Source organism: Bifidobacterium minimum, assembly GCF_000741645.1.
Taxonomy (GTDB): domain Bacteria; phylum Actinomycetota; class Actinomycetes; order Actinomycetales; family Bifidobacteriaceae; genus Bifidobacterium; species Bifidobacterium minimum.
In genome coordinates this window covers 1-57,671 of the sequence record NZ_JGZD01000001.1, presented here as the reverse complement: position 1 = coordinate 57,671, position 57,671 = coordinate 1, and the positions used below count along the sequence as shown (strand labels likewise).

At 59.5% G+C, this 57,671-nt stretch carries 43 protein-coding genes, 1 tRNA gene and 1 pseudogene (1 of these 45 running past the window's edge); 27 read left to right on the top strand and 18 right to left on the bottom strand.

Annotated features, from left to right (window positions below):
* The 3 genes and pseudogenes from BMIN_RS09045 to BMIN_RS00190 form a co-directional block, all read right to left on the bottom strand.
* Positions 1–44, bottom strand: partial view of a trehalose-phosphatase gene (locus BMIN_RS09045; RefSeq protein WP_274518308.1) — the start only. The gene continues 415 nt to the left of window position 1, outside the view; only the first 44 of its 459 coding nucleotides appear in the window; the start codon lies at positions 42–44; the stop codon falls past the left edge of the window.
* A 95-nt stretch (positions 45–139) separates the two neighbouring features.
* Positions 140–2,047: pseudogene (locus BMIN_RS00195) on the bottom strand (trehalose-6-phosphate synthase); the annotation flags it as partial.
* A gap of 167 nt (positions 2,048–2,214) precedes the next feature.
* Positions 2,215–2,742, bottom strand: coding sequence for a nucleoside deaminase (locus BMIN_RS00190; RefSeq protein ID WP_026647626.1), 528 nt, complete (start codon positions 2,740–2,742; stop codon positions 2,215–2,217).
* Positions 2,743–2,938: 196 nt separating this feature from the next.
* Between BMIN_RS00190 and BMIN_RS00185 the strand changes: the two genes are divergently transcribed.
* On the top strand, positions 2,939–5,014 hold the full coding sequence (locus tag BMIN_RS00185; protein ID WP_022861779.1) for a cation:proton antiporter: 2,076 nt from the start codon (positions 2,939–2,941) through the stop codon (positions 5,012–5,014).
* Positions 5,015–5,062: 48 nt separating this feature from the next.
* Here BMIN_RS00185 and BMIN_RS00180 read toward each other — a convergent pair whose 3' ends face one another.
* A complete protein-coding gene (locus BMIN_RS00180) occupies positions 5,063–5,818 on the bottom strand; it encodes an alpha/beta hydrolase (RefSeq protein ID WP_022861780.1) in 756 nt (251 codons plus the stop codon).
* A 233-nt stretch (positions 5,819–6,051) separates the two neighbouring features.
* Here BMIN_RS00180 and dcd point away from each other — a divergent pair, with 233 nt between their 5' ends.
* Entirely contained in the window at positions 6,052–6,633 is a 582-nt protein-coding gene (gene dcd, locus BMIN_RS00175) for a dCTP deaminase (RefSeq protein ID WP_022861781.1), read from the top strand.
* 118 nt (positions 6,634–6,751) lie between these two features.
* Here dcd and BMIN_RS00170 read toward each other — a convergent pair whose 3' ends face one another.
* Entirely contained in the window at positions 6,752–9,688 is a 2,937-nt protein-coding gene (locus tag BMIN_RS00170; RefSeq protein WP_022861782.1) for a cation-translocating P-type ATPase, read from the bottom strand.
* Between the two features lie 277 nt (positions 9,689–9,965).
* Here BMIN_RS00170 and rlmB point away from each other — a divergent pair, with 277 nt between their 5' ends.
* Entirely contained in the window at positions 9,966–10,973 is a 1,008-nt protein-coding gene (gene rlmB / locus BMIN_RS00165; protein ID WP_022861783.1) for a 23S rRNA (guanosine(2251)-2'-O)-methyltransferase RlmB, read from the top strand.
* Between the two features lie 111 nt (positions 10,974–11,084).
* Here the strand turns inward: rlmB and BMIN_RS00160 are convergent, their stop codons facing one another.
* Together BMIN_RS00160 and BMIN_RS00155 are read right to left on the bottom strand one after the other, a co-directional pair.
* On the bottom strand, positions 11,085–12,485 hold the full coding sequence (locus BMIN_RS00160) for a DUF4032 domain-containing protein (RefSeq protein WP_022861784.1): 1,401 nt from the start codon (positions 12,483–12,485) through the stop codon (positions 11,085–11,087).
* A 132-nt stretch (positions 12,486–12,617) separates the two neighbouring features.
* Positions 12,618–13,745, bottom strand: a complete 1,128-nt coding sequence (locus BMIN_RS00155; RefSeq protein ID WP_022861785.1) for an ABC transporter ATP-binding protein — start codon at positions 13,743–13,745, stop codon at positions 12,618–12,620.
* A gap of 451 nt (positions 13,746–14,196) precedes the next feature.
* Here BMIN_RS00155 and BMIN_RS00150 point away from each other — a divergent pair, with 451 nt between their 5' ends.
* From BMIN_RS00150 to BMIN_RS00120, 7 genes are all read left to right on the top strand, one after another.
* Complete coding sequence (locus BMIN_RS00150; protein WP_033395795.1) at positions 14,197–16,065, top strand: serine/threonine-protein kinase; 1,869 nt, start codon at positions 14,197–14,199, stop codon at positions 16,063–16,065.
* Positions 16,066–16,196: 131 nt separating this feature from the next.
* Positions 16,197–17,171 carry a DsbA family protein gene (locus BMIN_RS00145; RefSeq protein ID WP_022861787.1) on the top strand — a complete coding sequence of 325 codons (975 nt, stop codon included), beginning with the start codon at positions 16,197–16,199 and terminating at the stop codon, positions 17,169–17,171.
* Positions 17,172–17,314: 143 nt separating this feature from the next.
* A tRNA-Thr gene (locus BMIN_RS00140) sits at positions 17,315–17,388 on the top strand.
* A 499-nt stretch (positions 17,389–17,887) separates the two neighbouring features.
* Complete coding sequence (locus tag BMIN_RS00135) at positions 17,888–19,381, top strand: aggregation-promoting factor C-terminal-like domain-containing protein (RefSeq protein ID WP_022861788.1); 1,494 nt, start codon at positions 17,888–17,890, stop codon at positions 19,379–19,381.
* 61 nt (positions 19,382–19,442) lie between these two features.
* Positions 19,443–20,324, top strand: coding sequence for a 16S rRNA (adenine(1518)-N(6)/adenine(1519)-N(6))-dimethyltransferase RsmA (gene rsmA / locus BMIN_RS00130; protein ID WP_022861789.1), 882 nt, complete (start codon positions 19,443–19,445; stop codon positions 20,322–20,324).
* Positions 20,305–21,279 carry a 4-(cytidine 5'-diphospho)-2-C-methyl-D-erythritol kinase gene (locus BMIN_RS00125; RefSeq protein WP_152595239.1) on the top strand — a complete coding sequence of 325 codons (975 nt, stop codon included), beginning with the start codon at positions 20,305–20,307 and terminating at the stop codon, positions 21,277–21,279. The genes rsmA and BMIN_RS00125 overlap by 20 nt, the downstream gene beginning before the upstream one ends.
* Positions 21,276–21,899: a LytR C-terminal domain-containing protein gene (locus BMIN_RS00120; protein WP_022861793.1), complete on the top strand. Its 624-nt coding sequence runs from the start codon at positions 21,276–21,278 to the stop codon at positions 21,897–21,899. Before BMIN_RS00125 ends, BMIN_RS00120 begins: the two co-directional genes overlap by 4 nt.
* A gap of 42 nt (positions 21,900–21,941) precedes the next feature.
* Here the strand turns inward: BMIN_RS00120 and BMIN_RS00115 are convergent, their stop codons facing one another.
* On the bottom strand, positions 21,942–23,366 hold the full coding sequence (locus BMIN_RS00115) for a CCA tRNA nucleotidyltransferase (protein ID WP_026647627.1): 1,425 nt from the start codon (positions 23,364–23,366) through the stop codon (positions 21,942–21,944).
* A gap of 245 nt (positions 23,367–23,611) precedes the next feature.
* On the opposite strand from BMIN_RS00115, the gene BMIN_RS00110 reads away from it, so the two are divergent.
* From BMIN_RS00110 to trxB, 7 genes are all read left to right on the top strand, one after another.
* Positions 23,612–24,100: an NUDIX hydrolase gene (locus BMIN_RS00110; protein ID WP_420796708.1), complete on the top strand. Its 489-nt coding sequence runs from the start codon at positions 23,612–23,614 to the stop codon at positions 24,098–24,100.
* A 70-nt stretch (positions 24,101–24,170) separates the two neighbouring features.
* Positions 24,171–26,297 carry a DUF6049 family protein gene (locus tag BMIN_RS00105; protein ID WP_022861796.1) on the top strand — a complete coding sequence of 709 codons (2,127 nt, stop codon included), beginning with the start codon at positions 24,171–24,173 and terminating at the stop codon, positions 26,295–26,297.
* A complete protein-coding gene (murJ, locus tag BMIN_RS00100) occupies positions 26,294–28,084 on the top strand; it encodes a murein biosynthesis integral membrane protein MurJ (RefSeq protein WP_081648080.1) in 1,791 nt (596 codons plus the stop codon). Before BMIN_RS00105 ends, murJ begins: the two co-directional genes overlap by 4 nt.
* Positions 28,085–28,141: 57 nt before the next feature.
* The gene (locus BMIN_RS00095) at positions 28,142–30,415 is read left to right on the top strand and encodes a protein kinase family protein (protein WP_051126476.1); all 2,274 of its coding nucleotides are present in this window, start codon (positions 28,142–28,144) and stop codon (positions 30,413–30,415) included.
* 267 nt (positions 30,416–30,682) lie between these two features.
* On the top strand, positions 30,683–32,008 hold the full coding sequence (locus BMIN_RS00090) for an aminotransferase-like domain-containing protein (RefSeq protein WP_022861797.1): 1,326 nt from the start codon (positions 30,683–30,685) through the stop codon (positions 32,006–32,008).
* Between the two features lie 129 nt (positions 32,009–32,137).
* Entirely contained in the window at positions 32,138–33,163 is a 1,026-nt protein-coding gene (locus BMIN_RS00085) for a D-alanine--D-alanine ligase family protein (protein ID WP_022861798.1), read from the top strand.
* 639 nt (positions 33,164–33,802) lie between these two features.
* Positions 33,803–34,750, top strand: coding sequence for a thioredoxin-disulfide reductase (gene trxB, locus BMIN_RS00080; RefSeq protein WP_022861799.1), 948 nt, complete (start codon positions 33,803–33,805; stop codon positions 34,748–34,750).
* Positions 34,751–35,436: 686 nt separating this feature from the next.
* Here trxB and BMIN_RS09255 read toward each other — a convergent pair.
* The 8 genes from BMIN_RS09255 to rpmH all read right to left on the bottom strand — a co-directional run bounded on the left by BMIN_RS09255 (position 35,437) and on the right by rpmH (position 42,285).
* Positions 35,437–37,071, bottom strand: coding sequence for a ParB/RepB/Spo0J family partition protein (locus BMIN_RS09255; RefSeq protein ID WP_238565545.1), 1,635 nt, complete (start codon positions 37,069–37,071; stop codon positions 35,437–35,439).
* The gene (locus tag BMIN_RS00070) at positions 37,068–38,018 is read right to left on the bottom strand and encodes a ParA family protein (RefSeq protein ID WP_051126480.1); all 951 of its coding nucleotides are present in this window, start codon (positions 38,016–38,018) and stop codon (positions 37,068–37,070) included. The genes BMIN_RS09255 and BMIN_RS00070 overlap by 4 nt, the downstream gene beginning before the upstream one ends.
* A 226-nt stretch (positions 38,019–38,244) precedes the next feature.
* Complete coding sequence (gene rsmG, locus BMIN_RS08170; RefSeq protein ID WP_081648083.1) at positions 38,245–39,021, bottom strand: 16S rRNA (guanine(527)-N(7))-methyltransferase RsmG; 777 nt, start codon at positions 39,019–39,021, stop codon at positions 38,245–38,247.
* A gap of 702 nt (positions 39,022–39,723) precedes the next feature.
* Positions 39,724–40,248, bottom strand: a complete 525-nt coding sequence (locus tag BMIN_RS00065) for a Jag family protein (RefSeq protein WP_022861803.1) — start codon at positions 40,246–40,248, stop codon at positions 39,724–39,726.
* A 148-nt stretch (positions 40,249–40,396) separates the two neighbouring features.
* Positions 40,397–41,407, bottom strand: a complete 1,011-nt coding sequence (yidC, locus tag BMIN_RS00060) for a membrane protein insertase YidC (RefSeq protein ID WP_022861804.1) — start codon at positions 41,405–41,407, stop codon at positions 40,397–40,399.
* A 3-nt stretch (positions 41,408–41,410) separates the two neighbouring features.
* Complete coding sequence (yidD, locus tag BMIN_RS08165; RefSeq protein WP_081648084.1) at positions 41,411–41,698, bottom strand: membrane protein insertion efficiency factor YidD; 288 nt, start codon at positions 41,696–41,698, stop codon at positions 41,411–41,413.
* 17 nt (positions 41,699–41,715) lie between these two features.
* Entirely contained in the window at positions 41,716–42,126 is a 411-nt protein-coding gene (rnpA, locus tag BMIN_RS08160) for a ribonuclease P protein component (protein ID WP_081648085.1), read from the bottom strand.
* Between the two features lie 24 nt (positions 42,127–42,150).
* Positions 42,151–42,285: a 50S ribosomal protein L34 gene (gene rpmH, locus BMIN_RS08155; protein WP_081648086.1), complete on the bottom strand. Its 135-nt coding sequence runs from the start codon at positions 42,283–42,285 to the stop codon at positions 42,151–42,153.
* A gap of 426 nt (positions 42,286–42,711) precedes the next feature.
* Here rpmH and dnaA point away from each other — a divergent pair, with 426 nt between their 5' ends.
* From dnaA to BMIN_RS08750, 9 genes are all read left to right on the top strand, one after another.
* Entirely contained in the window at positions 42,712–44,334 is a 1,623-nt protein-coding gene (gene dnaA / locus BMIN_RS00055; protein WP_022861806.1) for a chromosomal replication initiator protein DnaA, read from the top strand.
* Between the two features lie 644 nt (positions 44,335–44,978).
* Positions 44,979–46,103: a DNA polymerase III subunit beta gene (gene dnaN / locus BMIN_RS00050; protein WP_022861807.1), complete on the top strand. Its 1,125-nt coding sequence runs from the start codon at positions 44,979–44,981 to the stop codon at positions 46,101–46,103.
* Positions 46,104–46,151: 48 nt separating this feature from the next.
* On the top strand, positions 46,152–47,477 hold the full coding sequence (gene recF, locus BMIN_RS00045; RefSeq protein WP_022861808.1) for a DNA replication/repair protein RecF: 1,326 nt from the start codon (positions 46,152–46,154) through the stop codon (positions 47,475–47,477).
* The gene (locus BMIN_RS00040) at positions 47,474–47,956 is read left to right on the top strand and encodes a DciA family protein (RefSeq protein ID WP_022861809.1); all 483 of its coding nucleotides are present in this window, start codon (positions 47,474–47,476) and stop codon (positions 47,954–47,956) included. Before recF ends, BMIN_RS00040 begins: the two co-directional genes overlap by 4 nt.
* A 212-nt stretch (positions 47,957–48,168) precedes the next feature.
* Positions 48,169–50,286, top strand: a complete 2,118-nt coding sequence (gene gyrB, locus BMIN_RS00035) for a DNA topoisomerase (ATP-hydrolyzing) subunit B (RefSeq protein ID WP_051126487.1) — start codon at positions 48,169–48,171, stop codon at positions 50,284–50,286.
* A 225-nt stretch (positions 50,287–50,511) separates the two neighbouring features.
* Positions 50,512–53,142 (top strand): DNA gyrase subunit A, encoded by a 2,631-nt coding sequence (gyrA, locus tag BMIN_RS00030; RefSeq protein WP_420796707.1) that lies wholly within the window; start codon positions 50,512–50,514, stop codon positions 53,140–53,142.
* 73 nt (positions 53,143–53,215) lie between these two features.
* The gene (locus tag BMIN_RS00025) at positions 53,216–53,758 is read left to right on the top strand and encodes a DUF3566 domain-containing protein (protein ID WP_022861812.1); all 543 of its coding nucleotides are present in this window, start codon (positions 53,216–53,218) and stop codon (positions 53,756–53,758) included.
* A gap of 85 nt (positions 53,759–53,843) precedes the next feature.
* Positions 53,844–54,269, top strand: coding sequence for a large conductance mechanosensitive channel protein MscL (mscL, locus tag BMIN_RS00020; protein ID WP_026647630.1), 426 nt, complete (start codon positions 53,844–53,846; stop codon positions 54,267–54,269).
* A 321-nt stretch (positions 54,270–54,590) separates the two neighbouring features.
* Positions 54,591–54,752, top strand: a complete 162-nt coding sequence (locus BMIN_RS08750) for a hypothetical protein (RefSeq protein ID WP_169460847.1) — start codon at positions 54,591–54,593, stop codon at positions 54,750–54,752.
* 282 nt (positions 54,753–55,034) lie between these two features.
* On the opposite strand, the gene BMIN_RS00015 is transcribed toward BMIN_RS08750, so the two are convergent.
* Together BMIN_RS00015 and BMIN_RS00010 are read right to left on the bottom strand one after the other, a co-directional pair.
* Entirely contained in the window at positions 55,035–55,442 is a 408-nt protein-coding gene (locus tag BMIN_RS00015; protein ID WP_033507973.1) for a hypothetical protein, read from the bottom strand.
* 523 nt (positions 55,443–55,965) lie between these two features.
* A complete protein-coding gene (locus BMIN_RS00010; protein ID WP_034886200.1) occupies positions 55,966–57,150 on the bottom strand; it encodes an IS256 family transposase in 1,185 nt (394 codons plus the stop codon).
* Positions 57,151–57,301: 151 nt separating this feature from the next.
* On the opposite strand from BMIN_RS00010, the gene BMIN_RS00005 reads away from it, so the two are divergent.
* A partial coding sequence (locus BMIN_RS00005) for a helix-turn-helix domain-containing protein (RefSeq protein WP_034886199.1) occupies positions 57,302–57,671 on the top strand: 370 nt, incomplete at its 3' end.

The following is a 57,671-nucleotide window of genomic DNA, read 5'->3' as shown; positions in this document are numbered from 1 at the left end:
GTCTCGATGAACGATCGCGGCACACGGTTGACGGCCTTGAGCATGGCGTCGCGAATAATCGGCATCCACGTGCCTCATCCGGCAGATTCGCGGACCGGATCCATTCACGTTGTCCGCCGGCGGCGGCCGGGCCGCTGCTCCACGCTCCGTGCTCCGCGATCAGGGTGGCGGGGAGGCCGCCGAACCATGCATCCATGGTCTCGCGATCACGCCCTGAGACAATGGCCAGGTCGACGCCAGACGCGTCACCCAGACGCTGAAGCAGGTCGATCGTCGCCCGTGTTGGTCGGGCACGCTCCGGCGAGCGCACCAGAGGCGTCAGCGTCCCGTCGTAATCGCACAGAACGAGTTTCCTATCGGCGGCGTTCCATCGCGACAGCAGCTCATTGCACTGAGACATCCGCAGTCGTCGATCAGCCAATCCCTCATTCGTCACCTGTCCCAAGGCATCGAGAAAAGTGGCGGACCACTGTGCGGCGGTGCGCGCCTTGATCCGCGCCTGCATCGCGATATTGCGTCGGCGTGACTCCGCGGGTGATATCTCAAGCGCGGAATGGAGGGCCTCGCACATTGCCTCGGTGTCGTATGGGTTGACGATGAAGGCCTCGGTCAGCTCATTCGCGGCGCCACACATATCGGAAAGAACCAGGGAGCCGTCCCGCCCATCATGGCAGGCGAGATATTCCTTGGCCACGAGATTCATCCCGTCCCTCAGGGGCGTCACCAGCGCCACATCACCCGCCGCGTATATCCCGCATACCGGCTTGATGGGCAGCGAGCGCGTGATGTAGTGGATGGGCGTCCATGACAGCAACGAGAAACGACCGTTGATCTGGCCCACGAGCTGATCGACCTGCTCCTTGAGATGCCGGTATGTGTCGACGTTCTCGCGGGAAGGCGTGGCGAGAAGGTAATAGGTCACGTGACCCGTCCACTCGGGATACTTCTCCAGCATGCGGCCGAAGGCCTTCAATCGTTCCGGAAGCCCTTTGGTGTAGTCCAGGCGATCAACCGACACCACGACCTTGTTGGGTTTGTACTCCGCGGCCGCCGACCGCGCCAGCGTCAGCTCGGGAAGCTCCTCATGCGCATAGTGGCTCCACCATGTTCCCTCCTTGGTGATGGCCTCCGCCACCGCGTTGCTCTCTGCGGTCAACGACGTGGCGTACCGGCGCCCGGGCCTCTTCCCGCTGACCTCCTCGATGCCCCGCTTCATGGCCTTTGCCAGCGTGGAACGCGCCGTCCTCTTGTAAAGGTCGTAGTCGATTCCGATCGGGAAGGCATCAACCGTCGCGTACCGGTCCGTGGTCATGGGGATGCGGCCTTCGTCGTCGGCGCGGATGTGAAGCAGCAGCTCCACGGACGACAGGAAGTTCCGCGCGTAGTCCACGGTATGGAAACCGATGAGATCCGCACCAAGCACGCCGTCGAGAAGCTCCCGGTTCCACGGCAGCGAACGGTATATCTCGGGGCTGGGGAAAGGAACGTGCAGGAACCACCCCATGGGCAACCGGGGGAAACGCTCCCGCAGCATCTGGGGAAGAAGCATGAGATGGTAATCCTGAATCCACACGGTGTCGCCCTCATGGACCAGCGGCTCCAAGGCCTGCGCGAACAGCCTGTTGACATGCTGGTACATTCCCCATGTGGACGGTTCGAACACGGCCTCATGCGAGAAATCATGGAAGAGCGGCCACAGCGTGTCATTGGAGAATCCCGAATAGTATCCCGCCACCTCATCGTGGGCCAGAAAAAGGGGAACGCAGCGCCGACGCGCATAGGCCTCCCGGATGGAGCGGATCTGCTCGGCATCATATTTGTCCAGATCGATGCCGCTCCAGCCCACCCACAGGCAATCACGATGCACCTTATGATACGGGCCGATGGCCGTGGCCAGCCCTCCGACGTTCTGCCTCAGCGAGAAGCCCCTCTCCGCATCGCCATCCAGCGACACGGGAAGCCTATTGGACACGATGATCAGTCGAGACACCACTACCTCCGCATCATCCAGGAACGTCACCGTGGCACGGATCCCATCCCGCCACATACACGTGACCTTGCCGACGGTCGGCATCCATCCTCCCCTACCAGCTATAGCACAGGACAATGGAATCGACGAGGGCTCTTTCGCAAAGCCGAATTACACCCGCTTTTGACGCACCACCACTATGAGAGCATCTCCGTCAGGTCTCGGAAGGCCGGAAACCCAGCGAATCAGAGCGCGGGTCCCCCCTCGGAGCGCCGACCCCTGAAGAACTCTGACAACAGCACGGAACACTCCTCCGCGCGCAGCCCCCCAACGACTTCGGGATGATGCCCGATATGCGGGTCCCGCGGTATGTCCCACACCGATCCACAGGCCCCAAGCTTCTCATCCCAGGCGCCAAAGACCACCCTGTCCATATGCGTCTGGACAACCGCGCCCGCGCACATAGGGCACGGCTCCAGAGTAACGATCAGGGTGCAGCCCGCGAGATTCCACAAGGAGGCCCGACCGGTGGCCGCACCACCAGCTACCGCACCACCATTGCCGACCGACCGGACACGAACCACCCTGGAGGCCTGACGAATGGCCTCGATCTCCGCATGGGCAAGAGGGTCGTCGGTCTCGCGTCGGTTGCGGCCCCTGCCGATGCAGACCCCCGACGCATCCAGGACGACGGCTCCGACGGGCACCTCGCCCACCCGCCCGGCCTGCCCGGCCAAGGCCAGGGCCTCCGTCATCCCTTTGTCATATCTCATGAAGCCCACACTAGCGCCGCGGAGGCCCACGGCGCATTCCGGAGGCGTCCGCGCACTACCCGCTACCGGCCTCACATAACCCGGCCTCACATGCGCAATCGCCGCTCGAAGCGTAACCATCCACCGACGAGGACACCGTACAGTATGAGGTACATCCATCAATTAGGTACATCCATCGGCAGTGGGAGTTGAACCCGTGGACGTTTTGACGCTGATCCTATGCATCGTGGGCTCCGTCGTGCTCTCATCCTTCATCAGCCGATTCGTCCCCCGGGTCTCGACCCCCCTGATTCAGATCATCATCGGGGCCTTGACGACGCTGCTCCCCATTTTCCCGCAGGCGCGCCTGGAGCCCGAGTTATTCATGGTGCTGTTCATTGCCCCATTGCTCTATCTCGAGGCGCATCGGATCGACAAAACCGCGCTTCTCAACACTCTGGGGCTGTCGTTGTCCTTGGCGATCGGTCTGGCGCTGGCCACGATGGTGGCGGTGGGGTTCTCGATCAATCTCGTGTGGCCCGCAGTGCCTTTGGCCGCCGCATTCGCATTGGGGGCGGCACTGGGTCCGACGGATGCCGTTGCCGTGTCCTCCCTCAGTCATGAGGCCTCGCTGTCCCCGCGCCAACTCGGGATACTTGAAGGCGAGTCCCTGTTCAACGACGCCTCGGGAATCATCGGGTTCCAGTTCTCCATTCTCACCGCCGTCACCGGAACGCTGTCGGTCGACCACGCGGCGGAGCAGTTCCTCATCTCCTTCGTCGGCGGAACGGCGGTGGGCATCGTCGTGGGTCTTATCGCGAACTGGGTGTTCGAGACCTCCCGATCGCTTGGTTGGGAAACCACCACCACACGTATACTGATGGAGCTGTTTCTCCCCTTCCTCGTCTACCTCGGCGCACAGGATCTGGCCCACGTGTCCGGCGTCCTCGCAGTCGTCGCGGCGGGGCTGACGGTGCGCTTCGACCGGACCGGCATCGGTCCCAACGTCGCACGGACCAACATCGTCGCCGACAGCGTATGGTCGGTGCTCTCCTTCAGCCTCAACGGATCGGTCTTCATTCTCCTTGGCATGCAGCTTCCACAGGCCATGAGCACCAGCTGGGATAATCCCGGGGTCAGCAACGTGCTTCTTCTGGGAATCATCATCCTGACATCCGCCGTGGTCACCGGGATGAGATTCCTCTGGGTCACCGGGATGCTCCGGCTGGCGAAGGATCAGAAAACCAGACGACGGCGCCGCATGACGGCCGCGCGGTGGAGGTCGGCGGCCGTGATGACCGTGGGCGGTGCGAAGGGGACGATCACGCTGTCCCTGATGTTCACGATCCCCTACGTCCTTGGGAACGGCGATGCCTTCCCCATGCGCGACGAGCTGATCTTCATCGCCGCGGGCGTCATCATCATCACCCTGCTTCTCGCCAATTTCCTCCTTCCTCTGCTCGCGCCCAACCATGCCACGGCGTCGACGGAGATGACGCAGATCACCATCGACATCCTCCGGCGGACCGTCGAGGAGCTCACGGGACGCGTCACTCCGGAGAACCGTCGTTCCGTGCTGCACGTCATCGACTCCTACACCAAACGGATCACCCGGCTCAAGCAGCGCATGGGGGCATCGGATCCCCAGGATCTCGAGAAGCTGCAGATCGAGGCCGTGCACTGGGAGAAGGACTACGTCAAAGAGCGTTTGGAACGGACCAAGGCCTTTGGGATCGCCGACGGACAGGATACCCCGGAATTGCAGATCGAAGCCTGCGAGCGCATGCTCGATCACATCATGAACACCCTGCGACACACGTCATCGGCGGCTCCCACACGACGGACGGTCTCCCAGATACGCGGCAGATTCAGGGCCATCCAGCGACGTCTGACCATCCTCGCGCGTCGTGGCGGCGGAGTGATACTCCGCACCACCCCGCTGCTGAGCGAGAACAGGGTGTACGCGGCCATGCGATCGATACAGGTCGACGCCATGGAATACGTCATCGATCGCCTCTACGAGGAGATGGGCCGAAACGTCTATAGGACGGAGCATTGCTCGACGCTGATCCTCGACTACCGCCGCGCGGAGGCGTCGCTGCGCAACAGACCCAACGTATCCGACAGCGCCGAGGCGATTATGCAGACCGAACAGGCGAAGCGCGACAGCTATGCCATCGAGCTGGGCATCATCCAGGACATGTTCGAGGCCGGCACCATCAACCGCACGCAGATCCGGCAGCTCCGACGCAACGTCTACGTCATGCAGGTCGACGCCGAATCGGAGCTCTGACGATCCCCGAGGCGTTCCGCCATTGGGCGGGCCGCCGCCTCGGCCCTATCAGATCACTCCGGACGATATGTCGTTCATCACCAGCCACTGACGGATGTCGGCGAACTCCTCGAGGCTCACCGAATGGTCAAGTCTCGGATACCCATGCGACGTGAGCCACGTGTGTTCGTCCAGCCACGCCGACATCGCGTATATCTCGTAACGGGGGATAACGGTATCCGCGAGTCCGTAGCCAAAGAACACGGGCGTGTTCCGCTCCGCAAGAAGGTCATCGTCCGGAGCGCTCTCCTTGATGATCCGTGGCGCCAGAAAACCCGACAGGGAGATGGCGACACGGTATCGACTGGCGTTGATTCTCAGCAGATGGACGGCAAGAAGCCCACCCTGGGAGAAGCCCAACGTGACGACATCCCTATCGGCGGCGACATGGTCCGCGACCCAACGATCGATGGCGCACGCCGCAGCGAAGGCATCCCTGTCGAGATCCTCTCCGACCGGCACGGCATCGTGGAACCATGAGTATGCTCCGGCGACGCGACGCAACGCATCACCCTGCGGCTCCTGAAGGGTGAGAGGCGCGCGCAACGCGACGTAATCGTTGTACGGCGCGATATAGCGCATGATGTCCGTGATGTCATCCTCATTGGATCCCCACCCGTGCAGACACAGAAAAAGCGGGCGTCCGGGCGCGGAACGTCCCCCGCCGCGCGACCATCGCTGATGGCTCACCTCGAGGCGATCCCCGAAAACACCAGGAACCACGGATGAGGCACGGCCGGGAAGGCAATCGGGACGCTCTGACATGGCTCCACTCTACCGCCGGCATCCGCACGGGCGACATCCGCGGGCGAAAGCGGCCACCCCCATCGGCCGCGCCCTCCATACCCGAGCTCCCTGACGAAGCTCCCTGACGAAGCTTCCTGCCTGAACTCCCTGCGGGGTTCCTCCATCCAAAAGAGGCTAAACTGGCAGAGCGGTCTCGCGGAACCGTCATCAGCGAGATGCAGTCAGACCAAAGACACATTCAAGGAGAACCCATGCTGCTGTCCGATCGAGATATTCTCGCCGCCCAGGCAGACGGCCACATCACGCTGGACCCGTGGAGTCCCGATATGGTTCAGCCCGCCTCCATCGATGTCCGGCTTGACAGATTCTTCCGACTCTTCAACAACCACGCGTACACGTACGTCGATCCAGCCGAGAACCAGGGCGCTCTCACCGAGCAATTCGAAGTGGCTCCGGATGAGCCCTGGATCCTCCATCCGGGTGAGTTCGCACTCGCGTCGACATGGGAGCGAATCATGCTGGACGCCACGATCGCGGCCCGCTTGGAGGGCAAAAGCTCTCTGGGACGTCTGGGGATATTGACGCATTCCACGGCCGGATTCATCGATCCCGGTTTTGAAGGCCATATCACCCTGGAATTGTCCAACGTGAGCACGCTTCCTGTGAAGCTGTGGCCCGGAATGAAAATCGGGCAGATGTGCTTCTTCACGCTGAGTTCCCCGTCCGAGCATCCCTACGGCTCGTCTGAAAGAGGATCCCACTACCAGGGACAGCGCGGACCGACGCCGTCTCGTTCATATGTGAATTTCTATCGAGCGCGCATCGAGGACTAGCGTCGTCTAGCGGCCTCTAGCGGCCTCGCGAGTCAGAGTCACGTTGCCGTCATGTGATGACCCGCCTCCACGTAGACGGGTCATCACATGACGGCCGCGGTATTCCCCACGGGCTACTTCACATCGGTCCGTTTCCCATCAGGCGAAGCACCGCCTTGCGCAGCTCCGACGCGACGAGCACGAAAACCGCCAACGCCACGCATTCGATCCAGGCCTGCGGTCCGAGCGGCGTGGTCCCGAACGCCGTGTTGAGGAACGGAACGTAGATCACGATGAGCTGCAGCAGGACCGAAACGACTATGGCGCCCCACAGCATCCTATTCGAGAACAGGCCATTGAAGGCGCTCTGAAGATGCGAGCGCGATGCCAGCGCATTGAACATCTGCGCGAACACGAGGATCGTGAAGCCCATCGTCCTGGCCTCGACCATCTGGTACTCGTGGCTTCCTCCCACCGAACGATCCGTGAAAAGACCTCCGGCGAGATGCATGTCCATACCAACGAGAGTGACGATCGCCATGATCACGCCGATGAAGAGGACGTCGCCCCACATCTCCCTGTTGACGACGCGCTCGTTCATCGTTCTGGGCCGTCGGCCCATCACGTCCTCCGTCGACGGATCGACGCCCATGGCGAGCGCGGGGGCCGCATCCGTCAGGAGGTTGATCCACAGCAGCTGCGTGGCGAGCAGCGGCACAGTCACCGACTGCGATCCCGGTTGGGTTATGCCGAGGAAGCCCGCGAAGACGACGCCGCCGAACACCGTGAACACCTCACCCATGTTGGAGCTCAGAAGGTAGCGCAGGAACTTACGGATGTTGTCGAAGATGCCTCTGCCTTCACGGACCGCGTCCACGATGGTCGAGAAGTTATCGTCGGCCAGGATCATCGAGGCGGATTCCTTGGTGACCTCCGTCCCCGTGATGCCCATGGCGACGCCGATGTCCGCGGATTTGACGGCTGGGGCGTCGTTCACCCCATCGCCGGTCATGGCCACGATGTTGCCCTGCCGCTGAAGGGACTTCACGATCGTCAGCTTGTGCTCCGGGGCCACGCGGGCATAGACCGACACGTCCGCCGTGGCCTGATCAAGCTCCTTCTCGGAGGTGAACGCGTCGAGCTGGTCGCCTGTGAGGGCTCGTCCGCCGTCCTCGACGATCCCCAGATCGGTGGCGATCCGGGCGGCGGTCCGGGGATGATCACCCGTGATCATCACCGTGCGTATGCCCGCACGATGGGCCTCGGCGATGCTGTCACGCACCTCCGTGCGGGGCGGGTCGATAATCGCCACCATGCCCGCCCAGATAAGTTCGGATTCCACGACGTCGCTCTGATCGGCCATCTCCGTGACCTGGCCTGCGGCATTGGTCGTGATTCCCGGGATCTGGGCCAAGGACGAGGTCCCCAAGGGACGATAGGCCTGACCCAGCGTGCGATACGCCTGATCCGACAGGCTTTCAACATTGGCGAGGATCGTCTGCCGATCCCCCTGCGTCAATGGCCTCACGGCACCGTCCACACGGATTCTCGTGCAATGGGTGAGAAGAACGTCGGGAGCGCCTTTGGAGAATATGGTCAGATGATCGGAATCCGCAGCATCACGCGCGACGACGGACATCCGTTTACGCTCGGATGTAAAGGGAATCTCCGCCACGCGCGAGAAGCCCGCATACCTGCGGTCGGCTTTCACCTTGCGTCCCGCCACGATCAGAGACACCTCCGTGGGATCACCCACGATCTCCCATGCACCGGGCTCCGCGCCTTCGCGCAGCTCGCCGTCATTGGCGAGGATTCCCGCCCCCAGCGTGCACACGACCTCATCGCGCACGCCATCGGGAATGGCGTCGGAATCGTCCATGGCGATCATGTGGCCATTCGGCGCGTAGCCCGTCCCGGTTATCTGGACGGATCCACTTGCCGTGACGACGCGTTCGACGGTCATCTCGTTGCGCGTGAGGGTTCCGGTCTTGTCGGAGCAGATCACCGAGGCCGATCCCAGCGTCTCGACCGAGGACAGTTTCTTGACGATGGCGTGGTGCTTGGCCATCCGCTGCACGCCCAACGCCAGAACGACGGTGAGGATCGTGGCGAGCCCCTCGGGAACCGCGGCAACCGCCAGGGACACGGCGAGAAGAAGGGATTCGATGACATCGTCGAGGCTATGGAATCCGGACATCGCTGCCAGAGCAATCAGCACCACGACGGCGATGATGCACACGGCGATCCCCAGGATCTTGGATACATGAGCCATCTCGCGCTGCAGGGGAGTCGCGTCGTCGTCGGTCTGCGACAGCATATCGGCGATGCGGCCCACCTGAGTGCGCATTCCCGTAGCCGTGACGATGGCGCGGCCGGTTCCCTGCGTGACCGCCGTGCCGTTGAAGACCATATTGAAGCGGTCACCCAGCGCCTTGGCCTGTTCAAGCGTTTCGGCGCGCTTCGAAACCGGCACCGACTCGCCCGTCAGACTGGCCTCCGCGATGCGCAGCGAGGCGGAGGTCAGGATGCGTCCGTCCGCCGAGATGGTGTCCCCTTCGCTCAGAACAAGAATGTCGCCGGGAACCACCTCCGTGGTATCCACATGAAGAACCCTACCGCCACGAAGAACCGAGGTCTGGGGTGCCGTCATACGCGCCAGGGCATCCACGGCCTGCTCGGCCCGCGCCTCCTGGATGTAGCCGAGAACGGCGTTCAGAACCAGGATCAGAACAATCACGATCGCGTCGAAAGGAAGGCTCTCCCCTGATCCCGCCGGCGAGTGCGCGCGCTCGATGAACCACGCGACAAGCGATATCGCCGTCGCCGCCAGCAACAGGTACACCAACGGATCCTTGAACTGAAGAAGAAACTTCTTCCATCCGGGGACCTGCGGCGCTTCCGCCAGTTTATTGAATCCGAATTTCTTAAGCCTGTCCTTGACTTCCGCCTCATCAAGCCCCCGCTTGGGATCGACCGCCAGCGTCCTGGCGATGTCCTGAGCGGAAGCGAGCGACGGATCGCCATCGTAAGCCTGTGATACGGGCACGTTAGAAGGATTGTCCTGAGGACCAACCATCTTATATCTCCTTGGTCGGCCGCGGAGTAGTCAGTTCCGGAAGGACTCCGAACGACGGAAATCCCGGGACTGCGCGGATCTGGATGCCAGCGCGTCAATTGTTTCGCACCGACGAATGCATCACACATACTCTATCGTGTCGTCAGTCACTTCGCGAGGAGGCCACGCCGACGAATCGCGTAATCCGCGGCCGGCGAAAGAACGATTTCGCCCCGGAATCATCGGAAGCCGTCATCGCTGACCGTGACAATCCCGGGGTGCTGGGACAATACGGGGTATGGCATCAAAGAAGGGCCCGACCAAGGGGTCGGGCGGCAAACATCGCAATGCGCTCAAAGGGCGTGGCCCCACGCCCAAGGCCGAGGACCGCGTCTACCACAAGGCCCACAAGGCCAAGCAGGCGGCGGATCGCCGGAACAGGGCGGATCCCCGCACGGCGGCACGTCGTCGCGCGGCCCAATTCACCTCGGACGCGACGGATCTGGTCGTCGGTCGCAATGCCGTGCTTGAAGCGCTGAAGGTCGGCGTTCCCAGCACGCAGCTTGTGCTCGCCACGCGACTTGAGCATGACGATCGGACCCGCGAGATCGTCCGCCTCGCGGGCCTGCACGGTCTTCATATGCTTGAGGCGGACCGTCTGGAAATGGACAGAATCGCGAAATCGCGAAATCACCAGGGCGTGGTGCTCAAGGTCCAGCCGTATCAATACGCCTCGTTGGAGGAGCTTGTCGACAAGGCCCTGCGCAAGAGCTCCGCGATGTCGCAGGCATCCTCGGACAGGGCACGCAGGGAGGCCCAGCCTCTTTTCATCGCGCTCGACGGCGTCACCGACCCGCATAATCTGGGTGCGGTCATCCGCTCGGCCGCCGCGTTCAACGCCAGTGGCGTTATTCTTCCGGAGCGTCGGTCCGCCTCGGTGAACGCCGCCGCGTGGAAGGTGTCCGCAGGCGCGGCAGCCCATATGCCGGTGGCCCGTGTGGTCAATCTCACCAAAGCCATCGAAAGCCTCAAGGAGCGCGGGTTCTTCGCCGTCGGCCTTGATGGCGGAGGCAGCGCACGCGTGGGAGAGACGGGCTTCGAGAACGATCCGCTCATCGTCGTTCTGGGATCGGAGGGCGAAGGCATCAGCCGTTTGGTCCGCGAGGCGTGCGATGCGATAGCCGGGATACCGATCTCGGGAACGGTCGAGTCCCTCAACGCGTCAGTCGCCGCCGGAATCAGCCTTTACGCCGTGGCATCGGCACGCGGGAGCGATCCCTCGACGACCCAGGAACGGCCGTCCTGACACACGGGACGTCACGTACGCATGTTACAAGTGCCGACGTCAGAGCCCTTGACGCCGGCACACGGCAATCCGGTCAGTGAATCATCCGGTCAGTGCAGCCGGACCGCGCGGTCAGTGCGACCAGACCGCGGCATCAGGATCGTTCTCGATGTCACTGGCGGATTGCGCATACGTCGCGTCATCATCGATGACTCCTGAATCGGCCTCCGCGTTGATGTCGTCCATGACGGCGGCATCAAGCTTGTACTGCGGCAGCACGTTCTTGATGTAGCTCCGCACGGCCTCCGCCATCGGCACGTCATGGCCGGCCTTCTCCGCAAGGAACCAGCGGTGATCGAGGACCTCGTGGAAGAACTGGGCCGGCTCGATCTGCGATCGATACTCGCGGGGAATCATATGGACCGTCGGTTCAAAAACCTCACGCATCCAATCCGTCGCCACGATCTCCAGCTCCTCGCCCTCCCTCCATGTCGATGCGCGATACGCATCCAGATCGTTGAGAAGACGCCTGGCCTGATTCTCCTGAACATCCAGACCCGTCAGGCGCAGCAGTTTGCGCGAGGCATAGCCCGCATCGACGACCCTGGGCCTGACCAGGACCCTCTTGCCGTCGGGAGCGGTCTTCATCTCGAGCTCGTCCACGTCGAATCCCAGATCATTCAGCCGATTGATCCGCTTCTCTATCTTCCACATCTCATCGGGATTGAACTTGTCGACGTCGGTCAAAGCGCCCCACAACGAATGATACCGATCAACAAGACGGTTCCCGACGGAGACCTCGTCCACGTCCTTGGGGAGCAGCGCGCCCGAGTTGAGATCCATCAGCTCGCCGATGATGTTGGTGCGGGCGAGATCCATATCGTATTCCCGCTGTCCATCGGTTAACGCGGCATGAAGATCGCCCGTCTCCGCATCGACGAGAAAGGCCGAAAACGCATCCGCATCACGCAGGAACAGGACGTTCGACAGTGAGACGTCGCCCCAGTAGAAGCCCGCGAGATGAAGACGAACCATCAGCACGGCGAGCGCATCGATAAGACGCTCGGCCGTATCGGGACGAAGATTCCGGGCGAAAAGCGCGCGATAGGGCAATGAGAACTTCAGATGCCGGGTGACCAGCATGGCCTCCAACGGGGAGCCCTGGGAGTCGTGTCGTCCCGTGACCACGGCTATCGGCGTGACCGTAGGAAGCTCCAGCTTCTGGAGGCGCCGGAGAAGCTCGTACTCACGCTCCGCCACGCTCCGGGTGATCTCCTTCATGGCGTAGACGTCATCGCCGACGTGGACGAAGCGCACCACGTGACGTGAGATTCCTCGCGGAAGGTTGACCAGAAGATCCTGCGGCCAAGCCGACAGGGGCTTCGACCAGGGAAGCATGAACATCCGCGGATTCGAGCTTGCGGCGGTTATCGTGAGCTGCTGGTCGTCGTCGGAACCCGTGTCATCATGGGCGTCCACCGAAGTGGCGTTGACGGCGCGCGGGTCGATCTGCGGGGATTCTGTCAGGTCCATACCACCTAATCTACCTTCCATGCAGGGAAGCCCCGCATTGCTGCGGGGCTTCCGATCGAGGCGCCAAGAGAGAAGAGAGAACGACCTCGATGGCTATTGCCGGGGTTCACCCGCCAAAAGCCACTGATGGGACTAGTTCAGACGCAGCTCGGTGGCGGGGGAGAACAGGTGCATCTTGCTGGGATCGATCTTGATCTTGACGACATCGCCGACTGTCGGAAGCGAACGCGGATTCACGCGAATCGTGGTGAGCTTGTTCTGGTCGGACATCACCGAGGAGTCCTCGGCGGCCGAGCCATCGGTGATGATGTTGCCATAGATGTATCCATCGGAGCCAAGATCCTCGACGTTCACGACCTTGAGGGAGAAGGCGTTGGCATCCGTGGACGCGGCCAGATCGGCATCTTCGGGGCGGAACCCAACGACGATCTGTCCCTTGTCCTCGGCGGTGAGCTTGCCGACGGCCTCGGCGGGAAGATCGAGGGTGTCCTCTCCGATCTTCGCCTTCCCGTTGACGACGGGGTGGGTGTTGATGTTCATCGAGGGAGATCCGATGAATCCGGCGACGAAGACGTTGTCCGGGTGATCGTAGAGCTCGGTCGGCGCGCCGACCTGCTGCAGAATCCCCAGCTTGATGACGGCGATGCGGTCGCCCATCGTCAGCGCCTCGGTCTGATCGTGGGTCACATACAGTGTCGTGACCCCGAGCTGACGCTGAAGGGCGGCGATCTGCGTACGCGTCTGCACGCGAAGCTTCGCGTCCAAGTTGGAAAGCGGCTCATCCATCAGGAACACCTTGGGCTGACGAACGATGGCGCGCCCCATGGCCACGCGCTGACGCTGGCCACCGGACAGGGCCTTGGGCTTGCGATCCAGATACTCGGTGAGGTCGAGGATCTCCGCGGCCTTCTCGACGCGCTCGCGGATCTCGTTCTTGGGCTTGCCCGCGATCTTCAGCGCGAATCCCATATTGTCCGCAACGGTCATATGGGGATACAGGGCGTAGTTCTGGAAGACCATGGCGATGTCACGGTCCTTCGGCTGCATTGTGGTGACGTCTTTGCCGCCAATATAGATACGGCCCTTGTTCACTTCCTCGAGGCCCGCAAGCATGCGCAGCGTCGTTGACTTGCCGCATCCAGAGGGACCCACGAGAACCAGGAACTCGCCATCCTTGATGTCAAGATTGAGGTCGTCGACCGAAGGGGTGTCGTTCCCCGGGTAGATTCGAGTGACGTGCTCGAAAACAACTTCCGCCATGATAATCATCCTTTCATCGGCAGGTACGTGCCGAACGATCCGTAGTGAAGGGTTTCCATGCCGCAGCCACGCAAACCGCAAAGGAAGCCGCGAGCATTGGCGTTAACTTTTGTGGTTCAGTGAAGGTCCTCTCCGTTGAGCCGATACTCACTATACACGCTTCCCGACGATGGCAACATCCACATATCCATATCCACGGAATTCACCGCAAGCGGCGAGCGGCCTACGGAGTCTCCGGTCAGAGAAACCGGAGACGCCGGTCAAAGAAAGGGAAAAGAGGGTGCAGGAATCGGTGGAGCAGCGCGGAAACCACGGCACGGGGGACTCCAGGTGGGGTACTCCGAGCGGGGGACTCCGAGCGGGGGACTCCGAGCGGGGGACTCCGGGATCGTCGGCGAGCGCGTATGGGGCGACTCCCCCCTAGGAAAGCACCGCCCGTGGCATCACTAGGATGGGTGATATGAGTGACGTCAACGCCCTGGATCTCGAACCCGGGAACATCGTGGGAGGATATGTCCTCGAATCCCGGCTGGGCGGAGGGGCCATGGGATCGGTGTGGCGCGTCCGCGATGGAGGCGGGCAGGAGTTCGCCATGAAGATCCTTCGCGATTCCCTATCGGATGACGACTCGTCCACCCAGTCCGCGGATCGCGGAGTGGCTCGGGAGAGACTGCGCCGGGAGGCCACGGCGCTTCGACGGATCAACCACGCCGGGGTATGCCGAATCGTCGACATGGAGCTGGACGACGCGATCGCCTTCATCGTCACCGAGCTCATCGAGGGCAACGATCTACGCGAGGACGTGCGCACGAACGGCGCCTACAAGGGGGGAGACCTCGAGCGGCTGGCCGAACGCCTCACGGACGCCGTGGAAGCCGTTCACGCCGCAGGCATCATCCATCGGGACATCAAACCCGGCAACGTGATGATCTCCGCCCGGGGACCGGTACTCGTGGACTTCGGCATAGCCATGAGCGAGAACCAGAGCCACGTGACCCGAACCGGACTGGTCATGGGGACTCCGGGCTTCATCGCGCCGGAGATCATCGAGGGCGCGGAATCGGACGAGACGACGGACTGGTGGTCGTTGTCCTCCGTTCTGGCGTTCGCCGCCACCGGACGTTCCGTGTTCGGAACGTCGCCGATGATGGCCGTGCTCCAGCGGGAGGCCGCCGGGAACGCTGATCTGACGGGCCTCCCTCCAGCAACGATGAAGGCCCTGCGATCGGCGCTCGACCCGCACCGCGACGAACGACCGGATCCACGGAGCCTCGTGGAGGCGATTCGATCCGATTCCGTCCACGGATCCATCTGGGCCACCTCCAAGGACGATCCTGACGCGAATGGCGCGGATGACCGCACGGCGGCGATGCCCCCTTTTGACGTCGGGGCGTCCTCGCCGCGAAGTCTGAGGACGATGTGGATGCCCATGGACGGAACGGTCCTCGAACGACGTTCTCATCCCGATCAGACGACGACGGCCGTCGCGACCGCGCAGATGGCCACACGGACCATGCCCGGCGGGCAGGAGCCGACGACGGCGATGGAGGCCCTCCCGCCACGACGCACGAGCGACGAGGAAACGGAGAAGGGGGAGACGGAAGATCCGACGTACGATCCGACGTACCCTCCCTTCCCCGAAGACGACTATCAGGGTCTCGGGCAGGAGACACCAGCCGCGGATCCGATCGGGGAGGAGTCACGGCGACGTCGCTCAGGGCGCATCCGCGTCACCGTCGCGGGTATTCCCATCACCCTTCTCTCCCTGGTCGTGCCGGTCTGGTCCATCCTTCTCGGCGGCCTCATGCTATGGATTCTCGCGGCAATCGGCGCCAGTCGCAGATTCCGCTGGCGCCGCGCCGCGCACCATGAAGGCCAGTGGAAAAAGTCCGACGCACTGCTGCGCGCGGCCGCCTCCCCGTGGCTCGTCCTATCGGCTCTGGGTACGGCGCTTCTTGTGACGGCGATCGCCGTCGCGATCAGCGTACCTGCAATCGCCGTCGCCATGATGACGCCTGCGCTGACCCATGCCGACATCACCATGACCATAGGCGGTTGGACACCCGTGATTCCGTTTCCCAGCGCAGAGACGCCCTCCACCACGGGCGCCATCGTGGCCATCATCGTCGGCGTCGCATGGACGATCGCCGTGAACACGGCACCTGCGCGAACCGCATGGTATGGCGCGGGAAGCATCTCGGCGCCGTCCGACTACCGCCGTATGGGAAACACCATCGTGGTCTGGACGATCATCTCATGCCTCGCATGCCTGCCTTTCCTTCTTGGCTACCCCCTGACATGCTCGCCGCTCGTGCCGTAACCGCCGTGACCACGGCATGGGCTATTCAGCGAACCGCGAATCCCCATAAGATACATGCCGCGAATCGACGCTCCATCGATTAGGATGTGTGCGGATGAGGACCACCCCCACTCCTTCACGAAAGGCTTCGCATGGCTCAGGGCAATCGACCGGGAAACGCCCGTCAATCACGATCGAACCGTCGGGCCGCGGAACGCGAGCGCGCACGGCAACAGGCCGAGCAGCAGGCGCGCGAGCGCCGGCAGCAGACCATCATCGGGTTGATCGTCACGATCGTTGTGGTGGCGCTCGTGGCAGTCATCGGCGTCGTCGTCTATCGCAACACCCATAAGAACACGGCCGCCCAGACGCAGAGCACGAAAGCCGCCTATTCGACGATGCGCGACTCGTCCGTCAAACCGTCCACTGCATCGAACACCGGCGGGATACTGTTCTCGAAGAACGGTTACGGAAAAACCATCGACGACGTGCCGACGATAGCCATCTACATGGATCCGCTGTGCCCCGGGTGCGGCAATTTCAACAGGGAGACGGATCCCACGCTGATCAGCATGTTCAATGCCGGACAGATCAATCTCGACATCCATCCCATGTCGTTCCTCGATTCCAGTTCGAGCGACGACTACTCAAGCCGCGCCTCCAGCTCCATCGCTTATATAGCCGATCATGATAGCGATCCCAGCCACCTTCTCAGCTACATATCCAATATCTACGCCGAGGGATTCCAACCCGATGAGGGTAGCTCCTACCAGTCGGTGAGCGACGCGAAGCTCAAGCAGCAGGCGATCAAGGCCGGAGTGCCCAAATCCGTCGCCGACAAGGCGTTCGAACGCACCTACCAGAAGTGGCTGACCGCGATCAACACCTACACTCCGACCCGTAAGGAGCTTTGGGGATCGAGCGGCTCCATGTCGACCCCCACGGTGACGGTCAATGGAACCATGATCGATCTCAGCGCCATATCGACGGCGGGACTCGATCTCAAGCAGGGCATCTTGAAGGCCATCGGACTGAAGGAATCCCAGATCGGCGACTCCTCCGCGCTACCGTCGATAGGGGGAACCGGAGCTCCCGCCGATTTCACATCAACCGAATCAACCGAATAGTGAATGCATCGGGTACGTCCCTGGGTCGTGTCGTCCCCGATGCTGGTATGCTGGACTGTCGTTCCCTTGCGGCGAGGTCTTTTCGTGGAGTTACTGTGCAGTTGTTTACTCTCCGCGAAGAGGATTCGCGGCGACGAATGAACGCCTCCTTAGCTCAGATGGCCAGAGCGGCCGCCTTGTAAGCGGCAGGTCGTCGGTTCGATCCCGACAGGAGGCTCTCGGTGCGTGTTTCGCGCTCACACGAATGCGTGTATTGTGTCATGAAGTTCGACTTACCCCCGAGTAAGCAGGCCAGAAGCCTTCCCCCAACTTTGGCTTCTGGCACATGAGGCGGAGCATCCCCCAACCCGCTCCCCCTCAGGGGCGGGAAATATCCCCTTCTCTCCCGCCCCACTACTTGAGGGATGGGTCGTCAATGACGACGGCCCCTCTTGCTGTTCGTGGCGCCTTACCGCTGCGCCACCATCCATGGAGACCACGCCACGGTGCCGATCCGGCATCGTACGCGATGGCTCCCTCTGCTCCCGGCAACACGCCCGTCGGATACCCGCGTCCGGGAAAAGACACGGCGGATTGTGCAAGGACTGCCAGAATGAGGGGCGTGCCCAAAGTCCCGAATCCCCATGCCGGTACAATGCAGATCGTTAGGCGCAACCGCGTGGCGGAAAGACATCCGCCGGCATGTGCTACAGGAGCGGAAGACGGAGGAACACCCGATGACACGACGTTGGACACCACAGCACGTCATCATCATGCGGCGTCTGCGCATCCTCATATGCGTCGCCGCCGTGGCCCTTGCCTGCGTCGCCGCCTTTCTGGTCGGGACGCGCAAATCGGTCGCACTGACCATCAATGGGGAGACGCGAACCGTCACGACCTACGCGATGAGCGTCGACCGCCTGCTCTCGGAACAGAACGTCGACGTGAAAAGCCATGATTCAGTCAGCTCCACAACGGGTGGGAGTCTGAGCAATCATAGCGTGGTCACGATCCGCAAGGCCTACCAAGCCACGATCACGATCGACGGTAAAGCCGTTCCGTTCTGGACCACGGCATCGAGCACGACACAACTGCTCCGGTTCTTCCAGTCGAACGAGAAGCAGTCCGAACGCGTTACCGTGAACATATCCAACGTCTACAACCAATTGACCGGTGGGATCGTTATCAGGCAGGACGGTCCGGTGACGGTCGTCGCGGACGGGAAAAAGACAACCGTGAAAAACGGGAAAGCGTCCGCCGCCTCGATTCTGGACACCGCTGGCGTGACCCTTGGCAAAAACGACAGGGTCAGCGTCGCGTTGGAGAACGGACGGACCATCCTGCGCGTCCAGCGCATCACGCATCGCACCGAATCCGAGACGATCTCCACCCCCTACGGGACCCAGACCGTGGTCGACGACTCGCTGTCGCCCGGGGAAAAAGTCGTCAAGCAGAAGGGCGTCACGGGATCGACTCGCCGCACATACGACGTGACCTATGCCGATGGAGTGGAGGATAGCCGAAAGCTAACTTCAACCACGGTCATCACCTCGCCCTTGGATGAGATAATCGCCGTCGGTCCGGAGAGCTCCGAGTCCACGCCCTCGCAGTCATCCGGTGACGGCTCCGGCAGCGGTTCCAGCTCATCGTCTGCCGGTGGGAGCTCCAGCGGAAGCACCAACGGGGGCGACAGCGACACCGCGTCGCCATCGCCATCGCCATCGACGTCGACGTCGACGTCGGGCGGCACCTCTCCCACGTCACCGCAGCCGACAACGCAGCCGACAACGGAACCGACGACGCCCACGACGCCCACGACGCCCACAAGCCCGACGACCCCATCCACTCCCGACCCGTCACCGTCGCCATCCCCCAACGACGATGATGACGACGACACTCCCTCCACGGCGCAGTTATGGCATCCCACCCCTGCTCAGGCACAGGCCTACGCTTCGGGAGCCGCGGCTGCATATGGCTGGACCGGACAGCAATGGACCGATCTGGTCTGGATCTGGAACCATGAATCCAGCTGGATGTGGTCGGCGGAGAACGCGAGCTCGGGCGCCTATGGCATCCCGCAGGCGCTTCCTGCCAGCAAGATGGCCGCCTTCGGTGCGGACTGGCGTAATGACGCGGCGATCCAGATATCGTGGGGTCTCAATTACATTAGCGAACGTTATGGGAGTCCATCAGAGGCACGCGCATGGTGGAACAAATATCATTGGTACTGACACCGGCCGCACGCCACGATAACCATATGCACCACCCGCCGTCTCCTCAAGGAGCTGACTTATGACCTCGACTGAGGGCCGGTTACTCGGAGCGTCCGACGTCCGGCGTCTGGCCGCCGAGCTTGATCTCGTCCCCACCAAGAAGCTAGGCCAGAATTTCGTCATCGATCCCGGAACCGTACGGAGGATAGTCCGCACCTCGGGCGTCACCGCCGACAGTTCGGTGATCGAGGTGGGCCCAGGTCTGGGTTCTCTGACTCTCGCCCTTCTCGAAACGGGATGCCGTGTGACCGCCATCGAAATCGATCCGCGTCTTGGCGCGCGTCTGGCGGCGACGATCACGGAGTTCATGCCCGCGGCGGCGCGACGGATCAGCGTCCTGATCAAGGACGGGATGGCCCTCACGCCTGACGATCTTCCGGATTGCGGCCAGCGCCGGGACCTGACTCTGGTGGCTAATCTGCCGTACAACATCGCCACGCCGCTTGTGCTGACGTTGCTTCAACGCTTCGACTCCATCCACGGCTTCACCGTCATGGTGCAGAAGGAGGTCGCGGACCGCATGGTGGCCTCCCCCGGAGGGAAGGCGTATGGCGCGCCCAGCGCGAAGCTCGCGTGGTACGGGCATGCCGAACGAACGGGAATCGTCGGGCGCAACGTCTTCTGGCCCATGCCGAACGTGGATTCGGCTCTCGTCTCCTTCACCCGCGAGCGACGGGCCCGCGACGACGACATGCGTCGACGGGTTTTCGAGATCATCGATGCCGCCTTCGGGCAGCGCCGGAAAACGCTGAGGCATGCCCTCCGGGGACTCGTGTCGGAGGAGGGATTCCTGCAAGCGGGAATCGATTCCGGCAGACGTGGGGAGACATTGGGAATAGAGGAGTTCTCGGCTTTGGCACGTGAAGCGGAAGGGGATGCCGATGCCTGCGACGTCCGATAAGACCATCGTCTCGGTGAGCTGCCCCGCCAAGGTCAATCTGACCCTTCACGTGTCCGCGCGACACGCGGAATGGGGGAACCGTCACGGTCTCGACACCCTTTACGCCGGAGTGGACATCATGGATACGGTGACCGTGTCCGAGCGCCCGCAGGGGGCCGGGCCGTCGCTGGGCATGTCCGGCGAGCGCCTGGGAGACTGGATGGCCTCCGATCTGGGAGGCCGCCTCAACCACGCGATGCGCGCGCTGGAGGCCATGTCCCGCATCAGCGGGCATGAGGACGACATCCGCATCGACATCGTCAAACGCATACCCATAGCCGCAGGATTGGCGGGAGGATCAACGGACGCCGCGGGAACCATCCTCGCGCTCGACAGGCTCTGGGAACTCCATTGGCCATTGGCTCGTCTGCAGGCCGTGGCATCCGATCTTGGCGCGGATATGCCCTTCTGCCTCTCCGGAGGGTTCGCCCACGGAGGCGGATACGGCGATATCATCAGCCCAATCGGCCGCAGCACCATGCAATACCGGAGTCTCGTCAGAAGCGGGTACACGGGACCGGTTATCCTCGGCGCCTATGACGAGCGCCTTTCGACGGCCCAGGTCTACGAGGCCTTCGACCGGATCGGAGCGGGGACGGGCGACGACAACGATCTGCAGCGCGCGGCCATCTCCCTGCATCCACGGAGTGGCGATGCCGTGCGGATGGCCTTGAAGGCCGGCGCCCGCCATGCCGTCGTATCGGGATCGGGACCGACCGTGGCGGCTTTCTGCACAGATGTCGCGATGGCCCGGGCTCTGTCCGCGCTCTGGCGCGACAACCATGCCGTCGACTACGTCATCACCGCCCGCTGCCCCGCGACGCCATCCATCCACGTGCGGCATCGGACCACGGGGGAGTCAGACGCGAAGGATACAGTAAAACCCATAATGACCGCGGCAGGGAGAAGAGCATGACAGGAAAAGATGAGCGCGAGGAGCGTAGACGATACGTGCGTAAACGCCAAAGAACCGTCTTCACGGTTCTTGGCGTGGTCATGCTCGTCATGGTGCTGACATCCTCGGTGTTCCTCTTCCATATCGGCGGCGCCGGACTTCAGTCGGTTCCCGAGGCGGCCCCCAACTATGGTCAGGCGGCCCCATGCGCCCCCACCGACAAAGCCAATCCGGAGGCGAAGTATCTGAGCTCGGCAAAGGTCACCATCCGCGTTCTCAACGGCACGCCATCATCGGGATTCGCGCAGGCGGTCGGGGACGCCCTCGCCAACAGGGGGTTCGCCGTCAATTCAATCGGCAACTATTCCGCGACGAACGTCGACCGCACGATTATCTACTTCGGCAAGAACGCCATCTCCGACGCCTACACGGTCAATAGCAACTTCACCGACGCCATGATGGTCATGGATGACAGAACCGACAAGCTCGTGGACATCGTCCTCGGATCGACCTTCAAGAACCTCCGCAGCAAGGGCAAAGTCCCCGCGGCGGGCAGTGCCATCGACAACATCAAGGGCTGCAAGGACGCGTCGGCCATGACCTCTCTTCCCAAAGCCATCGAGCATCCCGCCGTCAAGTAGACGCCATAGTAAACGCCACCGCGTGCGTTTCGCCTACTTCGGCTACTCCTGCCGTCCCTGCTCGTCAAACCACCGGCGCAGCTCCTTCAGAGCATTCTCCCTGCCCACGGGTCCACTATCAAGACGGTAGTCAAGCATATGGCGGTACGCCCTACCCACCACGGGGCCGGGCGCAAGGCCAAGGACGCCCATGATCTCGTTCCCGTCAAGCTCGGGACGTATGGCCGCGAGATTCTCGTCATGCCGCAACGCGTCCACGCGGGACTCCATATCATCCATCGCCGCGGAGAACATCCTCGCCTTGCGCTGGTTGCGCGTGGTCGTATCCGCGCGCGTCAGCCGGTTGAGCCGTTCGTACAGAGGACCCGCATCGCGCACATAACGCCGCACCGCCGAGTCCGTCCAGGGTTCGTCGACATACCCGTGGAAGCGCAGATGCAGTTCCACAAGCGTGGACACGTCATGGATGAGATGATGGTCGAAGCGCAACGCCTTCATCCTCTTCCGGGTCATCTGGGCCCCGACGACATCATGATGATGGAAGCTGACTTTCCCGCCGCCCTCGAATCGACGGGTCCGGGGCTTGCCGATATCATGCATCAACGCCGCCAGACGAAGCGTAAGATCCGGCGCGGGCACCGGACCGTCGTCGCCGGTTTCCAGCGCCACGGCTCGATCGAGAACGACCATCGTGTGCCCGAAAACATCCTTGTGCCGGTGATGCTCATCGATCTCAAGCTTCAATGCCGGAATCTCCGGGAAAACGACATCCGCCAGCCCCGAATCGGTCAGGGCCTCGACGCCCTCTCGGGGACGATCGGACAACAGCATCTTCACCAGCTCGTCGCGAACCCTCTCGGCGGAGACGATGGAGATTCGATCGGTCATGCCGGTGATGGCCTCGGCGGTCTCCGGCTCGATATGGAATCCCAGCTGCGCGACGAAACGCACGGCCCGCATCATCCTCAACGGATCGTCGTCGAACGACCGTCGAGGATCGATCGGCGTGCGCAAAACCCCATTGGCCAGATCGCTCGCGCCATGGAAGGGATCGACGAACGTCAGATCGGGAACCCTGAGGGCCATCGCGTTCACGGTGAAATCCCGACGCGACAGATCACCCTCAAGCGAGCGTCCATAGGTGACCTCGGGTTTGCGGGAATCGGACTCGTAGGCATCGGACCGGTAGGTCGTCACCTCGACCTTGACCTCCGTCCCATCCGGACGACGGCGCATCGCGCCCAACGTGCCGAACTTACGTCCCATATCCCAGAACCCGTCATGCCCCCACTGCCGAAGGATCCCCTCAAAGTCCTCGGGGTGCGCCGACGTGCAGAAATCCAGATCATGCGAGGGCCTGTGCAGGAGAAGATCACGCACGGGACCTCCCACCAGTGAGAGCTCATAACCTCGCGTGGCGAACAGTTTCCCCAACTCAATGGCCTCAGGCCAGACTTCACTATTCACACGAACCCTTTCACGGCAGGCATGTTTATGCGTCTTCCAGCATACCGTCACCGCACCTGCACATTGATTTGGGTAAGGTAAGAGACATGACCACCCCCGCCGACCTTGCTCGCATGATTGCCGATGCGAGGCTCCGACGCGCCCAAAACGAAGCCACGGACGGTCTGCTGCGATACAGCTCACGGAGCCATCAGTCGGATGGCGCGCACGAAGACGCCGGATCCGGCACGCCGACGCCCTCCATCATGCCCGCCCACCGCACCTCCGACACTCCGACGACCTTCGCATCGCTTGACGCGCAGGAGCTGCCCGTCGTCAGGGAGTACTCCGCCGGAGGCCTGATCTTCAATACGGAAAATCAGGTGGCGATCATAGCCAGGCACTCCCGCAGCGGACATCTGGAATGGTGCCTGCCCAAGGGGCACATCGAGCAGGGGGAGACCCCCCCGGAGACGGCTGTGCGCGAAGTCCACGAGGAGACGGGGATTCTCGGCGAAGTGGTGGACTCGATCGCCACGATCGACTACTGGTTCACCGGAAGCAATCAACGCGTCCATAAGCTTGTTCATCATTTCGCGCTCCACCGGATCTCGGGTGACCTCACCGTCGAAGGTGATCCCGACCATGAGGCGGAGGCCGCCATATGGGTCCGGTTCACCGATTTAGACGACGTGCTCAGCTATCCCAACGAAAGAAAAATCGTCTGGCTCTATGCCAGAAGACTCAACAGGTAGGGTCATGTCACAATCCAAAAAAGCGCGACGCGGCGCAGGCCCGAGGCGCACGCGGCTTATGGGGTCCCGCATGTCGGACATGGCCATCGCGTTGATGGCGACCCTCTCGCTTCTTGCCGGCATCCTCTTCGCCGCGGAGCCCCTCGATCAGGCGAGCGCGGACGAGTCCACGACGGGGGATGATGTCACCATCGCGATCACCGCGTCAACGTCCGTCGTCACGGCGACATCGGGCCTTCACATCACCGCGACCATCAGCAACCCCACGTCCAATACCCTTCCCGGCGGCACGCTGACGGCATCAACCAACCCGTGGTACACCTTCGTCTCCAAGAACGACATCCAGCAATGGGCCGACGCGAAGACGCCGATCCCGACGCCGACGACCCTCTCCACCATCTCCGTTCCCTCGATACAAGCCGAATCACACATAAGCGTGAGCATCGATGCGGACTCCCAGGACGAGGCGATGAAGAAGCTCACCACATGGGGGCCCAAGCCGCTTCTCCTCGAGTATCAGACGAGTTCGGACTCGGCCCGTCAGGTCACTGCGCATACCTTTCTGACGCGGTCCAATGATGGTCTGTCATCGGTGAAGACTCCCGCGATGAGCCTTACCGTGGCGGTTCCGCTCACCTCCCGACGATGGTCGACGAACACGAGCACTCTGTCATCGCTTCTGACGAAGGGGCCGAGCACCACGAGCTCGGACGCGTCGGACGCGCGGACGGGCGCCGGCATCACGGCCCTCGCATCCCCAAGCGCCGATGATCTCCGCGACTGGAAGCGCGTGCTTGCATCACACCCGCTTCTGCAATCAATAGCGGATCCCGAAGTGGTGGAGGCATCGACCACACCGCTCAAGGTTTCGGGAATCATGCAGACGTCGGCCTTCGACATCACCGCCGCCGCTACGGCATCCAGCAAGAGTCTGTCCGACGCGGGAATCGACGAATCCTCATGGAGCGCATCCACCGCCCTCGACCAGGCCCGCTCGTCGTTGGGGGACGACGATGCCGCAATAAGTTCCTACGCCTGGCAGGGGAGCGGACAGTGGACGCGCGCGGCACTGACCACGGCCGCGCGGCAAGGATTCACGACGGTGATCGCCGAGGGCGACTTCAACGGACAGGACACCGGCACCATCCACACCGGCAAATATGTCGTGTCCACCGATTCGGGAAATGTGACGGTTCTTGCGGCCCAGGATATCCTCTCGCAACTCGCGCAGGGGCAATCCACCTCCGCGTCGGCGGACGCCGAAGGCACGAGCGCCGGCCGCCTCGCCCGTTTCATGGCGCAAAGCGCGTTCTTCCAGATGCAGGAGCCTTATGTGTCACGTAATCCTCTTGTTCTTCTTGACGCCTCCACCACGCCCAAGGAGGCCGCGGAGCTTATGACGTCCATCGAAAGCGCATCATGGCTGACCCTCACGGATCTGACGACGTTGTCCAACGAGAAACCCTATCTCAGCGGATCGCAGGCCCTGGCGGTCCTTCCGCAATCATCGGGGATCAGCGCTGCGCGGAAGAAATCCCTCCATAGCACGTTGTCATCGCTCACCACGTCACGCTCCGAAATCACCAGATTCTCGACCAAAGTCCTTGATGAATCCTCCTCGCCATCTCCCACCACGTCGAGCACCGCGGCCACGCAGCAGGGTCACTGGACACGGGAGCTGCTGGCCGCCCAATCGGCCATTGCCATACGATCCCTCGCATGGCCGCTGAGTGACGCCTCGCGCACGTCCCTCAGCGCCAAGGCGTCCTCCATCGCGAAGAGTCTGTACTCGGCGATCACCCTCACTCCCTCCGAGGGCGTGACCGTGGTCAGCGAGACCGCATCGATGCCCGTCACCGTCAGCAACGCGAATCCCTATCCAGTTCACGTGAAGCTCTCCTCCCTGACCGACTCCATGGAAATCGTGACGTCGCGGTTCAGCGAGGCCGTCATCCCGGCCCATAGCGAGACGCAGGTGACCTTCACCATCCGGGTTGCGACGTCCGGATCCGCCATCGCGCGCATCGCCGTACTCGACCGCGACGGCGATGCGATCTCCGATGAACGGACGACGACCATCACCAGCTCCCTGCAAATCAACGACAAAAGCGGTCTCGTCATCATCGTCATCGCCGTCATCTTCGCGGTTCTCGGCCTGTGGCGTCAATTCCACCGGCGCAAGGATCCTGACGAATGAGCGCCTCGACCAGCCGCAATTCGATGATCATGGCCGTGGGCACGGCCGCATCACGGGTCACGGGCCAGATTCGCAGCATTCTCCTCGCGGCGGCCATCGGAACGACCGGCATGGCCGCCAACGCCTATCAGGCCGGTTCGATGATCCCCCAGGTGATTTTCACTCTGGTCTCAGGCGGTATATTCAATGCCGTCCTCGTGCCTCAGATCGTCAGAACCCTGCAATCGCGGAACGCGAAGGAACAGCTCGACAAGCTGATCACCGTCGCCCTGACGCTGCTTATTGTGATTACCGTGGCGATGACCGCCGCGACGCCTCTTCTCACCTGGCTCTACACCAATGGCGACAAGGACATGAGGGCGCTGACGAACGCCTTCACCTTATGGTGCATGCCCCAGATTTTCTTCTACGGGCTCTATACCGTCATCGGACAGATCCTGGCCGCGCAGAACCGTTTCGGGGCATACGCTTGGAGTTCCGTGGGCGCGAACCTCATCAGCGCACTGGGATTCGTCATCTTCATTCTGCTGTTCGGCAAGGCCGATTCCCGACCGCTCGAGTTCTGGACGGCGGCTCCCATCGCTCTGACCGCCGGTGCATGGACTCTGGGCGTTGCTTTCCAGGCGTTGGTGCTGTTCCTGCCTCTGGCGCGTTCCGGGATACGGTATCGACCCCGTCTGGGCCTGCATGGAATCGGCCTGCGATCCATGGGACCCGTGGCCGCGTGGAGTCTGGGAATCGTGATCGTCGGGCAGCTCGTCACCATCGTTGATACACGCGTGACGACCAGCGCCCCCATCACGGCGGCCCGACTGCACGGGGCCAGCCAGCTTACGGTCGCGGGAAACGCCACCTATCAGAACGCCTACACCCTCTGGATCCTGCCGTATTCCCTTATCGCCGTGTCCGTTTCGACGGCGGTCTTCCCCGTTATCTCACGACACATCGCACAACATGACCTCACGGCGGCCCGGAATGAGATCAGTCAGGCGCTCCGTGACGTCGGCGTGATGATGTGCTTCTTCGCCGCCGCATTCATGGTGATGGCCGCCCCCATTGCTAAATCGCTTCTTCCTTCCATCAGCACCCAGGAGGCCCTGCTGATGGCCAGTCCGCTCACGGCCCTGGCGATATGCCTTCCCCTGTCCAGCGCCTATCTGATCATCCAGCGCTCGTTCTTCGCTTTCGAGGATGGCCGTTCTCCGTTTATTTTCGCGGTAATGCAGGAGGCGGTGCATCTTCTGATCCTTCTTATCGGAATCCGGCTTCTGCCGCCCGAGCATTGGGTGACCCTTCAGGGGCTGGCCGTCACCCTATCCACGATTCTGGCGTTCCCCGCCCTTATGATGATGCTCCGACGTCGCCTGAACGACAGCATCGATGGGCACCGCCTCATGGCATGCTATTCGAAGTCCGCAGTGGCGGCCGCCTTCGCCATCGCGGCTGGTCTGCTCGTTCGTCCGGCCACCTATCATCTGGTCGGTGCGACGTGGGCATCGATGACGTGGATTCAGGCCATGGTCATCTGCGTCATCCTGACCGTCGTTCTGGTTCCCGTGTATCTCCTGACATTATGGGTGCTGCGCTCTGAGGAGCTACGGACCACGTGGATCCGACTCAGACGGAGGCTTCCTATCTGGTTAAGGGAATCGGCGGCATCGCGCCAGGATCATGGGATGTGGCCCACCCGCGGAATCCAGCATTACGACCCCACACGGAATCGCCGTCGCGACACTCATAATCGCAACGGTGATGATGGCCGTCCATACGGCCAGGGGCATCTATAGAATGACCTCAGCATCACATAGTGTGGGATGCCCTACGCATCGTATGGAGTCTGAACAATGAGCAAGCCCAGTCTGGGAGACACGATCATCAACCGGTACACGCTGGTGACACGTCTGAGAACCGTCGACGGATTGCAGGCATGGAAGGCAAGCGACCGTGTTCTGGCCCGCGACTGCCAGTTGTTCCTCGTCAACGACAAATCCTCACTGCCGCATGTCAACTCGATCGCGTCCTCGTTGGCGTTGTCGCGGAACACGCACTGCACCCGCGTGCTCCAGCTTCATCACGCCGGTCCCGTGGCCGTGATCGTCACGGCGCTGGACAGCGGGTTGTCATTAACCGATTACCTTCAGGGACCCGCCGGGCACACCCTCTCGTACGAGGCCATACGAACGATTATCGGCGAATGCGCCAGGGCTCAGCAGCAGCTGCTGGTGGATGGCATAACGCATGAATCCGTCAGCACGGACACAATCCGCATCGCCCTGACCGGAGTCCAGATAACGGACGCCCCGATCAGTCCCCTGCTCTCCGAGATGTCCGGCGCGCCCTCGGGACTTCCCAGAGAACAGCTGGCCACGCGACAGCTGGCGGCGGTCCTCTACTCACTACTGATGCGAACGCCATCAAGCGTCAATCCGTCTTTCGACATCAACGCGTTGGACGTCCAAACGCCAAGTGAGCTACGCCTTATCTGCGCACGGGGCCTCGGCATAGACGATCCCCAGCAGGGAAGCCGGCATACCATTCCCATGGCGTCTCTGTCCGAACTCACCGCCCTGCTCGGCTCATGGACTCCCATGGAATCGCTTAATGGCACGGATATCGCGGTTCCCGGCATCGACGGGGATAATTCCATCATCAATGTCCACATCCGTCAGGTGGATCCTCCGAATCTCGTGCCCGTTCCGGACGACATCGTCGCCAGCAGCCCTTTGGCCGCCATGCCCAGCAGCATCTTTCCCATGTCGCAAACCGCTACCTTCACCAAAATCCCCCCACGTTCAGTGGAAAGCTCCGGGGCGGAAACCGCCACAGGAACGGGATCCACACCACCTGCCGCCGGGACCGGATATGGGCCGGCCACGTCACCCATCCAGCCCGCCCTGCCCAGCGAAACCGCATCAACAAATTCATGGCGCTCGCTGTGGGGTAAAGGCCGGTCCATGCTATCCGGAGGCGACGTCGACGACCGTCAGAAGGCCCCGACGCCGGCGCCGTCCACGCCAACGCCGGATCCACGTTTCCATGACATTGCCGCCGCGGAGATGGCCGACATTCTCGCTCCGACGGATGCGGAGACAGGCGGATCGTTGTTCCCCACATTGGAGACCCCCCAGAACGGGCACAGTCAAACGGCCTCAACCGTCAACTTCGATTTCTCGACCAAACCTCTCCCCGCTCCCGTCCCTCACGCAAGACCGCATGACACGGACTTCAGCTATCATCCGCGCACCGAATCGACCGGCAGCATCCCGATTTTCGGGGAGGATGGGTCGCTTGTCCTCCCCGGCCAGGAATCGGCGCGGTCACTTCTTGCCGAGAAGCAGGCGAAGGAGAAGGCGGGAGCCGCCGGGCTTCCACCGAGCTTCGTTCCCAAGTCCCAACAGGGCGAGGCCGCGAATCCCGATGAACCGGATCTGGCGGACACGCCGCTGCTGAGCCGGTTCACGACAAAGGTGATCGCGGTTTTCGTGATCGCGGCCATCGTGGCCGTGGCCCTGGCGTTCGCACTCCGTGAGTTCATGGGCAGTTCGCAAGGCGGCGTGTCATCAAGTGCAAGCGGTCCGTGGCCCGAAATGAACCTCAACGACGTCCCCTTCGGCGACCAGACCGCCACCTCCTCACAGGGATCCTCCTCGGCTTCGTCATCCGCATCCGCATCCTCCAGCTCGTCCTCGGCTTCGTCATCGTCCAGTGCAACGGAAAAGAAGAAGTCGACGGTCATTCATCTGGACAAAACCGTCTCCGCGGTCCCGACGCCCGCCGTTCCGCAGAACAACACGCCCTTTGACATCGATAAGCAGGAGTTCCTCACGAATCCCGCGAACCAGCAGGGATACGGCTACTACATGCATCTCAGTTCCGAACAGACGGTGTATCGTTTCGTCATCACCATCCGCTCCTCAGGGGGGACCGGCTATCTTCTCGCAAAGACGACGGACGACCCGACCCAGGGAACGCAGGTCGCGAAGTTCACCTTCGATACCAGTGGCACCACCGACGTAAAGCTCACCAAGCCCATCAAGGCGCAGGACTTCATGTTGTGGGTACCGATCGACAGTCTTCCGAACAACCAGCTTTACATCAATTCGGTTAAGCTTTACTGATGCTCGGTTAGGCTTTGCCTGATGTATTGACGTTCCCGCCCAAACGGAGGGAACCACGATGTAAACTTTCACGCCGTATGATCAATGGTCATGGGCGGTTCATCCCAATGCCCCTATGCGCCGGGATGCGGGCCGTGGGGGCGTACGGACGGATGGGCCCGGTACTGTACAAGATTCGTGCCGGTTTGACGCCTTATGGCCAACAAGGGTCCATCGGGACTACAGTGCTCAATGGTATGCGCTTCAGCGCTTGAAGGAAGGTCGAACATGTCCGAGACGCCCACCAATGCCTCCACTTCGAAAGTCATCAGGAACGATCCGTGGTTTGGTTCCTATGCCGCTCGCGCGGAGGCCATGCGGGCGTCGGAGATCCGCGCGCTGTTCGCCGTCGCGTCCCGGCCCGAGGTGGTCTCGCTGGCCGGCGGGATGCCTTATCTCGATTACATGCCTTTCGCTGAGCTGTCCGAATTGATCGCCAAGATGATGGTGGACAAGGGCGATGTGGCCTGGCAATACGGTTCAGCACAAGGCGACCCCCATCTGCGTGAGGACGTACTGCAGATCATGGAGCTGGAGGGCATCAACGACGTCCAGCCGGATGATGTGGTCATCACCAACGGCTCACAGAACGCCCTCGATCTCATCACTCGAATCATGTGCGACCCGGGCGACGTGGTCCTCGCTGAGGCGCCGAACTATGTGGGGGCCTTGGGGGTCTTCCAGTCCTTCCAGGTCGATGTGGTCAATGTGCAGCTGGACAAGGACGGACTGATCCCCGAATCCTTCGAGAACGCCATCGTCGAGCAACGAGCACTGGGCAAGAGGGTCAAGTTCCTTTACACGGTGCCGAATTTCCACAATCCCGCGGGAGTGACCTTGAGCGTCGAGCGCAGGCCGCGGATTCTGGAGATAGCTCGCCGGCATCACGTCCTCATCGTCGAGGACAATCCCTATGGACTTCTGGGCTTCGACGGCCAGACCTATCCTGCCCTGCGATCAATGGACGCGGAGAACGTCGTATATCTTTCAAGCTTCTCGAAAATCATCGCGCCCGGCATGCGCATAGCATGGATGGTCGCCCCTCCGGGAATCCGTCACAAACTCGTGCTCGCCAATGAGGCATCGATTCTCTGTCCGTCGAATATGAGCCAGTTCACCATCACCACGTATCTTGACAATTTCGATTGGCGTCGACAGATCAACGACTACCGGGGGATGTACAAGGGCCGCTGCGAGGCGATGGATTCCGCACTGCGTGAATATCTTCCCTACTGCTCCTGGAACAAGCCACGGGGCGGCTTCTACATCTGGCTCAAGATACCGGAGGGTCTGGATTCGCGAGCCATGCTCCCACGTGCGATAACCGCCAAGGTCGCCTACGTCGCGGGGACCGGATTCTACACGAACGGCGAAGGCTCCGACCATATGCGTCTGTCCTTCTGCTATCCCAAGCCCGAGCGCATTCAGGAGGGCATCCGCCGTCTTGCTTCCGTCATCGACGCAGAGAGGCAGACGGCCGAACTGTTCGGCACCTCGGGAGCATCGGACCCCCATCCCCATGATTCGGAGGTGCCCGGACCGCAGGTCATCTGATGTTCCGGACATGGGCTTCCCGCCCCTCCATCCACGCAACCGGGGAAGCTCCCATCCCTTTCCCGATAACCCCACGTCATCCCGCACACACCACTTAACCCATCCCATGCAATGAAAGGCGGCACAGCAATGGAGACAGCCATCGACGACGACAAGGACAAGACCACAAGCGGATACGATCGTCCCAACACCACGGTTCTGATTGTTTGTGGAGGCTTGAGCCATGAGCGGGACGTCTCCCTCAGCTCCGGCCACCGCGTGGGAGGTTTTCTTGAGGAGGCGGGCTGGAAAGTCGCCTTCCATGATATGGATAGTGAGCTCCTGCCGTATCTGTCCTCCAGCAGCACGCGACCGGACATAGTCTGGCCGCTTCTTCATGGAGCCAACGGTGAAGACGGTTCCATCAGGGACATTCTTGAAATGGAGGGACTGCCATATATCGGCTCCCGCGCGAAGGCGTCACGCACCGCATGGAGCAAACCGATCGCCAAGAATGTGGTGCGGAAGCTGGGGGGATTGTCCACACCGCATTCGGTGACGCTCCCGGAATCGATGTTCCGCGAGCTCGGAGCCAACAAGGTCATCGATCTGCTCGTCCAGTCACTGGGGCTTCCTCTTTTCGTCAAACCCACGATGGGTGGTTCGGCGTTGGGATGCACACTGGTGACCAATGCCGACAAGCTCCCCGAAGCGATGGTCACCTGCTTCGCCTATGGCGATGTCGCCTTGGTCGAGCAGGCGGTGACGGGGACCGAGGTGTCGGTTTCGATTCTCGAGATCAACGGAACGCTTGAGGTTCTTCCTCCGTTGGAGATCTCCACCCCCAATGGGACATACGATTATGACGCGCGATACACCCCCGGACCCACGGATTTCTATGTTCCAGCACGGCTTCCGGAATCCGTTCTGGAATCCCTCAAAACCGCTGCGGTGTCTGCTCACAAAACCCTCAGTCTTCGCGACATCTCTCGCACCGATTTCATTGTCGACGCCGACGGCGTCCCCCAGTTCCTTGAATCCAACGTGACGCCGGGAATGACCGATACCTCGTTATTGCCGCAGGCCGCCGTCGCCGCTGGCCATCAGCTGCCCCAGCTGTATTCTCGGCTTGTGGAATCGGTGCTCGACCAGAACAGGGCAATACCGCACGCCTAGCCGACGATCACATACCCGGCATGCCCATAGTTTCCTGGCGCCCGCTTCGAGTGGGGGCTTGCTTTGTGATTGTCTGCTGTGTGATCATTGCCTATTCTCGTGGTTGCCTATTTTTGGTATCTGTTTGCGTGGCATCTGTTTCCGGCATCTGTTTCCGACGGCTGTTTCCGACGCTTGTTTCCGGCGATATCCGGTTCCGGTTCCGTCTGTTTCTGAATGGGCCCATTTCGGGCGATACCGGTCCACGCCGAAAACAGTCATCTGGTTCCCGCACCCGATTCCTCGCTCGCTCGACAGCGGTCCATTATTGGTATCGCGATATGGGGACTGGGGCATCGGCTATCTTTCCCTGTTGCACGGTAGGTTGCGGGGTAAGGGGTAAAGGGTAAGAGTAAGGGGTAAAGAGTAAGAGTAAGAGTAAGAGTAAGGATTAAGGGATTGTAAGTCATCCGAATGACGCTACGGAATTACACTCACTATGGCGATGGCGTTTGGCGCCGCCGATGCACCGTTCCCGGGCCGGATCGAGTACGGGACGGCATCACACTCACGCCGGGAGGAAGCCAGTCTGCTGGCAACATGAATGGTTTTGCTAATAGCCCATACCCCATGATGCGTCCCTGATGTTATGGTGACTTTATGACTGAAAGTACGCGCGATGTCGTCATCATTGGTTCAGGGCCAGCGGGCTATACTGCGGCGATCTATCTTTCCCGGGCGGGCTACCATCCCCTGATGATCGCGGGCGCCATCTCACCGGGTGGTCAGCTCGTCAATACCACGGAAGTGGAGAATTATCCCGGCTTTCCAGATGGAATCATGGGACCCGATCTTATGGATGCCATGCAGAAGCAGGCGGAGAAGTTCGGCACCGACATCATATGGGACGACGTCGTCAATGTCGATTTCGCACATGATCTCAAACGCCTTGAGTGCGAAAGTGGCGACGTGGTCAATGCCACAGCGGTCGTTGTCGCCACCGGATCCACCGTCCGTAAGCTCGGGGTCCCCGGCGAAAAGGAATATTCGGGACGTGGTGTCTCTTATTGTGCCACCTGTGATGGATTCTTCTTCAAGGACCTGCCGATTGTCGTGGTGGGCGGAGGCGACAGTGCCCTCGAAGAGGCTGATTTCCTTTCCAGATTCGGCTCATCGGTGACACTGATTCACCGCCGTGACACATTAAGGGCATCCAAGATCATGGTCGATCGGGCCACGGCCAATCCCAATATCACATTCCGTATGAACTCCATCGTCACCGAGATCCTTGGAGACGATCAGGGGGCATCCAAGGTAATGCTCAAGGACACCACGACCGGGGCGACGGGCGAATTACCCGCGAAAGGGGTGTTCATCGCCATCGGCTACACGCCGTCGACCGCATTCCTCGAGGGAGCGCTTCACTGCGACGATCATGGCTATATCACGGTCGACGGAGCGACGACGAAAACGTCACTCCCGGGAGTCTTCGCAGCGGGCGACGTCGTCGACAGCGTTTATCGCCAGGCCGTCTCGGCGGCAGGGATGGGTTGTCGCGCAGCCTTGGACGCACAGGAGTATCTGATTTCCCAAGGCCATACTGCTTGATAATTCACACCATAATCGGGTCATGCGATAACGTCAGTCATGCAGGCGATTGCATGACTGACGTTATCGCAGAGCTAGCGTTATCGCAGACCGGTGCCCCTTGCCTGCGGATGCCAGCGCAACGCCGAGGATGATGCCGCGCATGAGGTGTCGTGCATGACATCGGATACATGACTCCGGTTGGTGATCAAATCACCGCGTCATGCCCACTCGCGTCATGCCCACTCGCGTCAGCCCCTTCTACCTCCGTCACTGGATTCCTGTTTTGACTCCCGTCACGATATCGTAAGGCCGAGAAGCGCGGGTCGTCATGTCAAGTCGTCATGTCAAGTCGTCATGTCAAGTCGTCATGTCAAGTCGTCGCATCAATGGGATGGATCGAGTGGCATAAATCGATGTCATTGGCGCGATTGACCACGCGCCACGCATGCCGATGTTGACGACACAACAAACGCAAACGTCAGTATCAGAAGACAGCCTCAACGCAACAAGGCAAAAACTTCCGGCGGAAACCAGGAAATCCCCGGAAGTACCGTCCACGACGCCATCCGCAAACTGTCTGCGATGAGGCTGTCTGCGATGGGAATCATCAAGAGCGGAACCACTAGAAACGTGGCATCCACAATTCAGGAATTCACACGGCATCGACAATCTCAAAACGGATCTCTTCGGAAACCAGAACTGGATTACACCCAACCGTCGCCTCTCGAGGAACCGGTCGCTTGATTACTGGGATCCAGCAGATTCATGATTCTTTCCATATCTTCCTGAGAAGAGAATACAATGTGGATTTTCCCATGTTTTGGAGATCCCGTTATCGTGACTTTGGTGTCCAATCGGTTTTCCAATCGATGACGCTCCTCCGAGCTCTCCCAAGGATTCGAGCGCTTCCGTGTGGGTTTTATCACAGCCGTCCCTGTTTGTATGGAAACTATCTCTTCCGTGCTACGAACCGACAATCCTTCGGATACGATTCGATTCGCCAAAGACTCCATTTCTTCTGTCGATGACAAGGCGAGCAGTGCACGCGCATGTCCGGAGGAAAGGACACCAGAGGCGACTTGTTTCTGAATGGTTGGAGGAAGCTTCAACAAACGAAGGATATTTGATATCTGCGGGCGTGATAACGACACCGATTCAGACAACTCAGCCTGGGTGAGACCAAAATCCTCCATCATCTGCTGGAATGCCGCCGCTTCCTCCAGTGGGTTGAGCTCCACCCGATGAAGATTCTCCAAAAGGGCATCGCGGAGCATATTGTCATCCGTCGTTGTTTTAACGATGGCTGGAATTGTCGTGAGACCCGCGAGCCGCGTTGCCCGCCATCGGCGTTCTCCCATTATCAATTCATACACGGTTGATGATGTTTCACGTGAAACATCATCAACATCCGGTTGGGAAACGTTTGTGGTGGATTTCTTCCTTACGACCACTGGCTGAAGGACACCGACTTGCTTGATTGAATCGGCAAGTTCCCGCAGGTCTTCTTCATCGAAAATCGTTCGCGGTTGCTGGGCATTGGCAACAATCTCCGATACGGACAATTCAGCCAAATACCCACCTTTAACCGTTCGGAGCCCGGGATTCTCGTCCGCCGCACTCCGATCAGCATATACTTGCTGAGTCGGATTCCCTCTCGACCGAGAGACCCCATCGTTCATATGGGACGATCCATCAGATTCGGCGGCAGAAGCATGACGACTCTCACGAGCCACGTCATGCCCTCTTCCGTGTGCCGCGTCTTCCTGATCATCATCAGTTCCAAGGCGGTTGACCGCCTCGCTAGAGCCTGCATCCCCCGCGTGCATTTCACTGCCACCCGGCATGATATCCGACGGCGCAGGCATGCTTTTCGGCCCATGCTCTTTCTTCCCATCCGCGGAGAGGGTCTGTCCCGCGGCGAATTCTGCCGCTACGCGAGAACCTTGAGTCGGGACCGATCGGTCCGCATCAGTTGGCTGATCCATCCCCACGCCTATCACGTTCTCGGCGGATGCTCCAAAAAAGACATCGCTGGGATGAACGATCGTCGACAATGCAGGAATCGACCGCCTGCGCGACGCCTTGGCTTGTGACGATGCAATTGCGGACGATGTTTCACGTGAAACATTGCTTCGATGACCGTCATTATGGTCACGGTTATGATTTCGCTTGCTGTTTTCGGTTTGGGTTCTTTTCGGCGACGAACTATCTCGATCCGATATGTCATCGGTGCCGACGGTTCTTGGTCGTTCCGGTTCCTTGTCGGGTGCAACAGAATCACCTGGTATATCAGGAAAAAGGGCGCCAAGTCCTTGCCCCAGTCGTGACTTCTTCGTCATTTCTCGTTCACCTCGCGATGCATATCGATTGAGCCCAATACGTCTTCTGTCCGTTGAGATATCTCCAAAGCTGCCTCCTTATATGCGACAGCTCCAGTGCCACGGGGATCATAGGCAATCACTGTTTTTTGGAAACTGGGGGCCTCGGAGATTTTAACGCTGCGGGGAATGGTTGTATCAAGTACGAGAGCCGGATAGTGCTTCTTTATCTCCTGATAGACTTCCTTGCTGAGCAGGGTACGTCTATCAAACATGGTAACAAGCATCGTCGATACAACCAGACTGGGATTATAATGCCGTTGGATCAAGTCGATAGAATTAAGCAATTGCCCCAAACCCTCAAGTGCGTAATATTCAGCCTGTATCGGTATAAGAACTTCATCCACCGCGCATAATGCATTGATCACCAGAAGCCCAAGACTGGGAGGGCAATCCACAATCACGTAATCGTACGAGTCATGATTAATTGCATCGTCCCGTTGCATGGCGGATCTTAGCAAAGTCGTCCTATTAGGCAATCCGGCAATCTCGAGTTCCGCCCCACTAAGATCAATCGACGAAGGGACAACGTCCAATCCTGAAAAATCCGGACATGGCTGCTTAATATCTGAAAGTTCTTTCCGCCCTTCAAGAACGTCATACACTGACGGTAGTCCCGGAGCGTGATCGATACCCAATGCGGTGGACGCATTGCCCTGGGGGTCCATATCAATCACCAAAACGTGGAGTCCGCCATCCGCCAAGGCGGCAGCCAGATTCACCGCGGATGTGGTTTTCCCCACCCCTCCCTTCTGATTCGCCACGCCAATACGACGAGTATGCCGCGGTTTGCTCAGCAATGAATGCGTCAATTCTTCCTGACGAGAAAGAGTGTCGGAAAGCTGCGCTCCAAGGGAATTCGATTCGTCACCAAATATCCGAGCAATTGTCGAAGCGACTGATTCCATCGATGATGCTGTGTGTTCATTTTGCTTCGACACAATTCTCCTCCACGACCTACCATACCGACTTTTGCGCTAAATCTCATTCTACTGCCACGGTCTTATGGATAAAGGAATACACGACCGCTAACTGTGCCGATCCCCTGAATGTCGACTGTGGTCGGAAGCCCTGCCCCCGCATTCATTTCACATCCCATAGTGGTCCGGGATGAAACTCCCCCGCAACACACCATCATCGATGTGAAATGATCACAACGTGCGTGGATTGCAGTCCATGCCCAAGTGGTGCTTCAACTACACGCGGATTCACCCCGCCGTATCGACGAATCTCCTGTTGTGCTTTCGCGATTTCCTCCGCAGCTGATCGCCCTTTCAGGGCAATCAGCTGCCCCTGCGATGCCAACAACGGCAAGGTCCATCCCGCGAGTTTGGACATCGGAGCTACCGCGCGGCATGTGACAACACTAAATAATTGATTGTGCATATGGTTACGATCGGCATTCCTACGATGAGAGCGATCAGGGATCAACGATTCCGCACGCTCTCTGAGGACCACAACATTGGTCAATCCCATATCATTGACGCATTCGTTCAACCACTCGATTCTCCTCGCCATCGGCTCAACCAATGTGAATTGATGATCGGGAAGACATGCGGCTGCGACCAGTCCAGGAAATCCTCCACCACTGCCAATATCGGCAACGGTCCTGCGCGATAGATTCGCCGTGCATTGACGAATAAAAGGGACGATCACAGCTGAATTCAGAATATGCCGTTCCCATAAACGGTCTGGATCACGTGGTCCTATGAGACCTCGACGAACACCTTCGTTAAGAAGTTTCACGTGAAACATCTCCAACTGGGGAAGAGCATCACCAAGAATCTCCTGGAGAACGGGAGATCCTTCCAATGGATCGGAGTGAGGCGATGACTCGGAGCCTTGAAATTGAACCGGCTCCCGAGGCTGAGCTGAATCAGCCTTGCCTGCATCAACTTTCTGTGATTCCATGATGTTCTTTCTATCTCCATACCCTCGGCACCCGTAACGCGACCGGGAACCACCGTAGCATCTTTACGTACGATGCTCCTACCTCCACAATCACGAAGGTAAGGTCTCTTCTCGATCCCATTTAGCCAGACAGAGACCAAACTAGTACTTATCCAAGCCAATACCACTTATTGCAGAGAACACGCACCGACCTTTGTTCCGCCCGCCAACATGTGCACATCACTGGCAGATCCATGGTTCCCTTTCATCAATGCGCGCAATCGCATACGGGAAAACATCAACGCCGAACGCAGAGAACAAGGCAACGAAGCAACGACAATGCCGAGCGCTGAAATGGAGTGGCATAAACATGCTCATGCCAAAACATCCATTACTCACCATTGTCGTGCTTGCCATTCGCAACGGCATACCGCACGCGGAATATTATCAATGCTGGAATCCCGTGATCCCATACTGCACATAAGCGGACGCTCCCACTTACGCGCACTCCATGCAGCTCACACAGAGTGCCGCTCACTCAGAGTGCCGCTCACACAAAGAACCGTCCGATTCCGTGACACTCTGTCACATTGTCGTGTGCAATGCCCTGCCCAGCTACCGCAATTATTGCTGATACGGCTTTGCCGTCAATGAAATCCCGATGATCCCATTCGTCAAAACGATTTATTCCTTATCGTTTTCTATTCCTTAACCCTATTCCCTTTATTCCTTATCTTCTTCAGCCTCGTCGCCCTCATCGCTCGGCGCATAAACGGTCACAAAACGATGAGGCTCTTCGCCGTGCGACCGCGACTTAAAACCTTCCTCACGAACGGTATCGTGAATGATCTTCCGTTCAAAGGAATTCATCGGTTTCAGATCGACCGCCTCGCCGGAATTGCGAACTTCATCGATCGCAGCAAGAGCCATCTGGTAAAGACCTTGCCGCTTGCGTGAAAGATACCCGTCGACGTCGACGATAACATGGGATCTTTCGCCGGTCTTCTGCTGAACAGCAAGCCTGGTTAAACGCTGGAGTGCATCAACGACTTCACCATGTTCGCCGATCAGATTCTTGATCTCGGAATCATCATCGGCAACGATCTGAACCATGGGCCGCTTGTTCCTGATGCCCATCTCGATATCGCCATCGTAATCGGCAATGTCAAGAAGCCCTTCCAAATAATCCGCGGCAATGTCAGCTTCTTCGTTGAGCTGATCGACGCTTTTATCGTCTTCCTGCAGCATGTCGGCCACTCCTTCCATATCTCGCTATAGTGTATCGCTCACAATCTCATACGTCACTGCATCCAGTACGCATATTCACTTGGATGTTTCACGTGAAACATCCATCGTGAACGGTTCCATCGGTACAAATGATCGGACGGAACGGAATTTACTTCTTCCTCTTCTTCCGTTGAGGTTGCTGACGTTGGAATCCACGCTCCTCACGAGCCTTTGCCTCTTGCTGGGCAATCTGAAGCTGCTCCTCCTCCAGAGAGATTTCGCCGGCATTCTTCCTGCGCTTATTCTCCCGATGGTGATCGCGTATCTCCTTCTCCTCCGCAGCCGGAGAACCTGGGGTCGGGAACGAGTATACCTGCCAGATCGAACGAAGCATATTGCAGATGTTGTTGGTTACCCAGTAAATCAGTACGGCAAAGGGGAAGCTGATGCCTGAAAAGATATACATGATGGGGAAGAACCACGTCATGGCCTGTTGCATCTTGTATTGCTGCCCCTGCATGGATTCCCGCGGCAGATTCTTGCGCATGTTGTTGAACTGCATGAACCACATGGCTGTGCACATCAACGCGACAAAAATGGCAATGACGATTTTCCCCGCGGTGTCCGCCGAGCCGAAGGTGGTCGTGACATTGACGCCAAAGGCCGAAGTCTTCGCGAACTGCTGAGCGGTTTCCTTCGTGAACGCACCCAAGGGTGCCCTGCTCCCACGAGCGATATAGGGAATGGCCGACAGTACATAGAACATGCACATAAACACGGGGCCCTGAATAAGCATTGGAAGACAGGAACTTGCCGGGTTGGTTCCGTTTTCGTGATACAGGGCCATCATCTCGCGGCTCAGTGCCTCTTTGCTCGCGGGATCCGTCTTACCTTTGTATTTATTCTGAATCTTCAGCATCTTCGGCTGAATAGCCTGCATTTTTCGCATGGATTTCATCTGCTTGATATAGATCGGCAGAATGCACCCATGAACGACGAGGACAAGGAACACGATTGATAGAACCCAGGACAGTCCGATGGCCGGCATTCCCATAAATGTCAACATTTTATGGAAAAACACCATAATCTGTGTCATCAGCCATTCGATCGGCGTCAATAACTTGTACAGCCATCCGAAGAAGCCACTGTCAAGCAGGAAGTGGTCCTGATTGTAGTACATCGGTCAGATCGTCTCCTTATCCAAGGACGTAGGCGTCAATCGTGGTTCCTCATGAGCACGAGACCATGAAAAACGATAAAAGACGGAAAAATGCTGTGGAACGTCGTCGATTCCGCCGTTACTCCATGGACGGCATCGGAGAAGCCGCAATGAGGCAAGAACAAAGCCACGAAAGGCGCCAAAACGCTCAATCGCATCAATCGCGTACACGGAACAACTTGGATAGTATCGACATCTTGCCGGACCCCCAGCAGAGATGGAGCGCTGATACCACCGGATCATTCTGATCATCGACCACGATATCCTCGTCATGATGTTGCTTGCTCCCCGTCATGTCGACGCGTCTCATGCGTCAACGCCCGCATTCGGGAACCGGCACTCCAACCACTATCGAAAAGGTGCGCGACCTGCACATCCAAATCGGCAAATGACGCCGTGGCGGCACTCGGCTTCGCGCGGAGAACGACATCGCATCGCGGAGGCAGCATGTCCTCATGCCGTCGAGCGAGAACCCTGAATCGCCTTTTGACGGAATTCCGAACGACCGCATTCCCCACGGATTTGGATACAGCAAGACCAAGGCGCCGACAGAATGAGGAGGGTACTCCATCCTCCTCCGTCGGCGGCACTCGGAAATGAGCAACGATGTCCTGAGTGGCGACCTTCCGGCGACTCCTCATAACCATCGTGAACTCACGATGACTTTGAAGTCGTTCCACGGCTAGAGTGCGCTTCTGGAATGGTCACGCGGCGAGGGACGTACGACCCTTGGCACGACGACGGTTGATCATCGCCCTTCCGGAACGAGTGCGCATACGCGCGCGGAATCCGTGCTTCATATGACGGCGACGGTTATTCGGCTGGAATGTCCTCTTCATACTTAACGCTCCCGGTTTTTGGCCATGCAAGGGCATGGCTCCTCATGAGTCAGGCTCTACTACGCTACTCTTCGCCATGGCTTTCGTCAAAAACGACCGCACCTTGTCACGTCACACCGCGTCGTGCCGATCACTTCCGGAAGTTCCACCAGAAGGCACCATCATGAAAACCATCATCCACACCATGACGTAGCCGAGTTCCAACGATGAGCAAAAACCGTGCGGTTCCGCCATTTTGGAGCCATAGTTATCCACAAATTACACGGATGTTATTCACAATCGGCCTGTCACAACACGCAAAGCTGTGGATAACCCAGAGAAAGAGGAGTAAAAATGACCTATTGTATTGTGGACCAGCCGGACTAACGATTGAGCTTGAGGGGAGAAAATCACGTGGAAGCGATTGACTCTTCTCACGTCAATGCGGTGCATGTGTGGGCGGACGCTTTGGCCGTCCTCAAAAGCGACGGATCACTGTCACCCCGTGATAAAGGATGGTTCGAAGGCGTCGTGGCCGAGGCCATGATCGATTCCACCATCATCCTGTCGGTATCAAACATCGAGACGCAGCACGCTTTGCAGAGCACGTTGAACGCCCCCCTTCTGAAGGCACTGCACCTGTGCACGGGAAGGGACATGTTTCCCGCCTTCAAGATCATGGCACCCAAGGAAAAGGCTTCAGCACAGCCATCCTCGCAAACAACGGACGACACCCGGCCGGCGGACCACGTCGCGGCGGACCACGTCGCCGGGCTTAGGGACAGCTCTTCCGTTTCCCGGCATTCCACATCATCATCCCCCGACCCGACGTTACCCCTGTCGGCTCTGCGATCCGCATCCTCCCCTTATTCGGCAAGCCAGCATTCGGCAAGCCAGCCGGCGCTTATCGATCGTTCCGAGATACCGCTGCCATCGTCGGTGCAGAACCAACAGGACAATTCGCGCTCGACGGGAGCCGCCCAAGCCGCGTTCCCGATCGAAGAGCATAGGATGGAACTCGATCCGCAGACGCACCTCAACAAGAACGCGACCTTCGACACATTCGTCCCCGGCGATTCCAACCGCTTCGCGCGTACCGTGGCTCTTGCCGTTGCCGAGGGGTCAGGCCGTGACTTCAACCCGCTGTGTATCTATGGGGGATCGGGTCTGGGGAAAACCCACCTTCTCAATGCCATCGGCAACTACGCACTGGTCAAGGATCCCTCGCTGAAGGTTCGCTACGTCACCAGTGAGGAATTCACCAACGAATTCATTGAAGCTCTGCAGAATCCCAATCAAAGTCAAGGCCAGATAGCTGACTTCAACCGACGCTATCGCGAAGTGGACGTGCTGCTCATCGACGATATCCAATTCCTGGGAGGCAAAGAAGCCACCCTCGAACAGTTCTTCCACACGTTCAATTCGTTGTATCAGGCGAGCAAACGCATTGTCATCGCCTCGGATGTCGCACCCAAAAACCTCAGGGGATTCGAGGCCCGACTGATTTCTCGGTTCGAATCCGGATTGACTGTTGACGTCAAACCACCTGATCTGGAAACACGCATCGCGATTCTACGGATGATCGCATCCATGAATCAGACCGTCATACCCAATGACGTTCTGGATCTCATAGCCGAACGCTTCACCGAGAACATCCGTGAGCTGGAAGGTGCGCTGACGAGAGTCACGGCCGTCGCCTCATTGAATAACCAGGCCGTCACCAAGGCTCTGGCCGAACAGACCCTCCAGGACTTTTTCACATCGGACGTCGAGGTCAGACCAACTGACATCATCGGACAGGTCGCACAGTACTTCCATCTCACCTTTGATGACCTTGTCGGCCGGGCTCGGACGAAGAACGTCGCGCTGGCACGGCAGATAGCCATGTATCTCACACGCGAGATGACGAGCATGAGTCTGGTGGATATCGGCGAGGTCTTTGGCGGCCGCGACCACACGACGGTGATGCATGCCTACACCCGCATCAGCAACGAGATGCAGGAAAAACAGGAGATATATACCTACGTCATGGAACTGACGGTCAAACTCAAACAACACCCCTTGGACTGAAACGACTCCGTGGGCCGAGACGACTCCGTCTTGGTATTGGATCGCGCATGTGTCGTAGTCGGCAACCCCATATGATCGTTACGATCCTTCCGTCTGCTCCTTCCGTCTGCTCCTTCCGTCTGCGTTTCGCGGAACCTGCCTCGTCGATCTGCCTCTTCTGATTCTCCCGGCAATAATTACATCCGCTTCTCGTTTTTCGCGTCACGATGAACGGCATTGTCGGCATGACACGCCCTACTGGCGCCGAAGACGATAAAAGTTATCCACCGATTTATGCACAGATGTGGGTAAAGTCTGCGAATAGCCGGTGGAAACCGCCGATTTTTATAGTGGATAACTCGTGGAATATGACGCCGCATTTGTGGATAACCTCCACCATCAAGCACGCTTGTGGATAACCTCCCTACTTATGCACATCATCCACAGAGATTATCCACATAACTGCGGGTTGTTCAAACCCTTGCCGTTACTGTCATCACATCGGTTATCCACACTATCCACCGTTCTTATAATGATGATTCCTTTATCCCTTACGTTTCTTCATCCTCACCATCACGGCAATCATGCATTCCATCCGTGAATCTGCACACCTACCGCGCCATCCCTACTAGAATGGCGTCAGATACGAATCGAAATGAGGAAGAATGAAAGTCGAGATAGATTCAGCTGCTTTGGCAGACGCCGTCGCATGGACAACCAAAGTCATCGATTCACGTCCCGCTAATCCCATTCTGGCCGGTGTCCAGCTTGAGGCAAGCGACAGCTCATTGCGCCTATCGGCTTTCAACTACGAGATATCCTCACGTCACCACATCGAAGCGGGCGTTGATGAACCAGGTCATGTTCTGGTACTGGGAAAACTTCTGGCGGACATTACGAAGACGCTTCCCTCGCAGAAAACATACCTTTCGACAACCGATTCTTCCCTGATAATCCAATCCGGGAAATCCCAATTCACCATGCAGCTGATGCCCGTCAGCGAATATCCTGACCTTCCCAGCCTCCCTGATGCTCTGGGACAGGTTGATGCGGCGACCTTCATTCAGGCAGTGTCACAAGCCTCCGTTGCGGTTTCTCACGAGGAAAATCGTCCCGTTCTGACGGGTATCCGTATGGAATTCTCAGGAACCGATGTTGTCATGACGGCAACGGACCGCTTTCGTCTTTCAAAATCGCGTTTTTCCTGGACGCCGAAGAATCCCGATGTCAATACCGTGGCTTTGGTGCGTGGGTCGATTCTTCGTGACCTTGCCCGTTCCTGCGACGAGCATCAGAACGTGATCATCGACTGTGACGACAATGCCCCCCTTCTCATGGGATTCGAAAACTCCCAGCGCATCTCCACGGCCCAGCTTATCGAGGGTGAATTTCCTTCGGTCGACAAGCTTTTCGCCGATGAGTATCCGATCCATGCCGTGATCGACCGCCAATCATTCCTGTCGGCCATCAAAAGGGTCTCGCTCGTGGCCGAGCGTAATGCGCCCATCCGTCTGGTCTTCTCCGGACAGGAACTGACGCTATCCGCGGGAGCCGCTGATGAGGCGCAGGCCACGGAGGTGCTCGACGTTGACATGGATGGAGAAGACATCACAGTGGCCTTCAACCCGACTTATCTCATCGAGGGGCTGTCCGCCATCACGGAGCCGTTCGTGAGGATGAAGATGACGACGGCCGTGAAACCAGTGGAATTCAACGGGCAGCAGGAGTCGGATTCGGACGAGTCCATGGATTATCGGTACCTGCTGGTTCCGATGCGCTTTCTGTCCTAAGTCATGACTTCTGATGGTTATGACGGAATCCGGGTCGATGCCGGTCGTATGACGATACAACGACTGGTTCTTGATGATTTTCGCTCGTGGAGACACTGTCAGTGTGATTTTCGCGCCGGCGCCACCATCCTCGAAGGCTCAAACGGTCTGGGAAAGACCAACATCGTCGAGGCCATTGAGGTTCTTTCCACGGGGATGAGTCACAGAACGTCGTCGCTGTCATCGGTTATCACACACGGAGAATCCCGCGCCACCATCCGGGCTATGGCCGTTGACGGCGTTGAAGCCGATGAGGATGGGAATGATGTGGTCGGCGGGCATGACGATCAGGCCGGTAAAGGTCTTGATGAAGTTCAGGGACGTGATCGGGGACGTGATGATGTCACGGCGCGACCGCCATCATCCACACGTCTGGGCCTTGAGGCGACGATAACCGCGCGTGGGGCGAACAGGGGTCGCGTCAATGGTGGTCCATCCGTGTATCTGCGTGACGTCGTGGGGAGGATTCCCAGCGTCACGTTCGCTCCGGACGATCAAAGGCTGGTGACCGATGATCCCGCTCGTCGCAGAACGTTTCTCGATCAGGCCGGTTCCCTTCTGATCCCCGGATATACGGCGTCGCTTCAGACATTTGAAAAGGTCGCACGCCAGAGGGCAGCGCTTCTTAAAACCCTGTCCCAGACAACAGGGGCGGATGATCACGCCGCGGCATTGAGCGGGCTTGAAGTGTGGACCGGCCAGTTCATCATGTCCGGAACCGATCTTACGAGAAAACGCCGCCGCGTGGTGGATGCTCTGGCCGGTTATTTCGAGGATGTGCATTCTTCGCTGACGATGGGGAAGGCTGGTTCGGGCCACCATGCGACTATGACGTACGCTCCGTCCTTTGCGGAAGTCGAGGGAGTCGATGATCCGCATGGAGATAAGACTATCGACGACGACATCAGCGCCCGTTTCCGCCGGATATTTCCCGGCGAGATCGCACAGGGAAGGAACCTCATCGGTCCTCATCGGGATGACGTCCTTTTCGGTCTTGATGGCGCGCCCGCACGTGAATTCGCCTCGAATGGCGAGATCTGGACGATGGCTTTGGCCCTTCGTCTCGCGCTGTTCCACGTGATGCGTCGTGTTCGTGGAGTCGAGCCGATTGTCATTCTGGATGACGTCTTCGCGCAGTTGGACGACGAACGCCGGTCAAGGATCATGGACTTCGCCAGGGATCGGACTCAGGTGATCATCACCACGGCTACGGCACACGACATTCCGGTGCTGAGTGATGCGGATGTTGTCGACGTGCGCGCCTTGCGTGATCGATATGATCTGTCTGGTCGATCTGATCCCTCTGACCGGGATTCCACGGATGGTGACGTATGACCGTTCCCTGTGGTGAGGCTCTGGGTCTTGATCCACGTCGCCTTCCGGCTGAGGTCTTTCACCGCGTCATCACCTACGCGCAAAAGGCCGGCACGACGCAGGCGCGGGAGGAGGCCGCGTGGAACAGCTTCGGACAACCTGGCCGTGATCCCGGTCTTGTGGGGGATATCGCCGTTGTTATGGCTCATAAGGATGGATGGGATGCTCATCTGCAGATGGCGAGGCTTCGCAATGGATGGTCCGGAATCGTGGGGGAGGATATAGCGCGTCGGACCACCGTGGTGTCTCTCGAGGAAGGGGTGCTGACGATCCGCGCCGAATCCACCGTGTGGTCGACGCAGCTGTCGTTCATGGCGCCTCAGTTTCTCGACGTCCTTTCGTCCCGCCTTCCCGACCTGGGCATCCGACGGATTGTGGTCACCGGTCCCCGGCCCGATCATGGTCGACGCGGGATGCGGTATGTGGGGAGGAAAAGATGACGTGTCTGGGGCAGCGGTGGCGGCGACGCGGTCTGGTCGGCGGGTTCGGCCGTTCACGACGTCATATCGGTCACTGACCTCAAAAAGCGCGACAATGGCTGTAATAGCTTCAAAGTCCTACACCACGAGTAGAATTACCTAGAGTATGAGTAAATGCCAAGAAGAGCCCATTATTGACGTTTTTGGGCATAATGGGCCGGCGATCGTCCGTGATGACGATTGATGGCTGTTTGTGGGAAGGAATCCTTGTGGCGGATCTTGACAATGGCGAGGACGCGGTGAAGGATCAGAACGACGCCAGCGCACTTGCCGATGCCCAGCTCGATGACTCATTGTCTCCCGAGCATTACGATGCGAGCGATCTGCGTGTTCTTGAGGGTCTTGAGGCGGTGAGGATCAGGCCCGGCATGTACATCGGGTCCACGGGCCCGAGGGGCCTTCATCATCTGGTGTATGAGATCGTCGACAATTCGGTCGATGAGGCTCTGGCCGGATATGCCACCCATATAGAGGTCACCATCCTGGATGACAACGGAGTGCGGGTTGTCGACGACGGTCGAGGAATTCCCGTCGACATCGTCCCTGGTGAGGGCGTCTCGGGCGTCGAGACAGTGATGACGAAGCTGCACGCCGGTGGAAAGTTCGGGGGTGGCGGCTACGCGGTTTCCGGAGGTCTGCATGGCGTCGGCATCTCCGTGGTCAATGCCCTGTCGACGCGCGTGGAGGTGGAGGTCCGCCGGCAAGGCTTCCATTGGACACAGACCTATGTCGATCAGCATGCCACGGCGCCCTTGGCCAAAGGCCGCCCCATGGACGACAACGAATCCACCGGAACGTCGGTCACCTTCTGGGCGGATCCCGATATCTTCGAGACGACGTCCTACGACTTCGAGACATTGAGGTCACGATTCCAGCAGATGGCCTTCCTCAACAAGGGTCTGCGCCTGACGCTGACGGATCTGAGACATCTTGATGATACCGGGGACGAGGTCACCGGCGACGGCGATGATGTGGTCAAGGAACTGCACCGTTCGGTGTCGTACTGCTATCAGAACGGCATACGAGACTACGTGGAATATATGGTCAAGGCACGGGGATCCGCACCCGTTGAGGATGACATAGTCGATTTCGAGGCCGAGGACCTTACGCTGGGCATCTCCGCCGAGGTGGCCATGCAGTGGACGACGGCGTATTCGGAATCCGTGCACACCTTCGCGAACACGATATCCACGACCGAGGGGGGCACTCACGAGGAGGGTTTCCGCGCGGCGCTCACCACGATGGTCAACCGCTATGCGCGGGACAAGAACATCCTCAAGGACAAGGACGAGAACCTGTCCGGTGACGATGTGCGCGAGGGGCTTACCGCGGTCGTGTCCGTCAAACTGACGAATCCGCAGTTCGAGGGCCAGACGAAGACCAAGTTGGGCAATTCGGAGGCGAAGACCTTCGTCCAGCGGGTTATGACCGAAAGATTCGCCGATTGGCTCGATGCGCATCCCGGAGATGCACGCAACATCATCCAGAAGGCAGTCGAGGCCGCCCACGCCCGCATCGCGGCGAAGAAGGCCCGTGAAAGCACCCGACGCAAATCCATATTCGAGACGGCTGGCATGCCCGACAAACTCAAGGATTGCCAATCGAACAACCCCGAAGAGTCCGAGCTGTTCATCGTCGAGGGCGATTCGGCAGGCGGTTCGGCCATTCAGGGCAGGAATCCCATCACCCAGGCGATTCTGCCTCTGCGTGGGAAGATCCTCAACACCGAGCGTGCATCCATCGATCGCATGATGAAATCCGACACCATAGAATCCCTGATCACCGCGATCGGAGGAGGATACGGCGAGGAATTCGACCTGTCCAAGGTCAGATACCACAAGGTCATCATCATGGCCGATGCCGACGTGGACGGTGCGCATATCGCCACGCTGAACCTCACCCTGTTCTTCCGTTATATGAGGCCGATGATCACCGCCGGATACGTGTATGTGGCCATGCCGCCGCTGTACAGAATCAAGTGGACGAAAGGCCCGCACGATTTCGTCTATACCGATGCGGAGCGTGACCGTGTTCTGGCCCAGGGCAAGGAATCCGGTCGTCAGCTCCCCAAGGGCGAGGGGATCCAGCGGTACAAGGGTCTGGGCGAGATGACGTATCAGGAGTTGTGGGAGACCACCATGGACCCCGAGCATCGCATTCTCAAGCAGATCCATATCGAGGACGCGGCTTTGGCCGATGAGACCTTCTCGATGCTGATGGGTGATGATGTGGAGCCACGTCGCCTCTTTATACAACGCAATGCGCATGACGCGCGATTCATCGACGCATAGACGGGAATCGCGCGTGGGAATCCACACGAAAATCCACATGAAGGTCACCGGGTCGGCATCGAAGGGGATGTCACGGCCGGGTGCGTGAACAACGAGACAAGCAGCGGATGCAGGTAGGAGAACACAGTGTCTGACGATGTGAACGACAATGACGGGTTGACGGTCCCGGAATCGCCTCTGGAGCCGGAGAGTCCTCAGGAGGCCGATCAGACGGACTATGGTCTGATGAAGGGTGCGCGGGTCAAAAGCATGGATCTCCAGCAGGAGATGCGCGAGTCCTATCTGGCGTATGCCCTGTCGGTTATCGTGGAGCGCGCGCTTCCCGATGTCCGCGACGGGATGAAACCCGTCCATCGTCGTGTGATCTACGCGATGTATGACGGCGGGTATCGCCCCGACCGCGGCTACAATAAGTGCTCACGCGTGGTCGGCGATGTGATGGGCAAGTACCATCCCCATGGGGATTCCGCCATCTATGACACGTTGGTGCGTATGGCCCAGTCCTGGTCCATGAGGTACATGCTTGTCGACGGACAGGGGAACTTCGGTTCCCCGGGTGATGATCCCGCGGCCGCCATGAGGTACACGGAGTGCCGTATGGCTCCGCTCGCCATGGAGATGGTCCGGGACATCGACAAGGACACGGTCGACTTCGTGCCCAACTACGATGGGAAGACCCAGGAGCCCACGGTTCTCCCCGCGCGGTTCCCCAATCTTCTCGTCAACGGTTCGGCGGGCATCGCCGTGGGCATGGCCACCAACATTCCTCCGCACAACATGCGCGAGGTGGCCGATGGCGTCCACTGGGCTCTGGACCATCCCGAGGCGACGAGGGAGGAGCTTCTCGATGCGTTGATCGCACGCATCAAGGGGCCGGACTTCCCCACTGGCGCGACGATTCTCGGTCATCGAGGAATCGAGAAGGCGTACCGCACGGGCCGAGGACTCATCACCATGCGGGCCGTCGTCAGCACCGAGGAGATCCACGGGCGCATGTGCCTCGTGGTCACTGAATTGCCGTATCAGGTCAACCCCGACCGTCTGGCCGCGTCCATTCGCGAGGCCGTGCGTGACGGCAAGATCCAGGGCATCGCCGATATGCGGGATGAGACGTCGGGCCGCACCGGCCAGCGTCTGGTGCTTGTCCTCAAGCGTGACGCCGTTCCCAAGGTCGTCCTCAACAACCTGTACAAGCACTCGCAGCTTCAGCAGACCTTCGGCGCCAACATGCTGGCGCTGGTCGATGGGGTGCCGAGGACGCTGAGTCTTGACGCCTTCATCCGCCACTGGGTCTCCCACCAGCTTGAGGTCATCGACAGACGCACCCGGTACCTCAAGCGTGAGGCGGAGGAACGCGACCACATCCTTCAGGGCTATCTCAAGGCCTTGGACATGATCGATGAGGTCATCGCGCTGATCCGCAGATCGCGTGACGTCGAGACGGCCCGTACGGGGCTGATGGACCTTCTGGATGTCGACACCGTTCAGGCGGACGCCATCCTCGCCATGCAGCTGAGGCGTCTGGCTGCTTTGGAACGCCAGAAGATCATGGATGAGCATGAGGATCTCATGGCGAAGATAACCGACTACAACGCCATTCTCGCCAGTCCTGAGCGCCAGCGTTCCATTGTCGGCGACGAGCTTGATGAGATCGTCGGGAAGTACGGAGACGATCGTCGCACGCGTATACTTCCGTTCTCCGGCGAGATGAGCGACGAGGATCTCATCGCCGAGGAGAACGTCGTCGTCACCGTCACGCGATCGGGATACGTCAAGCGCACCAAAGCCGATGAATATCGTGCCCAGCATCGTGGCGGCAAGGGAATCCGAGGAGCGAAGCTGCGCGACGACGACATCGTCGATCATTTCTTCCTCACTTCGACGCATAACTGGCTTTTGTTCTTCACGAACAAGGGGCGGGTGTACCGTCTCAAGGCATACGAACTCCCTGAAGGTTCCAGGGATTCCAAGGGTCAGCATGTGGCCAATCTGCTGCAGTTCGCCCCGGACGAGTCCATCCAGACGGTGCTGTCGATTGCCGATTACAATGCGGCCGACTATCTGGTTCTGGCCACGAGATCCGGCAAGGTCAAGAAGACCCGACTGTCGGAGTATGACTCGCCACGTCAGGGAGGACTGATCGCCGTGCGTCTGACCCTGGATGAGGGCGGCGCGTCCGACGAGTTGGTCAGCGCGGCGTTGTGCAACGCCGATGATGACATCATGCTGGTGTCACGCAAGGGCATGAGCCTGAAGTTCCGCGCCGACGATGCTCAGCTGCGTCCGATGGGTCGGCAGACGGCCGGCGTGCAGGGTATGCGCTTCCGCGAAGGTGACGATCTGCTGGCGATGGACGTCGTGTCCGCCGACAGCGACCTCGATCTACTGGTGGTCACTGATGAGGGATTCGCCAAGCGCACGGCGGTAGGCGAGTATCGACTTCAGGGACGCAACGGTTTCGGCGTCAAGGCGCTGCAGCTTGCCGAAGGGCGCGGAACGCTGGTTGGTGCCGTCATCGTGGGCGATGACGATCAGATTCTTGCGATCATGAAGTCCGGCAAGGTCATCCGTTCCGCGGTCAAGGAGATCAAGGAGACGGGGCGCGCCACCCAGGGCGTCACGCTGGCCAAGCCCGATGCCGGGGATCTCATCATCTCCATCGCCCGCAATGAGGAGAAGGACGAGGGCGATGAGGACGGCGATGGCGACTCCGCTGATGGAGATGGCCGCAGCCCGGATGCCTCTACTGCCTCAGAGTCCGTGCAGGGGTCCGACGATGTCGGAACCAATGCCACGACGGCTTCCCATGCGGGATCTGACGGGAGTATCGTGGAGACTTCGGAAGATGGCGAGTAATCGTCGAATAAGCCTGATAGCCTCTGTGTGATGTTTTTGCGCGGTGGCCGACGAGACAGGGTAAGGAAGCATGATGAGCGCATATGACGAAGACGATATGCCCGAAGTGGTCCGATCGTCGATGAGTGGCGAGCATGTGGCCCCGAATGGACGTTCGGTCCGGTCTTCGTCCTCGGATCAGCAGGTGTTTCCGCCACGGTCCCCCCGGGCCACTCCGACCGTCGCCCCGCGACGTGCCCGTCGTGGTATTCCTCGTGCTCGGAGAATGAGTCTGTCACTGACCAAAGTGGACATCTGGTCCATATCGCGCGTGACTTTCCTTCTTGCGGTCGCCGGCGGAATAATCCAGATCATCGCCGTGGCATTGGTCTGGATGGTGCTCAATGCGATGGGGCTGTTCTCCCAGATCAATCAGATCGTCTCCTCGACGGGTCTGGACACAAGCTCCTTCAATCTGTCCGATATCTTCTCCCTGAGCACCATACTTAGTGCCGTCACCATCTTCGCGGTTCTGGAGGTCGTTCTTCTTACCGTTCTGGCGGCGATCGGGGGGCTGCTGTATAACGTCGTGGCGTCCCTGGTCGGTGGCGTCCACGTCGTTTTGGGTGACGACTGACGGGTATCGTGGTCAGACCGCGGTATTCTCCTTTGCCACACGTATTCTTGTCAGGGGTGACAATCCATTATCAGAGGAGGATATGATGATTGACGGTTTCAAGAAATTCATCTCGCGCGGAAGCATGATCGACATGGCGGTCGGTGTCGTGATGGGCACTGCGGTCACGGCCGTCGTGAATTCCGTGGTCGACAGCTTCATCAATCCGTTGATCGCGATGATCTTCGGCAAGCCCAATATGAATGGGCTTCTGGCCTTTACCTTCAACAATGCGACCGTCTCTTTCGGGGCCATATTGAGCGCGATTCTCAACTTCCTGTTGGTGGCTATCGCGGTGTATTTCTTCATTCTGGTTCCCATCAACAAGATTCGTGACATGTCGCAGGCGATGCTGCACAAGCAGGGTGCCGATGAGGAGAAGAAGGAGCTCAGCCCCGAGGATCAGACCGTGCTGCTGCTTCAGGAGATCCGTGACGAGCTGGCCAAGCAGAATGGCGCGGCATCGCGCTGATCCCAGGAGTCCGGTAAAACTGCGTAGAGATTAAGTCGCCTTCAGTGCCCACCGAAATCGGTGGGCACTGATCGTTGTGGGGGCATTCCGGGTGCGGCTTCCCCGTCCCCGCCTTGTTCGCGTCTGGCTGCCCTCGCGCGTCTGGCTGTTTCCAGTCGTGTGGCTGTTCCCGGTCCTGTCCGGCATTTGCAAGAACGTCTGTTGGTCGTGGTGCTTGTTGTTCGCAGTGCTCGGATATTTCGCTGGAGAAAAAGTCATCTGAGTGGTGATTGTCATCTATCATTAAAAGCTAATGGAGTTTGCTTTTATGAAGGAGGGAATATGGCCGGTCTGATTATCTTGCTGCTTATTCTATGGATTATCGGAGGCATCGCCGGACTGCTGATCAAAGGTCTTTTGTGGCTTTTCTGGGCTTCGCTCGTATTGTTTCTCGTCACGCTTGGTGTCTCCTTCGTCAAAGGGTTGTTCAGCCAATCGAAGTGATATTCCCCGACTGCCGCACTGTCCTTTGTCAATTGCGTGACCATCGTGCTTGGGAAAGTCCATCGGGGCTTGACGTCATGAGGGTGTTGGTGCCGTACGCGCGACAACGATATCCGACGATACCCGGCAATATGATGAGAGGCCGGAATCAGGGAATCCTAAGTGGATCGGACGGCCGGAGGGAATCGCAGAGAAGCAACCAGAGAATCGTTGAGCAATGTGCAACGAGAGAGCGAAAAGAACTGTGTCCTGACGCCGTCAAGCGTCAGGACACAGTTCTTGTCATGGTTTGCGCATTGTGGCCGTTTCCGCGGCCGTCGCCGTCTTCTGCTGCACCTGCGCGGTGTCCGCATCCTGCCGTGGGGGTGCGATGGCCAGTATCACCAGTGCGAGTAGCCACATTGCCGGGTAGGTGTAGAACGCGTATGGTTCGCCGATTGACCAGTTGATGATGTGGGCGGTTATGACGGCCAGTCCAAGGAATCCGGCGAAGAATTCGATGAGGGTGCGTCTGGACCGTTTCGTGCGATGGCCGTCTGGTACGGCAGCGACCACCAGTGCGAGTAGCCACATTGCCGGGTAGGTGTAGAACGCGTATGGTTCGCCGATTGACCAGTTGATGATGTGGGCGGTTATGACGGCCAGTCCAAGGAATCCGGCGAATGTCAGCACTCCGTCGTGCCTCTTCATGATTCAGTCCCCTTTCATGTTGCTTTCATGGTGATTACCGGTGCCAGCTCATAACAATGCTAGAGTATGCACCCGGTCACGGCATCCCCCACACGCACCCATCCTCGTGCGTCGGAACGATACCATGCCCATCCGGCGCCGACCGCACATAGGGCAAGTCCAAATGGGCCAATTTTCTTCGCCGCGAATTTCGCCCCCCTGGCGCCCCATTTCACACCGCTCCAGACTTTTCCTCTCAGCCACGTGGCCCTTGAGCCCAGCCATTTTGCTGCGGATACTATTGCATTCCACCACTGGGGATCCGCTGATATCGGATATGCGAAGCATGTCGTTGTCGATTCTCATTCTCGTTGTGATGCTGCGTTCCGAGGGGCGCGATTGCGTCCCTCGGCCACAGTGTCACCCGGCATCGGTCCGGAAACGCCGAGTCGGCGTTCAGGTTTTATCGCACGAATAGTCAGGCCGGCGTTCGGTAGTGCCCGGAGTCTTGCGCACTTTCGGTTTTGTCGTTCCGCGTGCGTTTTCAGTTCGCTTTGTTCATGGTGTCGCCGAGCCGGGACATGTCCAGGTAACGCCGGGTGGACCAGTCGTTGGACGTCACGTAGCGAATCCGTGCGGTGATGAGCATCAGCGCGCTCCTGCCGTCGGGGAACGCGCCCACGACGCGGGTCCGACGCCGGATCTCCCGGTTCAATCGTTCTATCATGTTGTTGGTCCGGATCCGTCGGCGATGCTCGACCGGATAATCCTCGAGCAGGTACGTGGTGGTCTCGCCAATGCCCTCCCGCAGGCACTTGGCGGCTTCCTTGAGTTTCCTGGAGTCCATTTCGACGGCGACCTGCCCGGCCTTGGCCAACGCCGCTTCGCGTGATTCCATGGCGAACACGGCCTTGAGGGCGTCGGCGGCCCACCGCGTGTGCCGCGGGGAGACCCTGGCGAGTACGTTGCGCATGAAATGCACCATGCAGCGTTGATAGCGTGCTCCGGGCAGCAGTCCGCCGACCGTCGAGACGAGCCCGGCGCACCGGTCGCCGGTCACCATCCGAACGCCGGCAAGCCCCCGTGAGATGAGCGAGGAGACGAACGAGTTCCAGCTGGCGGCGTCCTCCTTCATGCCCTCGGCCACGCCGATGACCTCCCGGTGCCCGTCCGACCCGACGCCGATCGCCACGAGCACGGAGACGTTCTCGATCGCACCTCCCCAGCTGCGCTTGTGCCACACGCCGTCCATGAACACGTACGGATACGGTTGGGACAACGGTCGCTGCCGCCATGCGTCGATGTCCTCGTAGATCTTTTTGAGCTTGTCGGACAGGGTCTGGGACGGCATCCGCTCACCCCACAGGGCCTGGCTGATGTCGTCGACGCGACGCGTGGAGACGCCGGCCAGGTACATGTCGATGAGCGCCTCCTCGACCGATTCCTCCCGGCGTCGGTACCGTTCGATGACCGCCGACTCGAACAGGGCGCCCTTGAGTTTCGGCACCTTTACCGCCATTTTCCCGGCCTTGATCGTCAAGGCTCGCTCGTAATGACCGGCCCGATACGCCTTCCTCGCGTCCGAACGCCCGTATCTCGCAGTTCCCGTCAGCTCGTCCGCCTCGGCGTCGAGCATCCGGTTGAGGATCTGCGTGACCTTCTCCGTGACCATCCGGTCGAGTTGGGTCTCGAACATGGCCTGGTTGACCTGTATGATTTTCTCGGGCATGGCCCGTACCTGCTTTCCAATCGGTTTTCTCTTTCAGCGATTGAAAATCGTACACACAGGACGGGTTATGCTCCCACCACCTCAAAACTGCGCAAGAATCCGGACGTTAGGGGCTGCGGACGTTTTCTTGGAGATTGAACGAGAGGATTCTATGTTCAGTCAAGAGGAGCGTGGTCGTGCCGTGGAGTTGTATTTCTCCACTGATATGACGACCCAGCAGGTCGCGGAGCATCTGGGTTATCCCACCCGTCAGTGTTTGGAACGTTGGCTGCATGAGGATCCGCGGTATGCCGATGCCATTGCCAAGCCGATCATCCCGTTCTCCAAGCGGGTGAGAGCCGTACGCCTGTGTCTTGCCGGTCTGCAACAGAAACAGGCGGCGGCGCAATTGGGTATCAGCCCAGCCGTGGTGCATCATTGGATGGTCTCGTATCGTGAGAAGGGTCTGGTAGCAGTGCAACCTAGGAGGAGGACCACGATGACGGAGAAAGACAAGCCCAGAATCCGCCCTGTTTCTGATG

Excerpts from the sequence above, each read along its gene's own strand:
- BMIN_RS00190 (WP_026647626.1), bottom strand. The coding sequence starts at position 2,742 with ATGAGATATGACAAAGGGATGACGGAGGCCCTGGCCTTGGCCGGGCAG.
- BMIN_RS00180 (WP_022861780.1), bottom strand. The coding sequence starts at position 5,818 with ATGTCAGAGCGTCCCGATTGCCTTCCCGGCCGTGCCTCATCCGTGGTT.
- dcd (WP_022861781.1), top strand. The coding sequence starts at position 6,052 with ATGCTGCTGTCCGATCGAGATATTCTCGCCGCCCAGGCAGACGGCCAC.
- BMIN_RS00170 (WP_022861782.1), bottom strand. The coding sequence starts at position 9,688 with ATGGTTGGTCCTCAGGACAATCCTTCTAACGTGCCCGTATCACAGGCT.
- rlmB (WP_022861783.1), top strand. The coding sequence starts at position 9,966 with ATGGCATCAAAGAAGGGCCCGACCAAGGGGTCGGGCGGCAAACATCGC.
- BMIN_RS00160 (WP_022861784.1), bottom strand. The coding sequence starts at position 12,485 with ATGGACCTGACAGAATCCCCGCAGATCGACCCGCGCGCCGTCAACGCC.
- BMIN_RS00155 (WP_022861785.1), bottom strand. The coding sequence starts at position 13,745 with ATGGCGGAAGTTGTTTTCGAGCACGTCACTCGAATCTACCCGGGGAAC.
- BMIN_RS00150 (WP_033395795.1), top strand. The coding sequence starts at position 14,197 with ATGGGTGATATGAGTGACGTCAACGCCCTGGATCTCGAACCCGGGAAC.
- BMIN_RS00145 (WP_022861787.1), top strand. The coding sequence starts at position 16,197 with ATGGCTCAGGGCAATCGACCGGGAAACGCCCGTCAATCACGATCGAAC.
- BMIN_RS00135 (WP_022861788.1), top strand. The coding sequence starts at position 17,888 with ATGACACGACGTTGGACACCACAGCACGTCATCATCATGCGGCGTCTG.
- rsmA (WP_022861789.1), top strand. The coding sequence starts at position 19,443 with ATGACCTCGACTGAGGGCCGGTTACTCGGAGCGTCCGACGTCCGGCGT.
- BMIN_RS00125 (WP_152595239.1), top strand. The coding sequence starts at position 20,305 with ATGCCTGCGACGTCCGATAAGACCATCGTCTCGGTGAGCTGCCCCGCC.
- BMIN_RS00120 (WP_022861793.1), top strand. The coding sequence starts at position 21,276 with ATGACAGGAAAAGATGAGCGCGAGGAGCGTAGACGATACGTGCGTAAA.
- BMIN_RS00110 (WP_420796708.1), top strand. The coding sequence starts at position 23,612 with ATGCCCGCCCACCGCACCTCCGACACTCCGACGACCTTCGCATCGCTT.
- BMIN_RS00105 (WP_022861796.1), top strand. The coding sequence starts at position 24,171 with ATGTCGGACATGGCCATCGCGTTGATGGCGACCCTCTCGCTTCTTGCC.
- murJ (WP_081648080.1), top strand. The coding sequence starts at position 26,294 with ATGAGCGCCTCGACCAGCCGCAATTCGATGATCATGGCCGTGGGCACG.
- BMIN_RS00095 (WP_051126476.1), top strand. The coding sequence starts at position 28,142 with ATGAGCAAGCCCAGTCTGGGAGACACGATCATCAACCGGTACACGCTG.
- BMIN_RS00090 (WP_022861797.1), top strand. The coding sequence starts at position 30,683 with ATGTCCGAGACGCCCACCAATGCCTCCACTTCGAAAGTCATCAGGAAC.
- BMIN_RS00085 (WP_022861798.1), top strand. The coding sequence starts at position 32,138 with ATGGAGACAGCCATCGACGACGACAAGGACAAGACCACAAGCGGATAC.
- trxB (WP_022861799.1), top strand. The coding sequence starts at position 33,803 with ATGACTGAAAGTACGCGCGATGTCGTCATCATTGGTTCAGGGCCAGCG.
- BMIN_RS09255 (WP_238565545.1), bottom strand. The coding sequence starts at position 37,071 with ATGACGAAGAAGTCACGACTGGGGCAAGGACTTGGCGCCCTTTTTCCT.
- BMIN_RS00070 (WP_051126480.1), bottom strand. The coding sequence starts at position 38,018 with ATGGAATCAGTCGCTTCGACAATTGCTCGGATATTTGGTGACGAATCG.
- rsmG (WP_081648083.1), bottom strand. The coding sequence starts at position 39,021 with ATGGAATCACAGAAAGTTGATGCAGGCAAGGCTGATTCAGCTCAGCCT.
- BMIN_RS00065 (WP_022861803.1), bottom strand. The coding sequence starts at position 40,248 with ATGCTGCAGGAAGACGATAAAAGCGTCGATCAGCTCAACGAAGAAGCT.
- yidC (WP_022861804.1), bottom strand. The coding sequence starts at position 41,407 with ATGTACTACAATCAGGACCACTTCCTGCTTGACAGTGGCTTCTTCGGA.
- yidD (WP_081648084.1), bottom strand. The coding sequence starts at position 41,698 with ATGATCAGAATGATCCGGTGGTATCAGCGCTCCATCTCTGCTGGGGGT.
- rpmH (WP_081648086.1), bottom strand. The coding sequence starts at position 42,285 with ATGAAGAGGACATTCCAGCCGAATAACCGTCGCCGTCATATGAAGCAC.
- dnaN (WP_022861807.1), top strand. The coding sequence starts at position 44,979 with ATGAAAGTCGAGATAGATTCAGCTGCTTTGGCAGACGCCGTCGCATGG.
- recF (WP_022861808.1), top strand. The coding sequence starts at position 46,152 with ATGACGATACAACGACTGGTTCTTGATGATTTTCGCTCGTGGAGACAC.
- BMIN_RS00040 (WP_022861809.1), top strand. The coding sequence starts at position 47,474 with ATGACCGTTCCCTGTGGTGAGGCTCTGGGTCTTGATCCACGTCGCCTT.
- gyrB (WP_051126487.1), top strand. The coding sequence starts at position 48,169 with ATGACGATTGATGGCTGTTTGTGGGAAGGAATCCTTGTGGCGGATCTT.
- gyrA (WP_420796707.1), top strand. The coding sequence starts at position 50,512 with ATGAAGGGTGCGCGGGTCAAAAGCATGGATCTCCAGCAGGAGATGCGC.
- BMIN_RS00025 (WP_022861812.1), top strand. The coding sequence starts at position 53,216 with ATGAGCGCATATGACGAAGACGATATGCCCGAAGTGGTCCGATCGTCG.
- mscL (WP_026647630.1), top strand. The coding sequence starts at position 53,844 with ATGATTGACGGTTTCAAGAAATTCATCTCGCGCGGAAGCATGATCGAC.
- BMIN_RS08750 (WP_169460847.1), top strand. The coding sequence starts at position 54,591 with ATGGCCGGTCTGATTATCTTGCTGCTTATTCTATGGATTATCGGAGGC.
- BMIN_RS00015 (WP_033507973.1), bottom strand. The coding sequence starts at position 55,442 with ATGAAGAGGCACGACGGAGTGCTGACATTCGCCGGATTCCTTGGACTG.
- BMIN_RS00010 (WP_034886200.1), bottom strand. The coding sequence starts at position 57,150 with ATGCCCGAGAAAATCATACAGGTCAACCAGGCCATGTTCGAGACCCAA.